Here is a 57,249-nt window from a genome sequence, read left to right on the forward strand (position 1 = left end):
ACCGCCCACCGCTCCGATGGCGGCGGCGATTTTCCTGGCTTGGTGGAAAGAAGCGATTTTGGGTGAGTGACAGCGAGGGCACTGCAATGACATGGGGTGAGGCTCCATGGTGGTGGTGTCAAAGCAGTGATGTAGGACTGAAATTATTTTGAGTTGAATTGACCGTGAGATGTAGTGCTCTAAAGCATCTCAGGTCAGGTTTTGGCTGTTTGGCCGACGAAATCTGCCCAGTCAGACATCAGCGCTCGACGCTTTTCAAGCAAATCACCTCGCCAGTAAGCCGCCTCTGCACCGTTTGCTACAACGTGTGCCAGTGACATCTCGCAAACCTCCCGCGCATAGTTGGTGCACTCAGCCGCCCAATCCCTAAATGTGCTGCGGAAACCATGAGCGGTAATGACTCGACCGTCGCTGCCGCGCCAGCCCTTGCCGCCATCATCCAGTGATTTTTGATCCATGCGACGCAATGCCATCAGCATGGACATATTGCTAATTGGTCGACCTTTACGGGCTCCTGGAAAGAGTAAAGAACTGCCGCCTATTCTTGGGAGAACCTCAAGCAAAGTTATCAACGCTTCTGATAAAGGTACGGTATGTATTTTTTCTGATTTCATTCGCGAGGCGGGTATCGACCATAGTTTGGCTTTCAAATCTATTTCACTCCAATCAGCGTAAAGCACCTCGCTGGTTCGACATGCAGTCAGGATGGTCATCATGAGTGCGCTGGCCGATTGTCCTTCAACCTTATTCAGGGCTTGAATGAATCCAGACAACTCGGAGTAGGCGAGTGCCGGGTGGTTCCGGGTGCGCTTTGCCTTGGAACTGTGTGGCAGGAGTTTGTCCAAATGACCACGCCAGCGTGCGGGGTTTTCACCGTCACGCAGTCCACGTGCTTTAGCAGCATCGAGCACCAGTTCTATTCTGTTGCGTACTCGAGTCGCCGTTTCAGCTTTGCTGGACCATATGGGCCTCAGAATTTCGAGAATATGCTCGGTTGTTATCTGACTGGTGGCTAGGCTGCCGATAATAGGTGCAGCGTAAGTGGCAAGGGTATTTGTCCACTGCTGGGCATGCTTAACGTTTTTCCAGCCGGAACGATGTGCTTCGATGTAGTCAGTTGATACGTCCTGAAATGTGACGGATTTGCTTTTACGTTGGAGCTCAGCCGTTTGTTGTGCCAAGCGCTCATTGTCACGCGCTTGCAAGGGATCAATGCCAGCTTGCAGCAGGCGACGTTTATCGCTGGTATTTTGCCGTGCCGCCTTGAGGCTGATGGCAGGATAGGTGCCTAGACCCATTTCTCTGCGCCTCCCTGAAAGCTGGAAACGCAGTACCCAGTATTTTTTTCCGTTGGGCTTGATGAGTAGGCGTAGGCCTTCCCCATCTTCGTAGGTGCCAGGGGCGGTCAGGTTGTCAATTTGCTTCGCAGTTAGTTTTCCCAAAACGTGCTCCTAAGATTGTATTTGTCCCCCCACCTGTTCCCCCACTGTAGGCCGGAAGTGGGGGGATTCTAGTGGATGACTTGAGATGGTGATAGGGGATAAAGGCTATTAAATTAGGGAGATAATGGGATTTATAGGTTCTTGGTGAATCTTGAGTTGGCGGACTGGTTTCCCGCCAAGATTTACACGAAAGCCTCGCGAAAGCGGGGCTTTTGCGTTTCTGGGGTTTGGTGATGTCGCTATTTTATCGGTTGATAGTTTCCGCATCATTTCACGCAGGTTCCGCAACTCGCGGCGAATGGCGGTCAGCGAGTTGGCTTCACGATCTCTCCAACACGTCGATAAACTGTCTCGGTTATCCGCTTGTCCGTGTGCCCCAAAAGTCGGCTTGCATCCCCCAGGTCAAGGATCTCGCTTGCGGCTTTGGGCCGCGGATGTCGGGGAACTGGAACTGCCGGATGCTAGCAGCAAGCAACCCATCTCCCTGTTCTTTGGCTGTCGCGATAGCCCGATCCCTGGCGTCATCAAAGCGCAGGCGTAGCATCGGCTTAGTCACCTGCCTGCCGCCCTCAGTGATAATCAGGTATGGGGTTCGCACCGCGCGGGAGCGCCTCTGTTCTATCAACCGCCCCACCAGCGCGCCCAAGTCATTCAGCACGCCGGCGGCAGTGAGGCGGATTCTCAGCTTCTTGGATGTCTTGCCCTGGGACACTTGCAGGAACTCGTTAACCGCGTTCGCTTCCCGCATCGACAGTACGTCTGCGGGACGCTGCCCGGTCAGATAAGCCAGGTCCATGGCGTCGCGCAGCTCCGAGGCAGCAACCGCGTATACGGCAGCCCAGATTTCCTCGGTTGCGTAAAAGTCTCGTGGCACTTCCTTGTTCTTCCTGACACCGGCGGCCGGGTTGCTGTCGGTGATGCCCCACTCACGCGCGATGTTGTAGATGTGCGAAAGCAGGGAGATCTCCCGATTGGCCCTCACCTTTGCGGTCCAGCTGTCTCGGTATTGCGCGATGATCTGCGGCGTCACAGCATCGATGGGCGCATCTCTGAAGGCCTTGCGCAACTGCTTTAGGCTGAGCAAGTTATCGCTCTGCGTCTTCGGCGCTTTGCCGGGGATGATCTCTCGCTCGTAGCGGTCGAATACCTGGCCCAGAAGAGCATTCTTCTTCGGCACCGGCTTGCAATCGAGCTTTGCCCATTCAGCCTTGGCGATATCCAAGTCATCCCCGAGCGGGATTTCCACCCGCTTCCCGTCTTCATTCCTTCCGTCGTAGTAGTACCCAACCCACTCTTTACCGCCTTTCAGTGCGCGCACCCGCCGAATCATCCGTGGCGGCAGGTCCCTGTTTGCCGCCTTTTTTGCTCGCATCGTTTTATCTTACTTTTGATAGATCCAGCGACCAGGCTTCGACAGCGACATTCTCTGCTGACGGTTTCACGCCTGCCAGTTTCATGCGGGCGTAGACGCGGCCCACTACCGGTCTGCGCGCGCGGGTCAGCAAATATTTCCAGCCGTTTCGATTGAGCCAGGCGATCTGGCCTGACGGAATCATGTAGCCAGTGATTGCCGCGATCTCACCCTCGGCAAGGGTTTCGCTTTGAATTTCCATAGTGGTGTCCTTGCCGCGCTGGGCGGCAGAAGGTGGGCCTGCCGCTAGGCTGCAGGATGTAGTGGGGGTTGTTACATCAAGGAGGCTAAATAGGCCTCTGCGATTTCCTTACGCAGATCCTGACGCTCGTGAAGGTTGATGAGGCGCCGCATAAGCAGGCGGTTAGTCCATCTGTCGTAGTCGCGGAAGAAGCGATTTCTGGACTTGCGGCTGGCCACAGGGGCAATGGCGATGACTGCTTCTGCAAAGTTTTTCATGAGGTACTCCTAGTGTGATGAGCCCCTATGTTCAACGCGGCGAACTGACGGTTTCCCGACTATTTGCAGTTGGCATTCATGGCCTCGGCCCCTTGTAGATGAAGACGTAGGCGAACCAGAGGGTGGCGATCATGGCGTCACCTTGATATCGACGTCATCGTGAATCCACTCGATATCGAGCAGATCTTCGTCGTCGATCTGGGCTTCCCGCAGATCATTGCTGGCCAGCAGTTGCTCGATCTCGTCGTCATCAATGTCCTTGATTACCTTTCGGAAATTCACGACTGCTTTGCCGATGAGAATCACGGTGCGGCTCATGGCGTCACCTCCCGGCGTGCCCACCAGCAGACAGGGCCATCATCCGTGTCGTGGATGGCCAGGCAGAACCAGCCTTCGCCATCAGGCCGATCCGGCTCCCAGTAGCTGCAGTCTGGGTCGCCAGCTTCGAAATAGCGCTCAGAGACTGCTTCGTCGCTGTGGTATTCGAGTTGCACCATCTTCACCTGCAGGCGCTGTGCAGCGACCCAAGCCTTGCACTTATTACCATCGCCCTCGTCGAAGTCGGGCATATCGGGGTGAGCGAACATGCCGTATTCATCGCGCACGGCCGGGGCTGGCTGGATTAATTTGATTTCTTCAGGCATGACTTCGTCCTTGCCGCTATAGCGGCTACCAAATTCATATAAGGGAGAGGTATGGTTGCCACCTCAGATAGGGAGGTGCGATGTGGTCGTACACGGAGTTGAATACAAGTTTTTTACCGCTTCACACGTTACAAAGGGGCATGACGGCTTGGGGATTGAGTGCTGGCGCGGCAACGATATGGTGTTTGAGATATTCAGGAATGACGAAACTCTGCGTTTTGAGGTGACCCTGTTCGAGCAGGATGTCCCTTTAGAGTTGCTTGAGTACGCCATCCCAACCGCTCGCGAAAGCCTGGGTGAGTTCGCGCCGTAGAACCTCTCCTTGCCGCTATAGCGGCTGACTTTGAAGGGGGAGGGGGTTACAGGTTTTGCGGGTGGAGTACGGGTACAAGAAGCCCGGCGCTGGGCCTGGTTATCTGTTGGCTCGAGCTAGGGCTATTCAGGGGGCATCTTCGTCTCCAACGAGGAAGGCACACCGGGAGCGTACCATCGACATTCGAGTGATTGCTCAGTATCGACCTGCAGTTCGTTGATCGATTCTTAGCTCTATATTGCTTAAAAGCAGGCTCTCAAGAGCCTGAGGAAATCCTAATTTTCGTCTGCTCAGGTGTTTCATGCTCAACCACCTGAACCATGTCAGATAGCTGAATGAGAGGATAATGCTCCCGCATCCCCTTGAGCATCAGCATTGGTGGCCATTCTTCCTCCATACCGCAGAAAGCCGCGGCTTTGTTTAAAGGCATGTACGTGCAACGAGTAACCCACACCACGGTTGCCTTTCCCGGGTAGTGCTCACATTCGTAGCGCAAATAGCCTGGCTCTATGTGCGATTCGCCGAAGCGGATCGTTGACCCCTTGCTTCCTTCGAGCAACGCAGGGAAAAGTCGAGGCACAATCCTCAAAGTTTGCATGCGCGAATCATTAGCAATCAAATAAAAGTGAGCAGAGAGTTTTGAAGGCCATCATCACGCGCCTGCCAACACTGCGGGTGAACGATTTTTGGCGTCTGGTAGCGGTGAAAGGGATGTGAAAGGTCGCGCTCAGTACGAGGCCGCTATCGCCTGCGCCAGTTGCATGTCAGACATATGAGGCGATGTGTAGGCCGAACGATAATACCGGGACGCCTGCTCAAACTCCGCACCGCGAATCTCGCCGTCCGAACCAATGAATGCAAGGGCGTCGGTCTTGGCTGACTTAAAATACTCTGGAATTTCCGAGGTAATAGCCGTGGGCGCTGAGGTGATCACTGCGGGCACGATGGTGGTGATCATGAGCGCGCCTTGGAACGGATTGTTGTTTTCTGCTGCAATGGCCTGAGTGCTGCTCAGCACCATGACGGCGATTGCCAGGGTCTTCCATGAATTCATTCTTCGATGCTTCCATTGCGATCAGAAGGGCCACCATAGCAGAGCAGGGCGCTTGTCAGAAACAAGAAGCCCGGCGCAGAGCCGGGCTTCGATGTGACAGTGTCAGAACCTAACGATGCTTGTTCTTGTGTTTATGCTTGTTGTTTCCTTTGTGCTTCTTACCATCAGATCGATGACTGCTCTCATCGTCCGCCAGGTTGTTTCCTAGGGCACCACCCGCAGCGCCGCCGAGACCTGCACCGATAGTCGAGCCAGTTGTGCCGCCGAGGCGGTTACCAATGAGCGAGCCACCAGCCGAGCCGATACCGCCACCTAATGCGGCTTCAGCTCTGTTGCCTCTCTGAGCGCCGACAGCACTGCCGGCAGCACCACCTACGCCGGCGCCTACCGCCGCGCCCGTTGAGCCGCCGAGCTGTTGACCTACGATATTGCCAAGTGCACCACCAACGCCGCCTCCAAGAGCGGCTGTGCCATCTCCGGCTGCCATCGCTCCTTGCGAAATGAGGACACCCAGAACTAGGGCGGGTAGTGTAATTTTCATTTTTGAACCTCTATGGGTTGTCAGCAGGCGCTCACGGTTTAAAGCACGCCCAGCATTAGGACTAGAGCAAAAGTTTGAAGTTCTTTGCGGACGGAGCCTACAGGCGAATGGTTGTAACAAGATATGCCGTGATGGGGTCGGCTGTGGAGGGCGGGCTAAGCGGGTTTACCAGGAACTGGGATGACCAGATAAGCCCAAGTGTGAAAGGGCAGAAACAAGTTCAACGAGAAAGACCATATCGATATGGATGGCGAGCTGAAGCGGCTTGAGATCGAGAAGCGTAAGGCTGAGCTCAAACTAATAGAGAAGGGCGGCGGCAACTCCAACGCCCAGCTACTGGCTGATCTGATTGCGAGGCTGCCGTCATGATCACCAACACCGGCAACTTGATGTTCGACCGCCAGGTGTCTCGCTGGTACGACATCACCAATTGGGATAACGACGGCAAACCGGAATCCACCCGGGACCGGTGGCGCTCGACGATCCACAAAGCACCGGATGACCAAGTGAATGAAGCGCTGACTGCAGCTCAGGAGCTGCTCGACGCAGAGGGATTAATCGAAGTTGTGTGGCTTAGCAAAGAGCCATTGCAATGAGTGAGAACGTGAAAGGATATTTATCCATCACAGCGATTTTGCGCGTTATGGATTCACGCTAAAAGCCTTGTCACTGTGCGAGGTTTTTTGCTTTGCGCCGTTCGTCCAGTGTTTGGCACTCGCTGTGACCTGCCGACTACCCTGATTAAGCGCGGATATTCCGAGCGCCTGAACGGAGAGTCAGCATGGATATTGATAAGAATGCCCCAGGCAACATTTCGCAACAGGAAGTGACACGCGGCACGGACAACGAAGCGGGTCACGATCCTCGTCGGGATGAGCGCGAGATCCGGCCGCCTCAGAATGACGATCCCTCCCTCGAAGAGGATATGTCGGACGTGGACGCTGCCGATTCAGTGGCGAGTGAGCATCCAGACAACTGATGATTTTTAGATCGACGAACCCGGCCCTGAGTCGGGTTTTTTATTGCCCATGGAAAGGGCGATTCAACAAAAGGAATTTGCACATGTTGAAAGAATTCAGACGCGGTAACCGCAATAGGTGAAAAAATGTCTGTACGCGAGCTTGGCAAGAAATTCAAAAACCAAGCTATCAACGGCAATGCTAACCCCGTTACGGTTCTGATTTCCCCTTCGTAAAACGCAAATGGGGTCATTCTTCGGTCTTTTTATGGTGGCGGTGTCTTGGCCTTTGGACCAAAGGATAGCGCCATCGCCAAGGCGATAGACGCCGCCAAGACTGCCGGTCTCCCTCAGGGGATTATCGTCGCGGTGCTGCACGGGCAAGCCCATTCGCAAACCGCGATCATGGTGACTTGAATGAGCGTCAGGGGGCTGCGACGTCAGAAGCGCTTAAGGTGAATCCGGACCGCCCGTCACGCTGGTCGAAATGCTATCAACGTGACGCGCCTTCCAGGGCATGCGCTGAAACCAGGACTGCGGAACCGGGTGCACGATGGCCCGCAGCGCCCTGGCGTAATCCATCACCAGGCCGGGGGTCCAGGCCATAGTCAGCGCACGTCTGCGTACCTGCGCCGCAATCCAGAGTTCCGGCATGAACAGGGTCCGTAAACAGTCTCGCCAGCGCTCGCTGCGAAACGCAAGCACGCCGTCGAGGGACGCTTCAAGCGCATAAGCGACTGAGCTTGAACAGTTGCGGTAGGTCAGGTTGTAGCGCTTATCGAGCCTGTAGTTCATCCAGAAATGCTCAAGGGCACCGCTGTTGTAGTAATGGAACACTATCTTGCGGTCCGATTCGCACCAATCTGCCGCCTCTTTCTCATAGTCAGGCTGGAAAGTACCCGGCACATCATTGTCCTTGGTCGCTTTGAGTATGCGGAAAAACTCCGAGGGCGAGCGGTCGATATCCGCGGCAGGGTACAGGCTGATATAGATCGAGGGTTGCAACTCCAGGGCTGCGTGCCCGGTGGAAATAACCCCCTGGCTGTCCACTGCGGCGATGTAACGGTTGATGACCGGTCGCGGCACCGGCGTATTTTCCGCCGTGCCTTCCGGCGTCCAGATATGCACCACCAACGGCTCATGAATTGGCGGGCTGATAGAAACCTGAGCAAGTTCCGGTTTGACTGCCGCCTTTTTGGTGATGTTGAGCACTGGCGCAGCGGGCGTCAGCAACTCAAATGACGACGTCCCACGCACCAGTAAGCTGGCGCGCCTGGCCACGCGTAGGGTGCTGATAGCGCTGACGATCATCAATGACCCGATAAAAAACGAGACGGTTGACTGGTAACCGACGGGATAGGGCGTGAACAGCAACAGGGCGAAGATCACTTTGGCAGTGCCGGTGACGACTGACAGGCGCCAATGAGGGTACCGGACGACAAACGCGGACGTGATGACCAGCAAACCGAAGATGAAATAGGAGAAACCGAAAATAATCGCCAGCAACAGGTTGCTGTAGGTCTTGTTGGCCAGAATCAACAGGGACACGAAGAAACACACACCGCCCTTGAAAAACAGCACGGCCTTTTGCGCACCGATTCCGCTCGAGGCGACACTCAGCGTGACCAGGCTTTCCAGCAACAGCAGGATGCCGAACGCCTTCATCGGGAAATACAATACCCCGTCCATGCCGTCGATCAGCACACCCACGCCGATCAAGCCCCATAGCAAACCGATGCAGCCAATCACTTTGGCTTTGGAGCGGACGAACTCTGCGCCGAATAACATCAGTGCGATCTGAATCATGAGATGTTTCCTTGTTGCCAATGTTGCCAATCGAGGTCGCGCATCATTATTTGTAGTGACTGATTTGCCAGTTGCCGACGATCACTTCGCCGGTCGAGTCCGCCATCAGGCCTGGGGTGTTGTCGCAGATAACACGGGTATCCGAACCCTGTGCAGTGATGCGGAACGTCAGCGAGGCGCCGCCCCGCCTGCGCTGTTGAGTCGACCAATGGCGCCGAAGCTTTTCCCGGTCCTTGGGGTGTACGCGTTCAAGCACGTCATTGAAGGTGGACAGTACCGGCGCGTCGATGCCCAGTACCTCACGCAGGTTATCGTCCCAGTAAATCTCGCCTGACTCGGGGTGCAGCCGGTACATCACCCCTTCACCCGCCGCCCGGCCGGTGTCGAGGTCGTAACGGCGCGCTGACTGGGCCAGCACCCGCAGAAAAACGATCAACAAGGCGGTCGCGCACAAATAGCACTGGGCCAACAGCAGCGGTTCTCCCGGGTTAAGCCCCTTGAGGAAAAACGGCCCTTGGCCGTTGTCGGTGTGATGAATCACCAGCGTTGCCAGCGTCAGCAACGCCAGGGTCGCGCCACGCCCGGCCCAGGTGACCGAAACAACCACGCAGAAGATGATCGGGATGCACGCCAGCGCAAAGTTCATCGCGGAGCCGGCCGAGTCGGTAATGTCGGACTTCAACCAGGGAGAATTGACGCCGAAGATAAACCAGGTACTCAGGCACATCAGGACAAACGCGGTCACTCCCGTGAGCCTGGCCAGCCACCCGCTGCGACATACATTCAGATCATCATGGAGCAGGCTCATGATCGCAATCGTGGTGAAGATCACCCCAGTAATGTTGGCGATCCAGGTCACCCACAGCAGACGCTGAAGTGGCGCATCGCTCGTCAATGATAGCCAGGTTGCGGTCAATGCCGCTTCCACCGCGCACACAAACACGGTGGCGATTATCCAAAGCACAATGGCGTGCAAATAGTCGTTGCGCCGGGCGAAACGGCGCACCAGCCAGGCAATGCAAATGGCTGCACTCAATGCCAGGCAGGAATGCACCAGCGTGGCGGCCCAATCGTGTCGCCACTGGAAGTCCAGAAAAATTCGCGTGGTCAGCAGTACCGCAAACAGCAGTGGCCAACGGGAACGTTGCGAGATGAGGAACGCCGAGACGGCCACGCCCGCAGGGAACCACACCACGGCCACCTGAGAGACAGGGTCATCGAACTCGAGTGAAATGATGCCCGTCACGTAATAGGCCAGTGCCCACATTAGTAAGCTGGCGGCCTGTAGTAGAGCCCTCGGTAGTATCACTGGCGTTTTTCCGATTCAAAAAGTGGATGTGGCGTACGTCATGGCTTATTGCCTGACAATGGCGCCATGACGCTGGGGTTCAAGCCTGAGGAGGCGCGGGTGTGTGCTGTGTGTGCATGACGGCAAACAACGTGAACAGAGCACACAAGGCGGCGGTGAGCAGGGGCAAACCGTGCAGACCCAACTGCATGGAAACCCCGGCCAATAACGGGCCCAACAGTGCGCCGATGCCCCATGCAACCGACAGTGCACTGTAAACCCCGACCAGTTCGGTGCCACTGAAACGCTCGCCGACCTGAGTCACCACCACCGTATAAATCCCGACAAATACACCGCCCCACACGAACAACAACCCATACGAAAGCCAGCGTTCAGTGAGTGCCAATGGCCAGATCAGCGCGCCAACCGCTGAAAGCGCCGACAACACAATAATCAGGCGGCGACGGTCCATGCGGTCGGCTAGCCAGCCAATCGGCAACTGTAGAACGATCGCGCCAAACAGCAGCATAGACAGCAACCAGGTGGCCTGCTGCACCGGCCAGCCCACGTTGATTGCGTAAATCACCAGCATGTTCATTCCGGCGCTTTCCAGTGCGCCGTTCAGCGCGGCCGCCACCAGCGCAAGCGTTGCGATGTGCAGGTACAGTGAGAGCGGTCGGCCCTTTTCGTGCGCAATCGGGCGGCCGCAGGTTTTGATCCCGAGCAGCGAGAGGCCGGCGAGCAGTGTAATCAAACTGCCGACAAAGAACGCTGCCGACGACGCATTTCCCAACCAAGACAGAATAAACGGCCCCAGGGCAAATCCCAAAGACAGGCTGGCCACATACATCGCCATCGTTTTTGCACGGGCCTGCTCGACCGTCGTGTGGTTCAGCCAGGTTTCCGACACCACCATAATGATTTCGCTGAACAGCCCAAGGCCCAGGCGCAGTACAAACCAGGTTTCGATGGGGACGAAGGGGAATGCAGCCAACAACACCACCAGCGCGCCCAGCGAAATGGCCAATAACCGCCTGGGACTGAAACGGCGACACAGCATCGGCAGAAATGGCGCGATGGCAAACACACCTACCGCATGCATGGCGGCATTGATGCCAATGTAAACTTCGCTGAAGCCTGCGGTCGTCAACTTGATCGCAATCAAAGGTGCACTCAAACCGTAGCTCAATCCAAAAATCATCACCGTCAAGGTGATGAGCAGCTTATTACGGTTATCAATCACTGCGTTCATCGGTGCCTTCGTTGTATTAACATTTTTTCTGACCTCGGCCCTTGCCGCCGAACGCGTCTGCATCAGCATCGGGTAAGGTTTGGGCCGGCATTTTATGGCGCGAGGCTCAATCCGTCCCGGCCGGTTTCCGACATGTTTCCTGGCGATCAGCTTGAGTAAATTCTGCTCCCTATCGTCGGTGCGGTTCGGCCGCATCGCAAGGAATAATTGAAGGCTGTGTTTTCAGCATGCGGTTGCCAGCGGTAATTCAGGCGAACATCAAAGTACATTCGCCCGAACACCTTGCCAGATTAAACAGGCGCCCACCGATGCGGCCGCCGCCGCCAAGGCGCAGACCGTATTACTAAGAGGCCAGGCATGGGCGACCAACTCAGTCGTGAGATTGGTTTGGCACTTGTTAAAGCGGTCGAAGGGTGAGAGGGAGCATCATTTGCTGAAATCAGGAATAAATGAGTGTTTTCAGGAAAAAGGCCGACGTTGCGGGTGCTTCTTTTAACTGCCAGCACCGTCGGGGCAACTGCACCGACTCTGCCGATAAGCGCAAGCACGGCGCCATTCTGGAGCTGCTCAACTCGGTGCGAACGTCGGTGCCGGTGGCGCTCATCGATCCACACGGCGCTGGATGGTCAGGTGAATGAGGCACTCACGGCCGCTCAAGAACAACGTTGCGCGGCGTAGCAAATAGCCATTGCGATGAGTGAGGAAGTGAGAGAGGATTTATCCATCCTGTCGATCTTGCGCGTCAGGGGTTGGCATTGAAAAGGCCCGGCTAATGTGCCGGGCTTTTTATTGCGCTCAGTGTGTGCAAAGCCGAAAATAGAGCTTCCGACTATAAACTGGGAGAGCGTCATGGTTTTGCGTGGCATGGCACAGATGCATGTCGACGACTTGGCGGAACGGTTCAAGAAGTTGGTTGTAGGGCAGGCTGGCAACGCGGATATTCAGTTTGCGTGGGTTGTTTTTTATCAGGGGCGAATGTTCGGGGCTTATTCAACGGCCGAGCTTGCGCTGCGGAAAATAACGGACATTGAGCACTGCATTAGCATCGACGAGGCCCCAGTCCCTCAAACCTCAAACGATTAAAGTTTTCATTAAACCCCGCCTAGAGCGGGGCTTTTTATTGCCCACGGAAAGGGCGATTCAGCAAAAGGAATTTGCAGGTGTTGGTATGCGTCCGGCCAAGTCATCTACCTGCGCAACCTTGCGCTGAGACAGGCGGCGATGATCCGCATCGATCCCATCTGGCGCGCCACCGAGCTGATGGACATGTGCGCAGGCACCGAGACCGCATTAGCTAGGGTAATCGCGGCGTTCGGTACGGCAAGGCCGCACACGCGTATTCGCCAGCTTAGGCTTTAATAACGGTAGGACTATGCCGATAAAGTTATGGGCAACGCGTGCACGATAGGATTTTCAATCCGACGCTCTGGGTAAAAGGATTACCAGTATGACGATCAAACTACGCTTATTTCTGTTCATTGCGACCGGACTGCTCACCGCATTGGTTATGAGCCTATCCAGTTATCTGGGAAATACCCGGACGGGCAGCGCCATTCAGGAAAATGAAATTAGCATGATGGTGCTGCGCAATCACCTGGAAGCCGACATGATGCACGATGCGCTGCGCGCCGATGTGTTTTCGGCGATGTTGGTGGGGTTGGGTAAAAGCATCAGTACCAAGGCCGAGGTCAGCACTTCGCTGAAGGAGCATGCCGAGCACTTCCGTCAGGTACTAGGGGATAATCTCAAGCTGCCTCTGGACGATACGCTCAGGATGAGCCTAAACAAGATCCGCCCCAGTCTTGACGCCTATATAAGTGCCGGTGAACGCATCGTCGCGTTGGCCCTGGACAATCCCGAAGCCGCTAGCGGAGAGCTGGAGACCTTCAATAAGGCGTTCACCCTTCTTGAAGATCAAATGGGGAGCCTGAGTGAGCTGATCGAAAACAAGAACCAACAAACCAGCATGGAAACTCGGGACACCATCAGCAACGCTAACTTCATCTTGGGCACGGTGCTGATCGTCAGTCTCTTGCTGCTCCTGGCTCAGGGCCGTTGGGTAATGCTGAGCATCATGGGACCGCTACAGGCCGCCAGCCGCATTGCTGCCAGCATTGCGCGTGGCAACTTGAGCGAGCCAATCGTCGAAACCAGTCGCAAAGATGAAGCCAGTTCATTGATTCGCAACCTTGCCATCATGCAGCGGGACTTAGGCAGCATGATCGAAGTGGTGCGCAGCAATGCCAAAGGCGTCAATGTCATGAGCGAGCAACTGAGCAATGGTTGCCATGAAGTGGCCAGCAGCAGCCAGCAACAAAGCGCCGCCGCCAGCACCATGGCAGCAGCGGCGATTGAAATGACCGCCAGTATTGAGGAAATCACCCAGCATGCCCGTCGCGCGCTGGATATGGCCAATCAGGCTGAAGCCTTGGCCAAGGACGGCGGCCGAGTGATTCACCAGGTGGTCAGTGACATGGATGGCATTGCTCGTTCGGCGAAGCAATCTGCCCAGGTCATCCGCACGCTCGACAAGGAGTCCGAGGCGATCTACAGCATAATTCAGGTGATCAAGGGGATCGCCGACCAAACAAACCTGTTGGCTCTGAATGCCGCGATTGAAGCCGCTCGTGCCGGCGAACAGGGCCGTGGTTTTGCGGTGGTAGCGGATGAAGTGCGCAGCCTGGCGGGTCGCACCAGCGCGTCGACCCAAGAGATCGCAAGTATGGTCGGGCGCATCCAGCAAAGCACCCGGGAAGCGGTGACCAGTATGGAGGAGGGTGTTGCTCAAGTGGACAAAGGGATGGTTGTGACCGCCGATGTCGAGCGGGCCATTCGCGATATTCTCCAGGCCACGTTGAATACCACTGAGTTGGTCAACGATATTTCCCGCACCATCAGCGAACAGAGCCTGGCCAGCAACGAAATCGCCCATCAAGTGGAGATGATTGCCGGTACGTCGCAGGCTAATAGCAACGTGATCGGAAAGACGGCGTTGACGACGGACGAGTTGTCCACGTTGGCGCAGAGGCTATCGCAGTCGGTCGATCGCTTCCGACTGTAAGCGGACAGTGAACCATTTTGCGTTTTATCTAGTCGTTTGCAGCTCTAGAGCTAGCCGATAGCCGAACCTTTGGGCACGAGATCATGCATGGGCGATGCAACCGATCTCAGTCACGCCGAGTTCAACGCTAGCCTTGTAGCCGCCAAAATCATCACAGACCAGCTTGCCCTTCCAGTCGTTCAGGAAGTTGCGAGCATGCTGTCCGGCTCTGCTGGGGCTGAAGTCGTAAACCACCGCTGACAAGTCAGAGAACTGGCTGGTGGCGTAGGCCCAAACATAGGAACGGTGGGTTTTCTTCGAGCCCGGCGCGAGCATCTGCACGGGGGGGGCATCGGTGTGGATGATTTGCTGCCCGAGTACCACCTCGCGCAGTGCATCGACCAGAGACTGCAACCGCCCCAGGCGAATCGCAGACAAAGAAAAGCCCGCGATGGGGAGTAGCGGGCTTAAAGGGATGTTCACTAGGAGCTGAAATAACTCTAGACGCTCGACTGTGAAAGGGGTGTGAAAGGGGTGTGAAAAGGCAGTGGTCTTGTCGAACTCGATTTTGGCTACCCTCAACACAGCTGCCCAATCAGCATTGGGTGAGTGTTCGTCCTCTGTCCATGAAGCTAAATCAGACATTGATACGCAGATGTCGAACGTATTGGCGTAGACGATGGAAGGCCGCTACGTGGCCGGGCGATTGTAACCACTCACTGACGGGCGCCATAAAAGTGGTTCAGCAAAATCAGCTCAACCACCGCCACAAAAACGCAGAAGGCGATGAAGCCAGGGCTGAATACCCGCTTGCGGTTTGAGGACCCTCCACCCAGCCAACTGAGATCCGAGCCATCGGAAATCCATACGAACAGTGCCAGCAGAACATAGGTCCACGCCTTGCTCCAAAAGCTCTGGTTTCGCCAGTCAGTCATCTGTGTTCTCTTTCATTACCCCATTTCCTTAAGCATGTTTACTGCCAGCCCTCAAACAAAATCCCGCGCACCAACGGTGCTGCGGGATTTTTTTGCTTGTTGTTTAGGGGCCTATATCGCCCGTTCCCCCCGCTTCCTTCTCAAGGATTTGAGGGCGGAGCACTCAATTATCACTTTATTTTCAACCATAAGGGGGTGAAGTTCCCAAAAGGCAACCACGTAATATCGCCCACAGCGGTGTTGGCAAACTGAACGGATCCAGGTGCAGCGTTGATTACCTCGGTGCCCGACAAGACACCGGCGGTTATAAACGCGACGGTGTTGAAATCACCGACATTGAAGAGGTTTGTTGCTCTCGGCGTTTCCAGCAGCGAATTTCCGTTGAGTATCAGTGGCTCAGCCTTGCGTGGGAGTAGGCGAGGAAAAAGCTTCCTCAATAGCTCGGTCGGTCTGAATAAGGAGGTCGTGGCGGGAGCCGCTTTGCCGAACAGATTTCTGGCAACGGCGACGCCTGAACGCCCCAGGTAGGCGGCAAGCCTGGCTGTTTTTCCGACGATCGAGAGCCCCCCTCCGGCGGCTCCAAATCCCAGCGATATCCAGGCCAGCGTTTCTGACGCCTTTGAATCACTGTCGCCGATAAGCACCGATGCGATGCCTGTAGCTGCTGAGATCATGGCAGCCCCGACTAACGCCGCCGATAGAAAAATTGACGTGCCGCCGGTCATGACGGCTGTCAATATGCCGACACCCGCCCAGAGGAAGGTGTGGATCAATTGCGTGTCTTTACCCAAACTGAGTGGCCCAGGCAAATCATCTCCCCATATTTTCCTCAACCCTGCATCCACTGACGCGTGCCCGCTGGGGTCCTGGTAATTGACGGGATCACCGTTGGCGCAATAGGCATACATGTTCGGGCCCCCCTGCCCAAATGGGCTGAAGCTGTCCAGTGCGTGGAAGCGCATGCAGCGCGCGTCATACCAGCGGTATCCCGTGCCCAAGGGGGACTGGCCTGTGATGGGGTCGCAGTATTCGCCGTTGAAGCCCAGCAGTGAGTCGCTCTCATCCGAAAAGTGCTCGCCGTAGGCCGTATAAGCGTGGTGCTTAAAGGTTTGAGCCAGAAGGTCGTAGCTGACGCACACGGTGCCATTGGCATCACGCAGTTCAAACAGGGTCCTTTTCACCCCAGAGCGTTTGATTTGTTGCACCGTACAGCCCGCACTCCCGGGGTTCAGGTTGCGATAGGTGTCGTTGTTTTCCAGTGAGTACTCGCCAGAGACGTTGAGCCCGTCATAGATGATTTGGGTTTTATCACCGTCCTGCTCGCGGGTCATCAAACGATCAGAGGGGTCGTAGCTGTAGCGGGTGCCGCCGGCCTGGATCAGTCGTCCCAGCCAGTCATAAGTGTATTTTTTACCTGTCTGGTCCTGGGTTACCCGCCCGGCTGCGTCATAACTCAAACTGCCAGCAGCCGGGTAGTCCGCATGAGTGTTTGCAACCTTTGTCAGACGGAAACCGTTCACGCTGTCATAGGTGTGGGTCGCGGTATTCTTCCCACCACCGAAGGTGGTGATGCAGGTGATGACATTCCCCAGTGCGTCGTAAGTGAAGGCTTGCTGGTCGATGTCTTTGTTTTTGGGGGTCTTCGGTCGCCATACACCCGTGGTTGTGCAGGTTTTGAGGCGTCCGCCCGGGGTATAGGCCAAGCTGCGAGAACCCAGAACGGTATTGCCTTGTTTAAGCTGCACCGACTTCAATTTGTCATCGGCGTAATAGGTACGCTCCAACGTGAGGTCGATTTTGCCACTGAGCGTGAATTGGCGGGTGGTTTCGCGTTGTTGTGAGTCGTAGGTGTAGTCCACACCAAAAGAGATGCCCGAATTGGGCGCGCCATAAATACTGTCACGAAGAAGCAAGCCTTGGTCATTGTAAGTATGCGAGCCTGAAAAATAGAGGGTGTTGGATTGAACGCGGCGCCCCTTACCGTCGTAGAGAAACAGCGACTTTTCACCCAGCGCGTCTGTCGTGTCGAACAAGCGCCCACCCAGTGAGTAATTGGACAGCACCTCTTTGGCTTGGCCAGGCTGTGTTTGTACGCTTTGTTGGGTGACGCGCAGGTTGCGGTCATGGGTGTACCGGAGCATATGCTCCCCCTCGCTGGCTGTCGCGAGTCCTTGTGCCCCGTAGGCATAGCTGAAGGTCTTCTGTTCACCGGTGGTGGCGGTTTGGGTCTTGGCCAGGCGGTTACCCAGTTCCTTGATGTAGTCATGCTGCAGCACGCTGCCTTCAGCGGTGACGGTTGATACCGGTACCAAGCTGGCGCCCGCGTAGGTGTAGGTTTCGGTGCAAGTACCGCGAGTGATGGACGTTACTCGGCCCCAGCTGTCGAAAGTGCGTTTACCCAGGGTCTGGCGTTTACCGCCGAATTCGATCGCCACCTGCTCGGCCTCACGCAATAGCCAGTGCTGCGGGTAGGTGTAGTAGTAGGTATAGACAAGGGCAGGGGCGAGTAGGCCATTGTCTTTTTCGCTGTGGCTTTCGCTCAGCAGCCGGCCGCTGCCATCGTAGGTGTAGTCAATGGTCGTGACACCCAACTCACCTTTGGTGTGCAGTTGCTTGACCTGCTTGGCACGGGTGTAGGTGGCTGTCTGGGTTTGATAGACGTTGCCATCCTGGCCTTTCCACTCGATTTTCTTGATCGTCTGGTCGGTGTCATAGGAGGTGACCGTTGCGTGTTTATCAGTTGCTTTTCCGGTCCACTGCGTGCGGGTCAGTGCTATTGGGTCGTAGAAGTCGAAGTCTTCCCGGCTATCGTTGTATTTGCGAGCGCAGACCTGATTCCATTCATCGTATCGCAGCTCCTGCGTTTCGCTGAGTAGGCTGCCATTTTCCTTGTAATCAAAACGGGTGGTCTGTACCTCGCGCCCGATGGCGTCATATTTGACGGCTTTGGTCTGTTTTCGTTGGCCATCCTCAATCAGGTACTCGCTGACCAACTGGTCCTGGCCATCGTACTGGCTTAAACGCGTTTGCCCATTAGGCTCGGTGATTTGCACTTGGCCGGGCGCCGGGTAGGTGTAGGTGGTGATCTGGCGGTAGGCCGGGCTTTGCGCACAGACGGTTAGCGTGGCCAGTTGGCCGTATGGGTTATAGGCATACTCGGTCCGGTTGCCGTCGGCGTCGACTTGGCGAATAAGGCGACCATTAAGAGTGTTCTGGGTTTCTGAGGCCGTGCGCTGATTACCCTTGTCATCGGTTTCGGTGGTCGTGGTGGTCAGTTCAGTGTCACCGACGCCTCCCAAGGTGTAGTCGAAAGAGCGTACCGGGTCGGTCACAATAGGTGCCAAAGAGCGGTTGTCCAGCGTGGACTGGCTTATGCTTTTTTTGCGTCCTTTACGAAAGTCGTTGCTTTCGAAATATTCGAACCGCTGGCCGATCAACGCGGCATCGGCAAACTTATCGGTGGCGAGGCTGCCCTGCAACGTATTGGTGAGCTTGGCTTCACTCAGTTCCGGCAACACTTTATAACCGTGAAGTTTGAACTGGGCAACGTTCAACAGGCCCGGAAGCAAGGAGGGTAATAGCCCAGGTATTAACGATAGCAGCCCGGGTGTGTCGACAAATTCGGTGTCAACATAAGTCGACTCAAACCGCGCGTTCAAGTTGTTGCCGTCAGGGCCCCAGGAAGTGTCAGGTGTACTCTTCGATGGTTGTTTGGACGCCGCCTTAATGGCCCCCAGCAATGTGCGCGCCTTTATTTCTCCGGGGCTCTCGTTGCGGCCGCGGATGTAGTCCATCTCGGTAGTGACGTTGTTTTGGTTGTTCAGTCTTAGCGCGGAGTTGGTGTTAAACAAGTTGCCATTTGTTTTTTTATAGCTTTTGTTTGCTTGGGTGTAAGTCATACTGGTTAAACGACTCACTATAAATGAGCTGTTTTCCATGGCGTAGTCTGTTTGGGTCTTGGCGGTGCCCTGGGTCAGGGTCTGCGAGGTCACCTCGTGCTTTTCATCGTATTGGTAAACCGTGGTGCGAATTGCCGGCGTCCCTTCACTCATAATGGTTCGGTACTTTTTCTCGTCCTGACGCTCATAGACATACGTGGTGGTAACCGGTGTGCCACCCCCGTTGGGCGTTAATGTGTGGGTACTGACACACGGCAGTGCCGACAATTTTGGATTGTCCGGGAATGCCAGCCCGTTGTCTTTGTACACGACCTTTTCTTCGAGACCATCGAAGTTAGTGAGCGTGGTCAGCAACCAGCCGCAAACGGGATGATCCAGGTACTCGAAGGTGCTTTGAATGTTATCCCCAAGGCTCACGGACTGCAGGGCGTAATCCTTGATGGCCAGGGTATAGGTCAGGGTTTGCGCGGTATCATCCGGCCAGAAAATAAACTTGACGGTCTCAAGCGCCGGTGACGCATCCGGGGCGTCGGGTGTGTAGTCGACCTTGAGCAGGTTGCGGGTGGCATCTTTGATTCCGGTTAACTGGATCTGGTAATACGTTTTACCTTCTATGACGTGGGCCGTTGTCATCCACTCGAAAAGCAGTTTGTTAAGGTCATCGGTGGTCAATGACTCAGTGACGTAAGTTCCCGTGCCCTCCAACAGTACCAGTACTTCTTTTCTGCCGCCTTTGTGCTGCACTGTCAGCTTGCCACTGGCCCATTTTGCTATAACAGCCAGCGTCGTCAGGTCTTTGTTTTTCTCTATTTCCAACACCTCACCCGAGTGCAGTGTCAACTTTTTATAGGTTTCGCTGTAGGTGGTGACACCATAAAACCAACCATCCCCCAATGCCGATTCATTGTTGACCACTGGCGTGTAGTAAAGGCTCATATCAAACGTAGGCCCGAGGCCGCAGTTTCCGATGAGTGACTCCGTTTTTACATAGTTCTCGAATAGACCCGTACGTGGGTCGACCACGTTGCGCTTTTGAGTGGTTGCATTAAAAATCGGGTCGTTTTCGTAATCGCTTGGGTCTGTACCCATTGGATTGTGAGCCATGTTCATCTCCCTATGATGTGATAGGCCACCCATTCATTAGGTGGCAGCGGTTGCTCTTTGAAAGTACGCGGCTCTGCAGCGGGAGGTAACTGTCAGTTCTCACAGTTTCTTATATTGATTTGTGCTGTTTTTAGTTTTTTTTATTATAAGTCTGTCGATTTTCCACGGCTGGCGGATTCAACTCAGTAATTAAAAACCGGTGCATAACGCGCTTCACGTTTCTTGAAGTGAATGGGCGCCATGGGCACTTTTTCGCCATTCACGAAAATAGCCGGAAAGGTCAGGGTGAAGTCGTCCAAATCGCCGTTGCCCAAGGGCGTGCCCTGGGTGCCTGAGCTGAATGTGACCCACGCGTTTCAACAAGCAACCCCTCTAGATCAACAGTTCCAACGCAATCCAGGGTTGCCACCTATGACTTTGGCCGCTAACCTGAAAATGATTGAATTGTTACGAATAATTTCGGGTGCGGCCTGTTTTGGGTTGTGCGACTTCAGGACGAGGAACGAAAGATGTTTTCACACGAAGGTCCCGCAATAGAGCTGTTGCTACTCATTTTTGGCTTGGCAGGCCTGCTTTTGGTCGTCTGGTTCATTCACCACCAATACGAGCGAAAGATCGGGAAGGGCGTTAAAAAACAACAAAGTCGTAACAGAGGTCGCTCCGCGTAAGCGCTCATGCACTGACGTCAGCGGTCGGTATTGAGCCCGGCCGCCGGCAAGGTGGATCGCCATGAAGACAAAGAAAAGCCCACGATGGGGGCGCGGGCTTAAAGGTGTTCACTTAGGAGCTGAGTTGAGCCTAGGCGCCTGCCTGTGAAAACCGCGTGAAATACGCACGTCGGGTAGGCTTTTTTGCAACCCGGCAGCCTGCTCACGTACTGTGCGTGTTCCTTATCCAACCTCTGCGGTGGTGTGTTCATGTCAGATGAAGTGCGGCTTGTCGTCATTATCCATACCCAGCCCGGCAAAGGGTCACAGCAGCTGGCCGCGTTTGAAAAGCTGGCGCCCCAGGTCAGGGCCGAGCATGGCTGTTTGCAATACGATTTACACCCGGTTGTCGGCAATAACGACAGCTTCGTGTTGATCGAAAAGTGGGCCTCCAAAGCCGCGTTGGACGCCCACCATCTGGCCGCCCATATGCTGGACGCGGCCAAGCACACTCCATCTTTTCGTGCTGTGCCTGCGACCGTTTTGCTGTTAGAGGCGGCGGTGTAGGTTCACAACTGCACCCGGCGCAACCGGCCAGTCAACGGTGCCAGCGTGTGATCGGGTGCCGGCACCTGCCGGCCCGCCAGCCCCATGCCTTCACTCACCAACACAGCACCCTGCACCACACATAAGTTGGACGGTGTATCCAAGCCGCGCGCGAGCACTTCAACTTGGCCGTTTTGCAGGTTGCACCGCAACAGTCGCCCGGCAAACCGGGTGAAGCCGCCATGCAGCGGCTCGCCGTTCCAGTTTGGCGGCAACGGTTGTTGCAGGTGGCTGCACAACTCCAGCACCAGCAGCTTGCCCTGCGGGCACAGCGCCAGCCCGGTGGGCAGTTGCAGGCCGCGTATCACCACCTCGATCTGCCCGCCTGCCGGGTGGGCTCGAATCACCTGCCCGGCGTAGTCGGCAAAGTCGATGCCTTTGCGGGCCGGGTCGCCGTGCAGTTCACCGGAGAACAGGCTGATCAGCACCGCGTCTGTTTGCGGTTCATACACCAGAGTAACGGGTACCGCTTCCTGGCCTTGGTCCAGCGCGGGCAGTTGCGCCAGCACGTGTTCGTCCTCGCCACTGCAAAACTCCACCAGTTGGTTGGTATCGGGCTTGACGGCCAGCCAGCTGCGCCGTGTTGGGTGGTAGCACAGCGCATTCAGGTTGCCCCGGCTGTGGAACACCGGTTCGGGCGGGCTGTATTGCAAGTCGAGCAGCCTGGAGCCGCCGATGTAATCGGTCTGGCTGGCCAGGCAGCGGCCGTCACCGCAAGCAATGTCCGACACGCCCATGATTTCATCGCGCAGCATGCGCGCCTGCATGTTCATGCTGCGAAAACCCTGGGCGACGACTTCGCCGGGCAGGTAGGCGCCAGGCTGCTGCGGATCGGGTTGCAGCCGGGTGATGCGGCCGCTAAACGGCTGGTCCGCTGAACCTGAGCCGGCTTCGGCCAACAACAGGCTGCCATCGGCTTGCAGGCACACGCCGCGTGGGTTGAGCAAACCTTCAGCGACAAAGGTGCTCGGGCGCAGGGCTTCAATGGGTTGAGCTGGGATATGAAGGGTCATCGGGTTTGCCTCCTATTGCGGCGGCTGCCACGGGCTGCCGGTGAGATACGCACGCAGCAGTGCACGCTGGGCGGGGGACATCGAGCGCACCACCGGCATGAACAGCGTGGTGCCTTTGTAGGCATCCGAGGTGCGCGCGAGGATGGCGTTTTTCGCCGCCATGATCGCGTCGGGCTGGTTCAGCGGCACGTAGCGCGACATGGCGGGGAAGGCCAGGTAGTGAAAACGCAGCACGTTCGGGTACACCTGCTGCCAGGTGATGATGCTGCCCTTGGCGATGCCGAAGTCGGTCTGCGCGTACTTGCGAAAGTTGGTGAAGAACGCACCGTTGTCCACGCCATTGGCCGTGCAGGTCAGCGCCACAAACCCCGCCTGGGCGGCGCTGCCGGGTTTAAGCGTGACGGGAAAACTCACGGCCTGCTGGCCGGCACTCACCGTCAGCGAACTCGGGAAGTTGAGGAAGTCGATGTATTGCTTCTGGTCGTAGACCCCAGGCGCGCTGGCGCCCAGGCTGACCGTGGTGGCTTTCGGCACCGGCCCGCCCAAGTAGCGCACCTGCAAATTGATCGTCAGGCCATTAGGGTAATCCTCCAGGTACAGGTTGCGCTGGTCGGCATACACCCGGTAGATGGATTCGCTCGCGCTAAGGGTCTTACCCGCCACCGGGTTAGGGCCGGTGATCTGTAGCGGCGTGGTCTTGACCGCTTGTTGCTGGCTGGCATTCAGGGGCACGTCGACGATGCCGCCGTACACGTAGTAATTGACCAACGGGCTGGCGGTCGGGTTGAGGGTTATCAGCGCGGTGGCCCCGGCTGAAATCGTCACCGGCCCATAGTTCGCATTTGGCCCGATGGGGCTAGTGATGTCGTCGCGCACGGCACGGAAGGTTTGCTTGGGAATCACGTTGACCATGTCCAGGCTCAGCAAACCGTTAGTGCCCAGCGCCGCGTAGGCCGCGTTGCCCGTGGACGCATTGACCAATTGCCGCCCCGGCTGGCAGCTCAGCGGCTCGCCAGCAAAGGCCGGCGCCAGTGTGCCGATGACCCGGCCGATACTCGGGTTCGGCGTGTATTTACCGGCGGCATAATCCGCATCGAGTTGCGCGGTGGTCATCTGCGGGCACATCTCGAACATCACGAAACGCAGGACAATACCCGTCGCCCCCGGCGCCTGGATGATCGCCTTGAGGCCACTGCTGTTCTTGTTCCAACTGACGATGCTGCTCAGCGGAAACGTCAGCTGGAACGTGCCGCTGGCGTGGAACGAGCCCGGTGCATCCATCTTCGCCGGCTCGAGTACGCGGCCGGTCACGTCGAAACTGCTGCATACCGCATTGCAACGAATCAGCAGCTGGATATTTTCGCCGCTGCCGATTTGCAGGCCGCCGACAAAGATCTGCGTGGTGGTCGAGGCGCTGGGGTCCAGGTCGACCATCATCGGGCCGGACACGGGGCCTTGGCCGGTCGCCGGGTCCACCGAGCCAAGCAGGTACACCGGCTGGCCGACCTGATCGCCCGTGGTGCTGATGTTGCCGGGGCTGCCTTGGGAGCTGATCAAGGCGTTCTGCATGTCCACCACATGCTGGCCGTAGTGGTTCCAGCCGCCGGCGGTGTAGTAGTTGCCGGTGGGGGCGTTGATCATGTTGTTTAACTGGTCGTCGGTGTACGACTGCGCGCCGGGCGCCAGGGTTGATGTGGTCAGGTCGAAGAGCGGCCATTCATCATCGCCATTGAAAGGAATGGTCGGCGAGTTGTTTGGCAAGCTCACGTCCGTGCGGATGCCGCCCCAGAAATTCAGTCGTGGTCCATTGAGGATGCTCATGGTCTATTCCTTGTCCGTGGCGTGAGGGGTGAGAGGCGGGTTGGCGAATTTGAACAGGTAGGAGAAGTCGGACTTGAACGGGCTCTTCACCGGCGTCGCCATCGAGTGGCAGTTCATGCAACTGCTGTTGGGCTGGATATAACTCTCCATGGTCACATTGGCCGACAGTGCCGGGGTCGGCTGCCCCAGCGGGTTGCTCGGGTTGTTCGGCATCAACGGGCGCTGGGTGGTGATTAACTGGTAGTACTTCAACACGCTGCGTTGCAGCCCGGGGTGGGTGCGGTAGTTGTTGTTCACCCAAGCGGTGGCGTCGGCAATCGGCGTCACGCGGTTCAGTGGGTTGGGCGTCTGGAACGAGGTGCCGGGTTTGGGCACGCAGACCAGTTGCGTGCCCTGGGTTTGCCAGTTGCACGGCGACTGGTTGAGTGCGGCGGCGGGGGCGGCGGCGTTGAAGTAGGAATAGGCGGTACCGGCTACCGGTTGGTCGACCCACTGGCCGTTCACCTTGGCTTTGGGCGGCACGTTTTCGACCTGCTCGAAGGTCGACCAGATCCACTGCGGGTAACCATTGACCTTGGTGATGATGTGCAAGCCCACCAACCCCAAATACGCCTCGCCGACACCAATGCGCTGCCCCTGGCTGTTGAACCGCGCCACGCGGGCAAACTGCGTCAGGTAATGGCTGGCATTGTCCCGGGCGGTCAGAATGCGCCAGCTGGATTTGACCTCGATGACCCCATTGGGGAAGTTGATGGTGTTGGCTTTGGACACCACATTCGCGTTGTAGAAGTTATTGCTGACGATGTAGTTGTAGGACGCCTGGTTGGCCGAAATATCGTAATAGGTCGGGTTGCCCGCCTGGTCGATCAGCCAGCCACCCACCGCCTGGTCGATGGAGTTGACCAGCGAGCTGTTCTTCAGCGCCGCGATGTTGATGATGCCCAGGCTTCGGGCGGTCAGCGGGCTGTTCCACGGCCCTGGGTTGGCAGCGCCCGGCAGGAAGGTTTCGCTGACCGTCTTGTAGGTCTGCCACACGGTATAGCCCGAATCGCCGGGCTGTTTGCTGCAGTTAGGCGTGCCACGTTGCCCGTCCTGTGCCGGCCAGTTTAAGGCGATAAACAGCTGCCAGCTGTATTGATCGAACTGATCCTGGCTGGCGGTGGCCGCCGGCGCGCTGCTGGGTGGCTGGCAGTTGAATTGCGTGGCCAGCGTCAACGGCTGAGGCGCTTCCCGCGCCTGGGCCGACAGGCTGACCAGTCCGAGTAGCATCACACTCACAAGTGTTTTCATGGCGATACATCCTTGTGTTCAGGGTTTGCGCTGCATGAGCTGGTTCCACTGGGCCTTATGCCCGTTGCTCTGGGACGCCGGCGGCTCGAACAATTGGCACGGCGGCGGGTTCGACGGGCACATGGCGATCACTTGCGCCCAGGTCTGCGCCGGGTCGGGTTTGGCGATGCGAAAGTTCGTGTAGTTCTGGCTCACGATGGGCGCATTCGCGACGCTCACGTCCCCGGAAAAGAAGAACGACTGGGGCAGGCGGTAGGGCGGTTTGCCCGTCTGCTGCTTGTTAAACGCATACCCGAACAAAATCGGTCCCGCCGGCGAGATCAGGTCCAAGGCATAGGCCTGCACACTGCCACCCAGGTTTTTGCTGCGTTCGGCGCTGTAGGGCAGGTGCTCGATAAAGTCCTGGCGCGGCGGATGGTTCATCGGTGAAAACATGCAGCAGGCCGGCATGTCTTTCGGGCGGTCCTGCGGGTAGGTCAGAAAGTACGCCTTGTTGCCCAGGGACACGAACGAGCAGCTGTAGTTGTTGTTCTTGATCGGGAAGATCGGCAGGCAGTACTTCTCGTAGTGCTCCATCATCGCGCCGAAACCGTCGCCGTCGGCTGGGATGTAGGTGCTGTCGTAGTAGCTGGTCCCGCGCGAGACGGTGTAGTCCGCAGGTTTGAGCGTGGAGGGTGGGCTGCTGTAAGGCGGTGGGTTGTTCTGGTAGTTGTTCATCACCCGGTACATCGTCCAATCGCTGATCCATTGCGCCGGGAAAAACGGATCGGATGGGTCGCTGGGCGCGCGTTTGGCGATGCAGTTGCCGTTCTGTGCATTACAGCCTTCGCTGTTGTGCACCCCATTGGTGAAGTACACGGCGCCGCTGTCGTCCTCGGCAAACGCAACGGGGCTCAGCAACAGTAACAACAGTAACAGTCGGCTCAAGAGGCTGGCGTTCATACAACACTCCTTTGAAAACCGGGCGACAGGCGCGTCACCCGGTGGTCCTGTGTGAGGCTTACGTGTAGTCGCTCATGCTCAGCTGCACGGGCGGGTAGTTACGCTTCACCAGCGCCTGTGCCCACAGTTCCAGCACGGCGCGCCGGCTTTGCGGCATGTCGCGTGTGATGGGCATGGCCAGGGTGCTTTCCTCCTGATATTGCTTGCTGATCAGCACGATCAGTTGGTCGACGGCGCCCTCGATGCGCGTCAGGTTATTGAGCGGCATGTACTTGCTCATGATCGGGTACAGGTAATAGAACGGCTGCAAGATGAACGGGTAGATGAAGGTCTCCCAGATCAGCTGGCCGGCGTCCTCACGCTGATAGATCAGGTTCCAGGCGTTGACGAAGTCCTGCTGCATCTGTGGTTCCAGCGGCAGCACGCGCAGCGGTGCGAGGAAGTCGGTAAAGGCCTGGTTGAGTGGGAAACTGAACGGAATCACCGGCGCCTGCTCACCTTCCTGCACAAAGAAACGCAAGGTCGGAAAGCCCGGCGCCTGGGCCGTGACGGTCAGGTTGGCGATGCCATTGGCATCGGTCTGAATCTTGGTCACGCTGTATTGCACGTTGCTGTTCAGCGGGTCTTGCAGCGTGCCTTGCAGGGCAATCGGGTTGACGAACTTAAGCGTCGGGCTTAAGGCGACTGCGGCCGGTGTTTGCAGGAATTGCTGATAGGTCACCGGCGTCGTCTGATCGGCTGACACCGCGAGCCGGGTTGCCATGAGCTGACGACCGGTGCCTTCGGTGATCTGGCCGAGCAGGGTCTTCGCCCCGCTAAACTGCGGCAGGCAGGGGCTGTTGTTGGCCGGGTTCTGCGGGTCGTTGTTGAACAGCGAAAAGTCCGCCGCGTTGCTGAACGCCAGGTAGTAATCGGTGGTGCACAGCATGTAGGCATTGCCGTATTCCGCCACCCATAACGTGGTGCCGGCCGGTGCGGGCTGGCCGTCGTGTTGCACCATGATTTGCAGTGTCTTGGTGTCGCCCACGTCGATAAAACTGGCGCTCTCTACCACCTCGGCGGTCCACATCTGCTGGGTCGCGGCGATGATTGGCGTGGTACCTGGTTGTTGCAATTCCAGGCTGCCAGTTTGCAACTGCGCCTGAGCTTGGACGGTCAGCGGCAGGTCGAGGATGCCGGCGCGTTTGTCGAACGCCAACTGCTGGTAGTCGTCATAGCCAAAGCTTGCCAACGGGCTGAATTGCGTGCCTTGGCGGATGCCAATCTGGTAGTTGCCGGCCTGGTACTTGGCGGCAACGGGGATCTCGGCCTTGCTGTCGACGGGGTAGAACGGGAACGCGTTGCCCAGGTCCAGCGACAAGGTGGTGCCATGGGCCTGGGCCGAGATCACGCCCAGTTGGACCTGGCTGTTGGTACCCGGTGAGGTTTTGTAGATGGGCACCTTTTGTGCTGGCACCAGGCGCCGGCCCGCTGGCGCGGTGGGGAACTCATCCTCAAACCACAGCCCCAGGCTGCCTACGGTGCGGCTATAGGCCGGGTTGAAAAAAATGTCACCGACGTTATCCAGCGCCTGTTGATACATGGCTTGCACCTTGGCCTGGGCTTCGGGCGTGGAGCTGTGGGTGTCGATGGGCGGGTAGTTGTTGAAGATACCGTTCTTGTCGTAACAGGTCAGGTAGGTGGTAAAGCGAAACATCAGGCCCTTGGCATTCTGTTGCGCCATCTGCGCCTGCAGGTTTTGCAGCAAGGCCGAGTTGCCGATCACCCATGCCAGGTTTTCTTTCGGGAAGCAGGTCTGCCAGGTGGTGGTCACGTACGCCAGGCCGCCGAGGTTGGCCCAGTTGAAGTTGAGGAACCGGTCGAGCATGCGGTGCTCGCGGTTGAGCGTCAGGCCGCACTCGGCATTGCCCAGTACCAACTTGTCGAAGTACAGCGCGGTAAAGGTGTTCTGCCACGGGCTCACGTCGACAAAGCGCGCCGGGGAATTCGGCGCGCCGCCAAACGGGTTGCCGAGCAGCTGATAACTTTGGTTGATCAGCGGGTCCTGGCTCACATAACCGCCGTCGGGCAACTCGCCGCCCGTGATCACCGACTGGGTCTGGTTGTAGCTCACGGTGCCGCAGGCGTTGTCGCCGAACAGGTTCCATTCGCCGGGGATCATGGGGGACGCCAACTGCCCGGCATTGCCTGGCACCTGCATCACGTAGTCGGGTACGGCGGCCGGGGCCAATGGCGCGATGGTCCACGGCAGCAGGTTGCTGGCGGCGTTCAGCGGCGTGATCTTGAAGGCTTCCAGAAACCGCCAGTTCATCTGCATTTTCACCGCATCGTAGAGCGGGTACATGTCGTTATTGTTGGCGGTCGGCGGGTTCCAGAACATATGGCCGCCGAGGTAGATACGCGGGAAATTCAATACGCTCATGTGAGGCTCCTTAGCGTTGCCACTGGGCGCGTTTGAGCGACCAGACAAAGTCCAGTTTGTGATAGCCGACAAAGTCGGAGGCCGGCAGTTCGGCGGTGGGGTAGACGATGCCGCCCTGTTGTTTGAGGGCGAAATTGAAGTAGCCCTTAGTCGACGAGTACGCGGCGGTGCTGTGGCACGCGAAGCACGAAGACATGCTCTGGAACGCCGATTCCAACTGGGAGTTGGCGAGCAAGGTGGGCGTGGTATTGGACTGCACGCCGATCAGCTCGTATTGAGCCAGCGTCGGGTAACTCGCCTGAAAACTGATATTGACCGGTTGCGCCGCCGTGGTCGGCCCGGTGCTGTTGGTCATCGGCGTGGGCGGGATCGCGTTGGTCACGGTGTACTTGCCGTTGTTGCGGTTTTCGAAGGTGGTCCACACCCAGTCGGGGTTCAGTTTGTTGATCACGTGCAAGCCGCTCAACGCGGCATAACCGACCACGTACTCACTGCCTTGCTGGTAGTAGGTCTGGGCGATGTAGTAGCCGTCGTTGGCCAGTTGCTGCTGATAGGTCGGGTTGTTGCCGATCCACAGCCAGGCGGCCTTCAGTTCCCACGCGGTGGAGGGGAAGTTCAGGTCGCTGGTCAACGCGGCCTGGCCATTCACGTTGTAGACCTTCTGCTGCACGATGTAGTTGAAGGTGTCCGGCCCCATCAGCAGCTGGAAGCGCACCGCCTGGCCTTGCTGGGCTTGCGGCACTTGCCCGCCCATTTCCAGGATCAGCCCGTCCACCTGTTGCGTGGCATTGAGGTTGTGGAACATGCGGTTGGCGTTCATGCCCATCGCCTGGGCTTGCGTCAGCACCGCGGGTGGCACGGGCACGCGCTGGGCGTAGGGCAGGGGTTGCGCGCCGTTGGCCAGGTAGACCTGATCCGACGGCTTCATGGTTTCCCAGACCAAGTCAGGGCTTTGTGCCGCAGCGGGTTGGTTGAGGCAGGCAAACCAGTTCCAGGCCAGGGTTTCGGGGCTCTGGGTGAAGGTCGCCCGGGTCTTGTCGATGTCGCCACCAAACTGCAAGAAACCCGTGCAGTCGAAGGGCGTGTTTGCGCCTTGGGCCTGGGCCAGTCCGGCCAGTGCACTCAAGACAGTGATAGATAAGGCTCGCCGCATGGAAGCTCCTTGGCATTGGCCAGTTCCAGGTGTGGGCGCCCCAGGAAATGTTCCAGGAGCAGTTGCTTCACTGCCGTCGCCGCAAGGTGCTGCGGTAACGCCAGATCACAATTGGTGATCAGCAACGGGCCGGTCTGCGCGCTGCTGGGCAGGCGGCCGTGGCTGCCCCGCACGAGGCGGGTGTCCAGCGGGATCAGGTCCATGTAGTAGCGAAAGCCGAGCTTTTTTTGCAGCAGGCGGCGCGCGACTTTCAGTTTAGGGAAGCGAATCGCCGGGTCGATAAACAGCTCGACCGGGTCGTAGCCGGGCTTGCGGTGGATGTCCACGGTGCGTGCAAAATCCGGCGCCTTGCGCGCGTCCAGCCAGTAGTAGTAATCAAACCAGTAACCCGCTGCGGCCACGGCCACCAGCTCGCCGCTGCGTGGGTGGTCCAACTGCCAGGTGCGTTGCTCGGTTTGGTCCAGCACCTGCTCGATACCCGGCTGGCGCTGCAGCAAGGCTTTGACGCGGGGAATGTCCTGCGCCTGCTTCACATACACATGCGCGACCTGATGATCGGCCACCGCAAACGCCGCGCTGGCGCCAGGGTCGAGCAACTCCCAGCTCAAGGATTTGCGCACTTGCAACAGGCCTTCGGCGCGCAGCACGCGGTTGATCGACACCGATTGCTCGACCGCTTCGATGCCGTATTCGGAGAGCAGCATCACCGCCGCGCCCTGCGCCTCGGCAAAGCTCAGCAAGCGGCCCACCTCGGCGTCGATGGCGCGCACTTCATCGGCAATCGACGGATGTTCAGGCCCCACGCGCTGCAAGCTGTAGTCCAGATGGGGCAAGTAAATCAATTGCAGGTGAGGGCGATTGAGCTGGAACTCGGCCATCGCGCAATCGACGATCCAGCGGCTCGAGGCAATGCCCGCCGCCGGGCCCCAGAAGCCATGGAAAGGGAACTCGCCAATCTGCGCCTCGATCTGCTCATGCAGCCCGGGCGGCGACGAATACAAGCCGAACTGCTTGCGCCCATCGGCCGGGTAATGCGGGCGCGGGGTGATCGCGGCGTCCACGTCGGCGTACATGTTGTACCACCAGAACAACTGGCTGCAGCGAAAACCCGGGATCTCACGCTTGAGCGTGTGCCAGACTTTTTCGCCCTGGATCAGCGCGTTGGGTTGCAGCCAGAAACGCACTTCAGCCTGGTCGCGAAAGTACCAGCCATTGCCGACAATCCCATGTTGCGACGGCGGCGCGCCGGTGAGGATCGAGGCCTGCACGGTCGAGGTGACGGCGGGGAACACCGGTTGCAGGGTGGCCATCTGGGCGGTCTTGAGCAGGGCATTGATGTGCGGCGTCGCCTCACCCAACAGCGACGGCGTCAGCCCGACCACATTGATCAGCAACAGCGGTTGTTCAGAGGGCATCGGCGTATACCTTCTGCACGTGCAACAGGTTGCGCTGGCGCAGTTGTTCTTCGACCCAGCGCAGTTCGGCGGCAATGCCTTGCAATTGCGCAGGCTCGGTGGCGGGCCGCAGCTCAAAGGGCAGCACGCCCCAGCTGTAGGTTTCCACCTCCAGCACCGGGCGGAAATCGCCATGGGCCGCCAGGTAGTCGAAGGTCTGCGCCAGCGCCACTTGGCTGCCGCTGAGTTCGGGCAACAACAGGTGTTCGCTGAACAGTGGAATGTGGAAATGGATGCGCAGTTCGTTGAACCCGGCGCAATGCGCCAGGGCGGCGGGCAGGTCCGGCCAAGCCACTCGGCGGCCCTGTGCGTCGAGCGCCTTCACTTGGTGCAAGTAGGTGATTTCGGCAAAGCTGCTCAGGGTCTTGAGCACGTGTTCGCGGCGCTGTTCATCGTCAGACGGCAGGCGGCAAATCAGCGCGTTGGACAGCTGGACCTTGCCCACCGGCACCCCGGCCTCACGCAGCCGGTCCAGCGACTGATAGCAGTCTTCAAACATCACCGCCTGGTGGCACACATCAAAACACAGCGCCAGGTAGGCATGGTTCGGGTCCATGGCTTGCCGGCGCTGGAAGAACGCGATGGCCTGCTCGGTAGTCTCCAGCACGCAGTCCGGTTCCATCTCCAGGCAGAACACGATTTTCTTGCCGGTTTCCCAATGCAGGCGGGCGAGCGCGGCGGTGAGTTGGCTCAGGTGCTCATCGGCGCGTGCCTGCAAGGCCTCGTTCCAGGTGGCGGCATAGCCCAGCGGTACAGTGGAAATCACCCCTTGGCGGCAGTCGGGAGGCAAGGCATGAGCGAGGATGCGCGCCAGGTCCAGGCTGTAGGCTAGCCGTTGCGGGTCGGCCCAGTTGGGCAGGTAGACGTCGGCTTTCACCGCGCCCTGATGGAATTCACCATAGGGGAAACCGTTCAGTGACGTCAGGCGCAGGCCGCTGTGCTGGAGCAATGCCAGGAACTGCACACGCGCCGATTCCTGCTGTAGTTGCGCCGCCGCGTGAGCGCAAATCCACAGGCCGCTGTCCTGTTCCTCTAGCCCGCGCAGGCTGCGCACGCCTTGAAAGTGCTGCTTGATGGAGGCGCGTAACCCGGCCAGGTCACGGGCCGGGTGCACGTTGCTGCAATACCCGACCTGGGCGGCCGTCCAGCTGCTGGCGGCACTCATTTGACCACCGGGTCCTGGCCGCGCAGGGCCGAGTTTTCCTGCCATTGCTTGCGCTGGTCGATGGGCAGTGGCGTGCTGACCAAGGCCTTGTCCAACTGGCCGCTCTGGGCAAAAAAGTCCACCGGGTTGTGGAACAGCACCTGTTCCACCTGGGCTTCAGTAAAGCCCGCTGCCAACATCGCCTGGCCGGTTTTGGGCACTTTCAGTGGGTCGCTGATGCCCCAGTCGGCGGCGCTGTTGACCACCATTTTTTCGGTGCCGTATTCCTTGAGCAAGGCGACCATGCGCTGCTCCGACATCTTGGTGTTGGGGTAGATGGAATGGCCGCGCCAGCACTCGCTGTCGAGCACCAGCGGCAAGGTCAGTTCGTTGAGGTGGTCGATGATCACCAGGTGCTCGGCGATCCCCACGTCGCGGATCACCGCCAGGGTGCGTTTGGTGCCGCCGATCTTGTCGCGGTGTGGCGTGTGCACCAGCACCGGCAGGTTGAATTGCTTCGCAAGCTCAAGCTGCGCGGCAAGAAAGCGATCTTCTTCAGGGGTGATGTCGTCGTAGCCGATTTCGCCAACCGCGACCACGCCTTCTTTCACCAAGTAGCGCGGCAGAATCTCCAGCACTTCATTGGCGATCGACAGGTCATTCGCTTCTTTGGGGTTCAGGCCGATGGTGCAGAAATGATGGATGCCGAACATGCTCGCGCGAAAGCGTTCCCAGCCCAGCAGCGTGTCGAAGTAGTCGACAAAACTGCCGACGCTGGTACGCGCCTGGCCCTGCCAGAACGCCGGTTCGATGACGCCGGTGATGCCAGCGGCCGCCATGTTCTGGTAGTCGTCGGTGGTGCGGCTGACCATGTGAATATGCGGATCAAAGTACTTGAGCATGGTGAATCCTCGTCAAGGGAAGGCGATGTGCGTCAGTTCAGGTAGGCGTGCCATTGCACCGGCAAACGCAAGCCGCGCAGGCGCTGCAGTTGCGCCGGGCTGAGCAGCTCGAAGGCAATCACCCGGGGCAGCCCGGGGGACACGGTTCGTTCGGCGGCGAGTTGTTCGTCGAGCAGGTCGAGGGCCAACTGATTAAGCGTGACGCCGTGGCGTTGCGTGAGGCCGACCAGGCGCCCCACGTCGAGGCCCATGCCGAGTGCCTTGAGCACCAGTTGGTGAAAGGCGCGCTCCGAGTAGTGGCGTGACGGGTAGGCCGTGTCGAGGGCGAGGGCGGCAAACACCTGCGGGTTGCTGGTGCGCCCGGCCTGCAAGGCCAGTTCGAGGCACTCGCCGTCGCTGTCGAGCCAGTCGAGGGCGCTAAGCAGAGCGATTTTTTCCTGATCGTCGCCCCACAGGAACAGCTGGCGCAGCAGCGGCAACTGCTCGGCAGCCTCGGTGTATTCGAGTGCCTGGGCCAGCAGCAACCCGCGCGCTAATTTCACCGCAGGTGCCGGCAGGTAACGCTTGCACTGGCCGCTCAACAGCGCCGCTGTGGTGGCGCTGGGTTGCTGGGCAAGCTGTGCCTGCGCCGCTTGCCACCCTTGCAGTTCGGTGGCTTCCAGTTGCTGGCTCAGGGTTTGTTGGCGTTCGGTGAGGCCATCCTGGCGTATGTTCATGTCGGCTTGATCCAACGCTGAAAGTGGGGGAGCAGAAAAAACACCAACACACACAACAGGCTGCCCAACGGCTGGTTGGCTACCGCCAGCACCAGTGCATCGAACAACGGCAAGGCGGCCAGGCCTGCGCCGATAAACGCGCGGACGTTTCTGTGCTGCGGGTGGGCCAGGTGCTTCCAGTAATGCCAGCCCAGCCAGGCCAACCACAGCAGCAGCACCGGCCAGAACCACAGGTTGTTGGAATAGAACGCCAGGGCCAGCGGGCTGAGCATCAGCAGCAACGGCAGGCGGCTGATCAACTGGTTGCGGTGTTCCTGGCGCGCCAGGTAGGTCAGGCCGCTGATGTACACACCGAGCAGAATCGCGCACAGCCAGATTGGCTCCGGCGGCACCGCCAGGCTGGCCGCCGCCGTGAGGTACAGCGCCGAGCGGCAGGCGCCCATCAGCCACACGCTGTGGGCGTATTTCTTGTGCAGCAGGTTGTAGCCGACGATGCAGCCGACCAGCAGCACCACGCCGCCAAGCAGCCAATGCGGCTGGTCGATCAAGCGGCTCAAGCCCAGCACCGCCGCGGCGGCAAGGATCAGCAACAGTGCGGTGGCCAGGCCGACTTGCTGGCGGCTGGCCAAACCCAGGGTGATCGGGCGCGGGTTGTGATGTTGCTGGTCCCAATCAGCATCGAGCCAGTCGTTCAACAGCATGCCGGCCAGGTACAGCAACGACAGCGTGATCAACAGCAGCACCCACACCTGCGACGACGGCGGCGCCAGCGCGCCGGCACTGCTGGCGAGCAGGGCGGCGGCCAGGGTGTTGGTCCACACCGTGGGCAGGTTGGAAACCCGGCCGAGGGTCATCCAGGTTTTCATCGGGCTCATTGTGCGTAACCCTCACCCAGTGGCAGCGGCGCAACACTGCGCGACGCCAGCCGTTGCAGCGCCGCCTGCATCTTCGCGCTGTCGATTTCATGCAGGTCCACCGACTGGCCGATGCGGTTGAGCATCGGGATCGACAGTTGCCCACCCAAGTGCTGGCGGAACTCCTCCAGGCCTAGCAGCAGCGGCGAGCGGCCCTGTGCATCGATCAAGCTCAGCTCCGGCGGGCACAGGTTGAAGCCCAACGTGCACAACAGGTTCATCACCCGCTCAGTGTCGGTATCGCCGAGCAGCCCCAATGCATTGGCATACAACCCATCCAACGCCATGCCCACCGCGACCGCTTCGCCATGGCGCAGCCGGTGGTGGCTGAGGTTTTCCAGTTTGTGCGCGGCCCAGTGCCCGTAATCCAGCGGCCGACCGTTACCGCGTTCGAACGGGTCGCCGGCACCGGTGATGTGCGCCAGGTGCAGCTCGGCGCAGCGGCGAATCGCGTAGCGGCTGGCGGGGTGATCGAAGCGGGCGAGGGCGTCGGCGTGCTGCTCCATCCACTCGAAAAATGCCTGGTCCTTGATCAGCGCCACCTTGACCGCCTCGGCCAGCCCGGCGATCTGGTCGCGGCGGGTCAGGCTGGTGAGCAACTGGAAGTCATTGATCACCGCCGTGGCGGGGTAGAAGGCGCCCAGCAGGTTTTTCTGGCCGAAGGCATTGATGCCGTTTTTTACGCCAATGCCGGCGTCGTTCTGGGCCAGCACGGTGCTGGGAATTCGGATCAGGCGAATGCCGCGGTGGAAGGTGGCGCAGGCGTAGCCCACCGCATCCAGCACCGCGCCGCCGCCTAGGGCCAGCACGTAGCAGTGCCGGTCCAGGCCGTGTTGCAGCATGTCGGTGTAGAGCTGCTCCAGCACTTGCGCGTTTTTGCTCAGCTCACCGGCCGGCACGGCGATGGGCGCGGCGTGCACGTGCAGGTCGGCATGGGCGGCGAAGTAGGCGTCGATCTGTGCCAACAACTGGGGCGCGCTGTGCAGCAGTTGCTCATCGGCAAACACCATCACCTTCACCGGCCCGTTGTGTGGGTGAGTGAGTTGCTGATGCAGGCACGGGTTGAGCGGGTCGAACAGGTGGTCGGTGAAGATCACCGGGTAGTCGTAACGGACCTCGAACCGCCCGCGCAGGGGCTGATCCACACTGGGCTTGCGCTTGAACAGGCTGTAACCGGCCACAAACGCCAGCGGCAACACCATGCTGGCGAGGAGGGTGACCAGCAGCGCGTGCTGCTCGATCAGCAACGTGCCAATGGCGGTGTAGGCCAGCGCCAGCCCCGCATTCGCCAACGTGGTAATCAGCAAAAACGCGCGCAGTGGATAACGCTGCATCCCGGCGGCCACTACCGAAGTTTCCGCCAACACCGGCACACCGCGCAGGCAGATCAACGACAACGTACCCAGCCGATACGCCAACTGCCCAGGCTGGCGCTGATGCAGCCCAAGGCGGCCGGACAGCAACCGAAAATAACCGGCCCCCAGCGCATAACCCAACCCGGCGCCCAGGCACAGCCCGATGAAAATCACCAGGTAACCCCCGAGGCTGCCGAGTACGGCCACCGCCAGCAGCGCGACCATGCTCGACGGCACCGGCAGCACCACGTCGAGGGCGAGCAGGGCGATCAGCAGCAGTGCCAGGTTGAATGCTTGGGCAGGTGTCGAGGGTTGGTACAGGTTGAGGTGAGTCAGGAACGCTTGGATCTGTTGTTCAAACAACAGGAAGCTGGCAATCACCAGCACAGAAAAGCCCATCAACGACAGCCAAAAATGCGCGGCTGGCCCCTTTTTCGAAAACGCACGATACCACCGGCTGCGCTTCATCAAAGCATCCCTTTTGAGAGTTAAGACTTAAGTTCCGTGTCACTGTTAAGCGCTGTTTTTAGAGCAATAGAACCCCTGGCCTGAAGGGCGGGTTGTATACGTAATGGCTGATGGCTTTCACGGTATTCATGAACTTAGCCGGTTGTGGTTGTTTTGCAAGTTTGCGAACGGATGTGTTTGAAACTGGCGTTTCAGGAGGCGCAGCCAGGCGGTGTTTATTCAGTGTTTACAATTAGTTGTATGGACTTTTTCCGCGCGTCAATAAGCCGTTGTTCATGGCCCTTGCCAGTAAAAACTTAATCAATAAGTCGCTAGGTTCGTTATGTAGATTATTGCCGCTGGCTATATGTAACTCTAACAGCGGCGGGTGGTTGGGAACGGTTCCGCTTAACTCGGTGAGGGGTTAAGGCGCCGTGTCTGGTACCGCCCGATACACCGCGACCTGGTCCGAACGAATGGTCTCTTTCAACGTATACGTCGAGCCCGTCTTGATCTTGACCTTCCACTGTTGCGCCGCCTGGGAAGCGTTGGCGTTAAAGGCGGCGTCCGGGACGGCGGCGAAGGTGTCGTAGCGATACAGGGTGTAGGGCACGCTCGGCTTCAACCCGGAGACCGTCACGGTCAATGCCAACGCGGCAGACGGGGGCCGGGTATTGGCGTGTTGCGCCATCGGCGGTTGCTCGTCGATCACCTCGGTCCACAGCCGCACCGGCAGCGTCTGGCCGTCGTGATCGATGATGCCGGTCACTGCCACGCCGAACTGCCTGTTGCGCGGCAGGGAATACAGCGCCTGTGACGGCGCGTTGGCCTCCTGGCGGTTAGCCTGGAAGCGGTCGAACGAGAAGTGATACCGATACGCCGGGGCGCCGTCGGGTGACCAGAGGCCGTTGTCGCTCAGGGCCAGCACATCGTCGGGGTAAGCGTGCGGCGGTAACGTCAGCGGGTATTTCGACGAGATACCGTTCACCGGCACGATATGGTCGTACTGCGCGTCGCCGGCCTCGGCCTCAGTGGAGCCTTGGAACGCGTGCATGTTTTCATACACACCGATGATCACCGGGTAACCGGCCAGCACATTGCCCTTTAACCACGTCAGGAAGGCGTTGGCGTCCGGCGTGTTGACACTGTTCCACTGCACCGCCTGCAAATGCATCCGAGCGGCGGCGGCGCCATCGTTCACACCCACCAGCAACTGGCTCCCCGCTTTGGACTGGTCAATACCCGGGCTGGCAATGGCCCGGGCGTCGTATTGGGAAACGTACTGGCCGTAGTAGAGCCCGGCGCTGACGAAGGCCGCTTCACCGCAGTAACCGAAGTTCGCCGTCCATTGCAGACGCGGCGGGATATCGTTCTTCAGGCGTGCGGCGCCAACGTCTTGAGCCCAGAGCCCTGCGGGCAACAACAGGACCATGAGCAGTACGCGTGGGTTGAGGGCCAACATGTCGATCGCCTTTGAACGTAGGGCTGATCAGGTTATCGACTCTCGATGGAGTTTCCCGTGAGGTTGTGTGGAGAAACGATGACCATGCTGAGTGCAGACTTCAATTGCCCACGAAGCGAAAACCACCGGATAGCTTGTCCTTGAGAAACCCCACCAACGCAGTCACTGACTTCGGCACATGCGGGGAGTACGGCCGAATCAAGTAAATCTCATCGGCAAACGCGCCTTTGAGCGTCCAGCCCTTGAGCACCTGCACCAACGTGCCACTGGCCAGCGCGGCATGCGCGCTGAAATCCGGGAGCAGGGCGATGCCCAGGTGGTTGAGCGCCGAGTCACGCAGGGCTTCGCTGTTGTTGGTGGAAAAGCTGCCGGCGATGGGCACGGTGATGCGCTCGACTTTTTTGCCGCCGCGTTCGAACGTCCACGCTGGCTGGTCGGTACCCCGTGGGTAGTACAGGCAGTTATGTGTGCTGAGATCGCTGGGTTCACGCGGCTCGCCGTGCTGTTGCAGGTAGGCCCGCGTGGCGACCAGCACCGAGCCGGTGTCGCACAGTTTCCACGCCACATGGGTTTCCGGCACCTGGAAGCCGTGTCGCACCGCCAGGTCGTAGCCTTCGGCGGCCAGCGAACTCAGGGCGTCCGACACGTCCAGCTGGATGCGCACCTGGGGGTAGCGCTGCAAGAATTCGGAGAGGTGCGGCACCAATTGTTGTCGGGCAAACGCTACCGGTGCGGTGAGGCGGACCAGGCCGCGAATCTCCCCGGCAGAGTCGCGCACCGAGGAGAAGCTGCGGGCGATGTGTTCATAGGCGCTACGCACTTCGCGGGTCAATGACTGCCCCGCATCGGTCAGCCGCACGCTACGTGTGGTACGGGTGACCAGCCGTGTACCCGTGGCCTTTTCCAGGTCCGAGATACGCTGGCTGACCGCGGATTTGCTCACGCCCAGGCGCGCGGCGGCGGCGGTGTAGGTGCCTTGCTCCTCCAGCACTGACAGCCAGTGAATATGCGTCCAGAGCCCCTCGATCTCAGCCTTTTCCATGATTCTATTGTTCGCCTATAAGGACAATCAGTTCTGGATTCTGCTCTGGTTTGGAACAAACCGAAAGCCTATCGTGGGCTCCAACGTTACCGACCTGGGATCAACTGCCATGAGCATCACCCTCGAGCACTACATCAACGACCAGCGCGTTTCCCGCGATGATCGCTATCAGGACGTCTACAACCCGGCCACTGGCGAGGTGACCGGCCGTGTCGCGTTGGCCAGCCGCCAGACCGTGGGCGAAGCCGTCGCCGCCGCCCAAGCCGCGTTCGCCGGCTGGGCCGACACGCCGCCGATCCGCCGTGCCCGTGTGCTGTTCGAGTACCTGCACCTGTTGCGCGAACGCAAGGACGACCTGGCGCGCATCATCGTCGCCGAACACGGCAAGGTGTTCACCGACGCCCAGGGCGAAGTCGACCGGGGCATCGACATTCTCGAATTCGCGTGCGGCATTCCGAACCTGCTCAAGGGCGAACATTCCGACCAGGTTTCGCGGGGCATGGACAACTGGACGATGCGCCAGCCACTGGGTGTGGTTGCCGGCGTGACGCCGTTCAACTTCCCGGTGATGGTACCGATGTGGATGTACCCGATCGCCATCGCCGCGGGCAACACCTTCATCCTCAAGCCAAGCCCGACGGACCCGAGCGCCTCGCTGTTCATGGCCGAGCTGCTGCGCGAAGCCGGCTTGCCCAAAGGCGTGTTCAACGTGGTGCAGGGCGACAAGGAAGCGGTGGATGCACTGATCGAACACCCGGACGTCAAGGCCGTGAGCTTTGTCGGCTCTACGCCGATTGCGCAATACATCTATGAAACCGGCGCCCGCAACGGCAAGCGTGTGCAAGGCCTGGGCGGCGCGAAAAACCACATGGTGGTGATGCCCGATGCGGACATCGAAAAAACCGTCGATGCGCTGATGGGCGCGGCTTACGGCAGTGCCGGCGAGCGCTGCATGGCGATCTCGGTGGCGGTGCTGGTGGGCGATGTGGGCGACAAAGTCATCGCTGCCCTGACCGAGCGCGCCAAGCTACTGCGCATCACCGACGGCCGCGATTTAAAGGCCGAGATGGGCCCGATCGTTTCGCGCGCGGCACTCGAGCGCATCAGCGGCTACATCGAGCAAGGCGTGCAAGCCGGCGCGCAATTGCTGCTCGATGGGCGTGACTACGTGCCCACCGAACCGGGCCTGGAAAATGGCTTCTGGCTCGGCGCTACCTTGTTCGATCACGTGACGAAAGACATGAGCATCTACCGCGAAGAAATCTTCGGCCCGGTGTTGGCCTGCGTGCGCGTGGATGACTTTGCCGAGGCGATCAAGCTGGTCAACGACCACGAATTCGGCAACGGTGTCAGCTGTTTTACCCGCGACGGTAATATTGCCCGCGAGTTTGCACGGCGTATCGAAGTGGGCATGGTCGGCATCAACGTGCCGATCCCGGTACCGATGGCCTGGCACGGTTTTGGTGGCTGGAAGAAGAGCTTGTTTGGTGACATGCATGCCTACGGCACTGAAGGCGTGCGCTTCTACACCAAGCAGAAGTCGATCATGCAGCGTTGGTCGGAGAGTATTGAGCAGGGCGCGGAGTTTGCGATGCCCGTGTCTAAGTAACATCGGAACACTGTAGGTCAACGGTGGGAGCGGGCTTGCCTGCGATGGGCATAGGTATCTACGCAACTTCTTGTGTCGTGCTAGGCCGATGACGGGTTTTTAGGTAGATATGAGTACATATCCGTTGCTGCGGTAACGGCGGCTATTGGTTCCGCCCTTACGGCGGGTCACTTTTGGAAAAGAGCCCCAAAAGTAACCAAAAGGGCTCTTGCCCCACCACTCGGTGCCTCGCCTAGGCTCGGCATGCCCTCACTCCGGCTTGAATCCGTGGGCCGCCGCCATGGGCCATCCTTGGCCCATCGCGGCTAACCCGGCGTCCTGCCGGGTTACCCACGGATTCAAGCCTGCGTTCGGCCATCGTGGTTTAACGGGGCGCCTCAGATCAAGATCAAAAGCAGATCAAAAGCAAGAGCACGGCGGCCTAGTAGCCGACCTGAGTGGTAGAAGCAAAAGCAGGGCAAAAGCACAGCAAAAGCACGGCAGTACACTCTCTGTCTGATGTACTGAGATCCCAATGTGGGAGCGAGCAAGCCCGCTCCCACAATTTTGACCGAGTTTAGCTGCCAGCACTGCAATGCTCTGCTTTTCTGTGGGAGCTGGCTTGCCTGCGATGCAGACACCTCGGTGTATCAGGCATAGCCAGTTGATGCCATCGCAGGCAAGCCAGCTCCCACATTAGATTGAGTTCAGCCATCAGGATCAGGTCGGCTGTCAGGCCGCCTCGGTTTTGCTTTTGATTTAACCACTCAGGTCGGCTACTAGGCCGCCGTGCTTTTGATCTTGATCTTGATCTTAGGCGCCCCGTTAAACCACGCTGGCCGAACGCAGGCTTTGGAGCGTGGGTAAACCGGCAGGACGCCGGTTTAGCCGCGATGGGCCAAGGATGGCCCATGGCGGCGGCCCACGGTCCAAAGCCGGAGTGAGGGCACACCGAGCCTAGGCGAGGTGCCGAGTGGTGGGGCAAGAGCCCTTTTGGTTACTTTTGGGGCTCTTTTCCAAAAGTGACCCGCCGTAAGGGCGGAACCAATAGAGGCCATGACCCAAATAACGGATATGTACCCAGCGCCCCCCGCGACAACCAAAGAACTCAACCCATAAAAAGATGTGTAGATACCTATGCTGCGATGGCGGTGTATCAGTCGTGCATTCGCTGGCAGACCCACCGCCATCGCGAGCAAACGCGGCTCCCACATGACTCAGGTGCTTCATACTGTCGGCTGGCGCGGGAGAAAGGATGAATGACATGCGGTATTACTTACTCAGACCGGATCACGCAGTACCGGAAAAATGGGTACTTGGGGACATACGGCACGTTAATAACTGGCACTTCAGAGATCCGCCGGTTAATTACATGGAGCCAGGCAGTTACACCCTCGACGTCAGGTTTGAAGGCGCTGAGGTTGATTACGCTTTGGCGGGTTATGGCAGTGTCCCGGTATTGAGCAGAAGAGCGCGTGATGCATTAGTGGGCTTGCCGGAGGTGGATGAGCCTTATCACCACCTCGTACTTGAGCCGGTGCAAATCGCGAACACGCGCGTTGAACAGGACTATTTCGTGATGATCATCGAGACGCAGGTTGAATGCGTCGATGAACAGCGCTCGGAATATCAGCGGTATACCGTAGATGATCCGGTGAGGCCGGACTTGGCGGGGGATTATCGCGGCTTTACCAGGCTCGTTATTGACCCGGTAAAAGTAGCTCGCCGAGATATTTTCAGGCTTAAGCACTATCTAGGCGCAATCATCGTCAGTGAAGAAGTAAAACGTCGCTTCGAAAGAGCAGGGGTAGTCGGCATAGCATTTGATTCGGTGAATGGTGACAAAACCACGGTGACCTAGGCGCGAGAAGCTGCTGTCGCTCGCACCTAGGCCGTCATCCCGTCAGAAAACGGCTTTCACTTGTAAGCCCAATACCCATGCATTATCGATATCCACCCCGGAAAACGCCCCCGGCTCAATGATGTATTGCACATCCGGGCGCAGGGTCAGCCATGGCGTGGCCTGGTAGCCGTAGCTGAGCTCGATCAACTGCTCGGCATTGTTCAGGTTGGGGTAGTCCGCCCCCGCGTTGAACGCTGCCAGTTCCTGCACGTCGCGACTGCGCGGGTTCGGCACCGCGCGGCCATAACCCAAGGCGACGGTATCGCGTGGGCGACCTTCAAACGGCTTGTACAGCACCACGCCCGCGCCATACCACTTGCTGAACGGCGAGGCGGCCTCACTGGCGGCCGAGTATTGGCCGAAAGCATGCAGCACGCGCCCGGCAGACGAACTGGACGCCCACACCGCCTGATCAATCAGCAGGTAGTGACCGCCCCGGCCGCTGACCTCCTTGTTGCTGCCGATGCGTTTCACGTTGGAGCTGTCGTAGTAATACCCCAGCTTGTATTCACCCGGCAGAGTGCCCGCGTGCTTGTACACCAGCTCGATGGGCACCACGGTACCGGTGGTGTGTTTGGGCTCCAGGTGCCAGGCGCGGCTGGCGTTGCCGTTGCTCGACGGGTCGACATTGAACGCCGCCACGCGCAGTTGCCAGGACGGTGAGAAGTCGTATTTCACTCGCGCGCCGAGGTGCGCGTTCGGGTAGTTGGCCCAGCCGCTGCCGCCGGACATGTTCAGCGGGTGGCCGCAGAAACCGGCGTTCATGAAGTTGCACAGGATGCCGCTGTCGAGGCCACCGAGGTCATTGCCCATTGCCATGTAGCCGAGCTTGACGTTCAGCGCGGGGGTAAACAGCGTGCGCTCGTAGCTCAGCTCGGTGAGCCGTGTGTAGAGGCCGCCGTAGTTTTCCTGGATCGGCAGGCGGTTGCCCACCAAGTCTTCGGAGGCACTGCTGCCACGCCGGTCGTTGATGGTCAGCTGGATGCGGTCGCCATTGTTCAGGCCGTAGAGCTTGCCCAAGTCGAACTGCACGCCAAGCTTGATGTTTTGCGAGTAGCGCGCCGAGCGGTGCTGGCCGCCGTCGGCGTTGTAGGCGGTCTCGCCGCTGTAGTCGCCGGTGAAGCGGATGCCTTGCTCGTCGAGTTCACGGCGCAGGCCGCCCCAGTCGCCGGTCAGGGTGGTGTCGTCGGCTTGAACGGGCAGGGCGGCCGCAAAGGCCAGGCCCAGCACCAGGCCGCCAAAGGGCAGATGAGAAGTGGGGTTCATGCGTGGTTTCCAAACAGAAGCGCGGTGCGGGGGCACCGCGCGAACACAGGGTTATTCCGGCAGTGCGTAGGCGATCACGTAGTCGCCACGGTCGGTGGACTGGCGCGCGCCGCCGGCGGTGATGACGATTTATTGCTTGCCGGTTTTCGGCGACACGTAGGTGATCGGGCCACCTTGGCTGCCCACTGGCAGGCGGGCCTTCCAGACTTCATCACCGTTGCCGCTGTTGAAGGCGCGCAGGTAGAAGTCCTGGGTGCCGGCGATAAAGATCAGGCCGCCCTGTGTCGACAGCGTGCCGCCCAGGGTTGGCAGGCCAACCTTGATTGGCAGGTGCATGCGGATGCCCAAGGGGCCGGTGTCTTCAACGGTGCCGACCGGCACTTGCCAGGCGATCTGCTGGGTCTTCATGTCAATGGCCGTCAGGGTGCCGAACGGTGGCGCCTGGCACGGAATGCCGGCGACCGACAGGAAGCGGTTTTTGTTCACCGCATACGGTGTGCCTTTGAGCGGCACGGCGCCCATGCCAGTGTTCAGCGCTTCGCCACCGGTCGAGGTCTGGGCCTTGTTCTGGGACGGCACCATCTGGATCCACAGGCCCAGGCGCATGTCGTTGACGAAGATAAAACCGTGCACCGGGTCAGTGGAAATACTGCCCCAGTTCATGCCGCCCAGGGAGCCCGGGAAGCTCAGCGATTTATCGGTGCCGGGCGCGGTGTACAGACCTTCGTAGCGCATGCCTTTGAAATCAATGCGGCACAGCAGTTGGTCGTACGGCGTGGCGCCCCACATGTCCGATTCGCTCAGGGTTTGCGCGCCGATTTGCGGCATGCCCACCGATTTAGGCTGGGTCAGCGAGTAGGGCTCGTTAGGGATGTTGGCGGCCTTGACCGGCACTTCCTTGACGTCGGTCAGCGGCTTGCCGGTGGCGCGGTCGAGCACATAGATCTGCCCAACCTTGGTGCCGATCACCACCGCCGGTACAGGTTTGTCGCTGCCCGGTGGAGTGAAGTCGATCAGGCTCGGCTGCATCGGCAGGTCGAAGTCCCAGAGGTCATTGTGGACGGTCTGGTACACCCACTTTTCTGCACCGGTGGAGGCGTCCAGCGCCAGCACCGAGGCGCCGTATTTGTGGTTGAGTTGGGTACGTTCCACGCCATAGATGTCAGTGGACGAGCTGCCCATCGGCAGGAAAACCGTGTTCATCAACGGGTCATACGACATCGGCGCCCAGCTGTTCGGGGTGCTGCGCACGTAGGTGCTGCCGGCGGCCGGGGCTCTCTTGTCCTCGGGGTTGCCCGGGTCGAAGGCCCAGCGCATTTGCCCACTGATCACGTCGAAACCACGGATCACGCCGCCGGGCATGTCGGTCTGCACGTTATCCGCCACGCGCCCGCCCACCACCACGGTGGTGCCGGCGATCAGCGGTGCCGAAGACAGTTGGTAGTAGCTGTCCGGCACATTGCCCAGGCCGGCTTTCAAATCCACTTGGCCGTGGGTGCCGAAGTCTTCACAGAACTTGCCGGTGTCGGCGTCCACTGCGATCAGGCGCGCATCAATGGTGTTGGTCAGCAAGCGACGCTGGCACTGCGCACCGGCGGCTACGCTGGCCGCGATAATTGGCGAGCTGTTCGGCTGGGTCGGTTGAGCAATCGGCGCGGTGGCGTCGAAATACGCCATGCCCCTGCAACGCTGCCACACCGCCGACGTGGCGTTAACTTCGTTCTTCCACAGCTCTTTGCCGGTGTCGGCATCCAGTGCGATCAGGTTGTTATGCGGCGTGCAAATGAACACCTTGTTGCCGATTTGCAGGGGTGTCAGTTGGTCTTCGGCACCGTTGCCGTCGCTGATGGCCACGTCGCCGGTGTGGTAGGTCCACGCCACTTTGAGCTTGTTGACGGTGTCGCGGTTGATCTGGTCCAGCGCCGCAAAACGGCTGCCGCCTTCGGTATTGCCGTAGTGCGCCCAGTCTTTCTGCGCATCGGCCGCCGCCACCGGCGTGATGCCGGGGCCTTTGCCGGTTGGCGCTACGCTTGGGTGCGCGACGAACATATTGCCCGCCGCTACCGCCACGCCAACGGCCATCACGGCCGCGATGCCGTAAGCACCACGTGCAGGCCTGCCGGCCAGCAGCGGGTACACCAGCGCCACCACCACACCGATCACCGCAAACATGAACAGCCGCGAGAACAGCGGCCAGAACACCAGGCCGACATCCGCCACCGCCCACACGGCCGTGCCCACCAGGAAGGCCGCGAACAACCACGCGCCAGCCGGTTTACCCCGCGCGATCAACAGACCAGAAACCGCCATGGCCACGCCGCCGATCAAGAAGTACCAGGAACCGCCCAGGCTGACCAGTTTGGCGCCGCCAACGGCCATGGCCACGCCGAGCAGGGCAATGACAATGCCCAGGCCCAGCAGGAGAAATCTAGAGGCGCCAGCGGCGCGCGATGCTCGTTTCATATCGACAGAACTCGAAGGTGAGTGGGCAAAGACGCGATTTTAGCAAGATAAGTAACTAGTTAGTACATTACGCCTGGTAATAGTCTTTTACAGGCTTGGGGATGATGGGGTGAGGTTTAGCGCCATTGTGGTGAACGGGCTAACTGTGGCGATTAGGCTCGGTGTGCCTGCGTTCGGCCAGCGTGGTTTTACGTGGCGCCTAAGATCAAGATCAAGATCAAAAGCAAGAGCAAGAGCAAGAGCAAGAGTACTGCGGTGCTGGCAGCCGAACTCGGTCAAATTGTGGGAGCGGCGGTGCGACGATTCGACTTGCTCGCGAATGCGGTGGTTCAGTTACAAATAAGCTGACTGACCCACCGCCTTCGCGAGCAAGCCCGCTCCCACATTTAGATCTCGGTACATCAGACAGAGAGTGTTCTGCTGTGCTGTTGCCCTGCTTTTGCTTCAACCACTCAGGTCGGCTACTAGGCCGCCGTGCTCTTGCTTTTGATCTTGATCTTAGGCGCCCCGTTAAACCACGCTGGCCGAACGCAGGCTTTGGAGCGTGGGTAAACCGGCAGGACGCCGGTTTAGCCGCGATGGGCCAAGGATGGCCCATGGCGGCGGCCCACGGTCCAAAGCCTGCGTGAGGGCACACCGAGCCTAGGCGAGGTGCCGAGTGGTGGGGCAAGAGCCTTTTGGTTACTTTTGGGCTCTTTCAAAAGTGACCCGCCGTAAGGGCGGAACCCCTATCAGCCGTTACCGCAGCAACGGATATGTACTCAATCTACCCAAAGATACGCCAGCCCTAAAACCAAACACCGCGCTCTGGCTGGCAGACCGCGGTGTTTTTATTGGGGCCGCTTCCCAGCCCAACGCAGGGCAAGCCTGCTTGTCACACAGGGCTTGGTCTTCACCCGAAGGGCGCGAGAAACCCATCCACACACGCCATACACGCCTCACGCTCTTCAACATGCGGCATATGGCTCGATTGCTCGAAAATCTGCCAGCGCACGTCGCTGATGCCATCGGCAAACGGCTGCACGGTCGCAGGTGTGGCCTCATCAAACCGCCCGGAAATCAACAGCGTCGGCACCAGGATACGCGGCAGCCGATCAATGATGCTCCAGTGGCGCATGCTGCCGATCACATGGAACTCAGTCGGCCCATTCATCGCGTGGTAGACGGTAGGGTCTTCCTCAATGGCGACATTGGTGCGCTCAACTTCGGCGGGCACCGGCTGGACACGGCACACATGGCGCGCGTAAAACACCTCCGCCGCGGCGTGGTACTCGGCGCTGTCAGTGGTGCCTGCGGTTTCATGGCGTAGCAACGTCGCCTGCACCTCGCGTGGCAGCGCCTGGCGCAGCTCATCCGCCGCTTCGCTCCACAACGCCATGGAGGCTGGCGAGTTGGCAATGATCAATGCTTTCAAACCGGCGGGTTGGCGCACCGCGTGCTCGGCGCCGAGCATGCCGCCCCAAGACTGGCCCAGCAGCGCGTAGTCGCTGATCTCAAGGTGTTCGATCAGGTTGTCCAGCTCCGCCAGGAACAGCGCCACGGTCCAGAAGTCGGGGGAAACGCCGGGCAAATGCGTTGAGCGGCCATTGCCGACTTGGTCGTAGTGCACCACCGCGCGGCCAGTGGCGGCCAGGTCTTTGAAACTGTCGACGTAATCATGGGTGCAGCCCGGGCCGCCGTGAGCGACGATCAAGGGCAGGCGCCCTGAATTCAAGTCGCCGGTGACCCGGAACCACGTCCGATAGCCACGGAATTCGGCATAGCCTTCGCGTACCTGCATGTTCTGTACCTCCTTGGGATCTGATGGGGTACAGGCTAGCGAAAACGGTGCGTCAGGTGTACTGGTAAAAATGATAGGTTATCAACCGATACGCTCGCCACCCAGCGCATCACGCTGCATCGACTGCAGGTTTTTCTCGATGGTTTCGCAGATGCTTTCCATCTGGATCTGGTGCTCGCTGGAGTGAAACGGGCTTTGCAGGTCGGTGCCGATACGTTCGATGGCCAGCAGCATAAAGCCGACCACCGTCGACGCCAGCGGGGTGAACCAGCCCAAAGATTCCACCAGGCCCACCGGCACGATCAGGCAGAACAGCGAAATGAACAGCCGTGGGAAATACACGTAAGGGTAGGGCAGCGGCGTGTTGGCGATGCGTTCCATGCCGCCCTGGGCGTTGGACAGGTCCACCAGCGTCGACTCCAGCCGCGCCAGGCGAATGCTGTCCAGGTGCCCGGCCTTGTATTCGCGGGCCAACAAAGCCGCCGAGCCGGTGAGGATGTCATTGGCAAAGTTGTTGGTCGCGCCGTTGCGCGCGAACTCCTCTGCGGGGATAAACGCGCGCACTTCCTCCGGGCAAGCATTACCCCTGAGGTGCGCCGCCAGGCAATTCACATAGGCCACATGGCGGCGCAGCAGCGTAGCTTTGACCGGGTTGACCTCGCCGTCCGGGTCATCCAGCAAGGTCAGCACCTGGCGGGCAAAGCTGCGCGAGTTGTTCACCATCGCGCCCCACAGCGTGCGGGCTTCCCACCAGCGGTTATAGGCGCTGCTGTTGCGAAAACTGATCAGCACCACCAGCGCCGAGCCCAGCAGCGTCAGCGGCATCAGCGGCAAATTGATCTTGGTGGTCAGAAACAGCATGAAGTCCACCGTGACGGCCACATCCCACAACAGCAGCCAGAACAAAGCCCAGCCCACATAGCCCATGGTCTTGATGATCAGTCGGTATTTTTTGATGATGGCGGCTTTCAAACGAGGACCTCGCGGCGGGCGATAAGCAACAGTGCTTAAGCTCGGACGCCCGTTTGCGGAGAAAGGTTCGCGTTTCGCCTGAATCGTTTCAGTTACGTATGGCTATGTTTCAAACGCTCACGTCTAGGCGTGGCGGCTAGCCTGGAAATTCCGAAACGAAGACTTCGTTGATTTTGACACTGCAAAAAATCCGGCAAATGGGATAGATCGAGCCTTCAGGCAATGCGTCGCCTTTTAGAAACTGTCACTTTTGAGGAAGATTAAATATGCGCATATGCATTTAAATGTTTGCGTTAATGCATATTCGCGCCTAGGGTTACCTCGAGCCAGATCGGAACGCGCCCTCGAATAGGCGCACCCCGGAACGTCGATCGCTCAGTAACACCGCTGCACCCATACACGCTGGACGCGTGTTTTCATTCATGGAGGATTGAAAAATGTTAACCCCTGAAACAACCCGGTTCACCGGCGACCCACAGCCCAACTGCCTGATCGGCCATTTGCTCGACCCGCAACTGGTCGAAGTCGAAGCGGCTCATCAGCCTAAAGTAATGGCGGCCGCCAGCCTGAATTTCAGCATGCAGAAACAAACCCAGACCAACTGGTGCTGGGCGGCTGTTTCCGCTTCGGTCGGCAACTACTACGGCACCGGGTCCTGGACCCAGTGCGGTGTCGCCAGCAACGCGCTGGACCGCAACTGCTGCAATCAGCCGGGACCGTGCAACATCTACGGCTATCTGGATTCCGCCTTGCGAATCACGCGCAGCTACAACGGCATGACTCAAGGCTCGCTGCAGATGCCCGCCATCCAAAACCAGCTCAACAGGGGCCGACCCATCGGTTTGCGTTGCGCCTGGTACGGTGGCGGTGCGCACTTTCTGGTGATCTATGGCACCAACGGCAACTACCTGTTGATCGCAGATTCGATCTACGGCTATTCGACTCGCGCATTGAACTCGTTCCCCGGTTCGTACAACGGCGGCGGCAATTGGACCAACACTTACTTCACCGTAAAAAACTAAGGAGGGCTACATCATGCAACTGACTTATCCAAAGGCGCCCTCCAACGGCGTACAGGTACTGCGTCCAGCGCTGCAAGCTGCGCTGCACACCCAGGGCTTCGGCATCAATCGCCAATTCGCGGCCGCCGTGCCGGGCCAAATCAGGCTGAGCGAAGGCTATCGTGGCTACTCGCTCAGCCTGGAGGACCTGAGTCTGGGTAAAGGCCTGAAAGACGCCGAGATCGGCGATTGGCATTACTTGGTATTTGCCGATGGAGCGACGATTGCCGACGCGCAATTGGCCGACGTACGCGGGCATGTCGAGTTCGCTTCGCTCAACCACGGAACGTTGGCAGCGGCGACGGTGGATGCGCTGAAACTGGCGGAACAGTCGCCGCAATTGCAGGGTAAAACCGTGGAGCTGCGTGTGTTATTCATCTCGGCACTGCACGTTGTGGCCATCTGGCTGCACGCCGACGGCGAAGAGGTGCTGATCCCGATTGAGCCGACCCCCAAGGAACTGGCGGTCACTCAGTTGTACGGTGAGGCGGCGCTGCTCGCGTTGCTCAAACCGGCGGCTGATCAGGCCCGTCAGCGTTTCGACGCGGACACCCGTGGGCAGTTGGGCAGTTGATAAAACCCTAGGGTAAAAAAACCCGGACATGGTCCGGGTTTTTTATCGACATGATTCAGCAAGACAGAGGCACGGTCGGCGTGCATCAGGTCATTTTCAAGCGGCAGCAGGGCGACAGGCGTGGAGGGCACCACGAAGTCATGAGCACCGCAGTACTGCGAGCGTCGTGCGCACATGGCCGGTTCCTCGAACTGCCCCCTGAGCGTAGACGCTGGATTTACAGCGGCGTCAGCACATTCATCACTGTGTCGAGCGCCACGCGCGTGTCATCCAGCTGCACCAGCGAGGCGTGCCGGGCGCCGAGGGCGTCGCGGTTCTGGATCGCGGTGAGGATCGCCTTGTGGCGCGGCAGGCTCAGGCCCTGGATGTCGGGGCGGCGGTTGGTGATGTTGATCGACTCGCGCAACGGCAGTGAGAGCATGTTGCACATGTAGGCGAGCAAGTCGTTGCGGGTGGCATCGGCGATGGCGCGGTGAAAGTCCAGGTCGGCCTGCAGCAGGGCGTCGTGGGTCTTGGCGGTTTCCATGCCCAGGTAGGCTTTTTCGATGGTGGCGATGTCTTCGTCGGTGGCGGTGGTCGCGGCCATGGCGGCGATTTCCGGTTCGAGAATGCGCCGCACGCCGGCCAGTGTGTTGAAGAACTCACTGTGGGGCGTGGTCTGCATCAGCCAGGACAGCACGTCCGGGTCGAGCAAATGCCATTTCAAGCGCGGCCGCACCACGGCGCCTACCCGTGGTTTGGAATACACCAGGCCCTTGGCGCTGAGCACCCGCGTCGCCTCACGCAACACCGAGCGGCTGACCTTGTACTCCTCGCACAGCGTGGCTTCCATGGGCAGGCGTTCTTCGGGCTTGAAGCGACCGGAAACGATGTGCATGCCCAAGTCCTGAACGATCTGGGCATGCATGCTCTTGCGTGGCTTGGGCGGCTGGTGATCCATAAAGAACGGGAGGCTCTGGCTAAATAGGCGGCATCATAGCATCCCAATTAGTGGGAATGACGGGGGACTTCAGCCCCCCGGCAACCCACCAGAAAGTCAAAGTCGCAGCCTTGGTCGGCCTGCAGCACATGGTCGATGTACAGCTGGCGGTAGCCGCCGACGATCAGCTTCTGCGGTGGCGCCAAGTCCGCCATGCGCGCCGCCAGCTCTGCGTCGGGGATGTCCAGGTGCAGGCGGCCGTTGGCGCAGTCGAGTTCGATCCAGTCGCCTTCTTGCACCGTGGCCAACGGCCCACCGGCGGCGGCTTCCGGCGCCACATGCAGCACTACCGTGCCGTAGGCCGTGCCGCTCATGCGCGCATCGGAAATACGCACCATGTCAGTCACGCCCTGGGCCAGCAGCTTGGCGGGCAAGCCCATGTTGCCGACTTCGGCCATGCCCGGGTAACCCTTGGGCCCGCAGTTTTTCATGACCAGGATCGAGTTGGCATCCACGTCCAATTCCGGGTCATTGATGCGCGCCTTGTACATGTCGAAATTCTCGAACACCACCGCACGGCCACGGTGCTGCATCAGTTGCGCGCTGGCGGCCGATGGCTTGAGCACGGCGCCCAGCGGTGCGAGGTTGCCGCGCAGCACGCAGATGCCGCCGTCGGCGCGGATCGGGTTGTCGAGGGTGCGGATCACTTCGTCCTGGCCGTAGATCGGCGAGTCCTTGGTGTTCTCGCCCAGGGACTTGCCGTTGACGGTCAGGGCATTCGGGTGCGGGATCAGGTTGGCCTCGCCCAAGCGGCGCAGCACGGCAGGCAAGCCCCCGGCATAGTAGAACTCCTCCATCAGGAAGCGCCCTGAGGGCTGCAGGTCGACAATGGTCGGCACGCCGCGTCCCATGCGCGTCCAGTCATCCAGGTCGAGTTCGACGCCGATACGCCCGGCGATGGCTTTCAAGTGGATCACCGCGTTGGTCGAGCCGCCGATGGCCGCGTTCACCCGTATCGCGTTTTCAAACGCCTCTTTGGTCAGGATCTTCGACAGCTTCAAGTCTTCGCGCACCATCTCCACCGCGCGCATGCCGGACATATGCGCCAGCACATACCGGCGCGCATCCACCGCCGGAATCGCCGCGTTGTGGGGCAGGGAAGTGCCGAGCGCCTCGGCCATGCAGGCCATGGTCGAGGCGGTGCCCATGGTGTTGCAGGTGCCCGCCGAGCGCGACATGCCGCCTTCGGCCGCGAGGAAATCGTCCAGGGTAATGGTGCCGGCCTTGACCTGTTCGCTGAGCTGCCACACCACCGTGCCCGAGCCGATGTCCTGGCCTTTGTGCTTGCCATTGAGCATCGGCCCGCCGGTGACGACGATGGCCGGCACGTCGCAACTGGCGGCGCCCATCAGCAGCGCCGGGGTGGTTTTGTCGCAGCCGGTGAGCAGCACCACACCGTCGATGGGGTTGCCGCGAATCGCTTCCTCAACGTCCATGCTCGCCAGGTTGCGGGTGAGCATGGCGGTGGGGCGCAGGTTGGACTCGCCGTTGGAGAACACCGGGAATTCCACCGGGAAGCCACCGGCCTCGATCACCCCACGTTTGACGTGCTCGGCGATCTGACGGAAATGCGCGTTGCACGGCGTCAGCTCCGACCAGGTGTTGCAAATGCCGATGATCGGTTTGCCATGGAACTGATGGTCGGCGATGCCTTGGTTCTTCATCCAGCTGCGGTACATGAAGCCGTTCTTGTCGGCGGTGCCAAACCACTGGGCGGAGCGGAGGGCGGGCTTTTTATCAGGCATGATCGACTCTCTTATTGTATGACTATATGTTCTATATGCGCCTAAACATAAGCGTAAAACCAAGGGTTTGGAAGTGTTGTTTTGTAAATAGTCATACTATATAGTCAGCTTCAACTGAGGCATGACCCTGGCTGAATTTGGCCGGAGCCAGCCGCCGAGCTTCTATAAAAACAACAATCGGAGATCGACCCATGAGCCAGGAACTGCGGCTTATTCGGCGCATCACGCTGAAACTGATTCCCTTCCTGATCCTGCTGTACCTGATCGCCTACGTGGACCGCTCAGCGGTAGGTTTCGCCAAGCTGCATATGGGCGCCGATGTCGGCATCGGCGACGCGGCGTACGGCTTGGGCGCAGGGCTGTTCTTTATTGGCTACTTCCTGTTCGAGATCCCCAGCAACCTGATGCTCGATCGCTTCGGCGCGCGGCGCTGGTTTGCACGCATCATGCTGACCTGGGGCGCCATCACCATTGGCATGGCCTTCGTGCAGGGGCCGCACAGCTTCTATGTGATGCGTTTTCTGCTCGGCGCGGCGGAGGCGGGGTTTTTCCCTGGCGTGCTGTACTACATCACCCAGTGGTTCCCAGTGCGCCATCGCGGCAAGATCCTCGGGCTGTTCATCCTCTCCCAACCCATTGCGATGATGATCACAGGCCCCGTGTCCGGCGGTTTATTGGGCATGGACGGCATCCTCGGCCTGCACGGCTGGCAGTGGCTGTTCATCGTCATCGGTACCCCGGCGCTGCTGCTGACCTGGCCCGTGCTGCGCTTCCTGCCGGACGGCCCCCAACAGGTCAAGTGGATGAGCGAGGACGAGAAAACCTGGCTCACCGGCGAGCTGAATAAAGACTTGCAAGCCTACGGCCAGACTCGCCACGGCAACCCGCTGCATGCCCTCAAGGACAAGCGCGTGTTGCTGCTGGCGCTGTTCTACCTGCCGGTGACCTTGAGCATTTATGGGCTCGGCCTATGGCTGCCGACGCTGATCAAACAGTTCGGCGGCAGTGACCTGGTCACCGGTTTCGTCTCAGCAGTGCCGTACATTTTCGGCATCATCGGGCTGCTGATCATCCCGCGCAGTTCCGACCGGTTGAATGATCGTTATGGCCATCTCGCCGTGCTCTATGTGCTCGGTGCCATCGGCCTGTTCTGCAGTGCCTGGTTGAGTGTGCCGGTGCTGCAAATGGCCGCGCTGTGCTTGGCGGCGTTCGCGCTGTTTTCCTGCACGGCAGTGTTCTGGACCTTGCCCGGGCGCTTCTTTGCCGGCGCCAGTGCGGCGGCGGGGATTGCACTGATCAACTCGGTGGGCAACCTCGGCGGCTACATCGGCCCATTTGTGATTGGCGCGCTCAAGGAATCCACTGGCAACCTGGCTTCGGGCTTGTACTTCTTGTCCGGGGTGATGGTGTTCGGGCTGGTCTTGACCGGCGTGGTCTACCGCGTGCTGGAGCGCAATCACGTGCTGCCCGCCGACCAATTCGCCGCCAGCGCGCGTGGTGCTACACGTACTTAATCGAGGAGAAGCTGCATGCGTTTAGTTCAGTTCGAGTTACGCAACGGCGAACGCCGTGTCGGCGTGGTGCAAGGCAGCACGCTAAGAGAAGTGCGCACGGCGCGCAGCGTGCGCGAGTTGGCGCTGGCGGCCATCGAGGCGGGCGTCAAGTTGCAGCAACAGGTCGACAGCCTGGGCCTGGGCGACAGCTACGACTATGCCGAATTGCTGGCCGACCTGAAAATCCTGCCGCCACTCGATCACCCGGACCCGGCTCATATGCTGATCAGCGGCACCGGCCTGACTCACCTGGGCAGTGCCTCGGCGCGCGACAAGATGCACCAGCACGGCGCGCACGACAGCGCGATGACCGACACCCTGCGCATCTTCAAATGGGGCGTGGAGGGCGGCAAACCACCGGCCGGCCAAGCGGGCGTACAACCCGAGTGGTTCTACAAGGGCGACGGCAGCATCGTGGTACGCCCGGGCCAGGCCTTCCCGGTGCCGGCGTTCGCCGAAGACGCCGGTGAAGAGCCGGAAATCGGCGGCCTCTACGTGATCGGCCACGACGGCAAACCCTATCGCCTGGGCTTCGCCGTGGGCAACGAATTCTCCGACCACGTGATGGAGCGCAAGAATTACCTATACCTGGCTCACTCCAAACTGCGCAGTTGCAGCTATGGCCCTGAGTTGCGCGTGGGCGAGTTGCCCCAGCACCTGGCGGGCACCAGCCGCATCCTGCGCGACGGCCAGGTGATCTGGCAGAACGAATTCCTCAGTGGCGAGGCGAATATGTGCCACAGCCTGGAAAACCTTGAGTATCACCACTTCAAATACAGTCAATTCCTGACACCGGGCGACGTGCACATTCATTTCTTCGGCACCGCCACGCTGTCATTCGCCGACGGTATACGTACCCAACCGGGCGATGTGTTCGAGATCAGCCAGGCCGAGTTTGGCGCGCCGCTGGTCAACGCTGTCGGCAAGGCCGGCGCTGCGTTCGAGCCCGGCAATGTCATCACCCTTTAAGGAGAGCACCATGCCCCAGTTCCTCGGCCATAACTACATCGGCGGCCAGCGCAGTGCCAAAGGCCGCGTGACCCTGCAAAGCATTGATGCCAGCAGCGGCGAAGCCTTGGCCCAGACGTTCTACCAGGCCACACCGGAGGAGGTCGACGCCGCCGCCAAGGCCGCCGCAGCGGCTTACCCCGCCTACCGTGCGCTGAGTGCTTCGCGCCGCGCGCAGTTCCTGGATGCCGTCGCCGATGAGCTGGACGCGCTGGGGGATGACTTCGTCGCGCTGGTTTGCCGCGAAACCGCGCTGCCTGCCGCGCGTATCAAAGGCGAACGCGGTCGCACCAGCGGCCAGATGCGCCTGTTCGCAACGGTGCTGCGTCGCGGTGACTTCTACGGCGCGCGCATCGACCAGGCCTTGCCCGACCGCCAGCCACTGCCACGCCCGGACCTGCGCCAATACCGCATTGGCCTGGGCCCGGTGGCGGTGTTTGGTGCGAGCAACTTTCCCCTGGCGTTTTCCACCGCCGGTGGCGACACCGCTGCGGCGCTCGCGGCAGGTTGCCCGGTGGTGTTCAAGGCCCACAGCGGGCATATGGCCACGGCTGAGCAGGTCGCCGATGCGATCATTCGCGCGGCCGAGGCCACCGAGATGCCGGCGGGCGTGTTCAATATGATCTTCGGCGCTGGCGTCGGTGAGGCGCTGGTCAAGCACCCGGCGATCCAGGCTGTCGGTTTTACCGGCTCGCTCAAGGGCGGCCGCGCCTTGTGCGACATGGCGGCGGCACGCCCGCAGCCGATCCCGGTGTTTGCCGAGATGTCGAGCATCAACCCGGTCATCGTGTTGCCACAGGCCTTGCAGGCGCGGGCGGACACGGTGGCTCGCGACCTGACCGCCTCGGTGGTGCAAGGCTGTGGCCAGTTTTGCACCAACC

Annotated in this window: 49 protein-coding genes and 4 pseudogenes (1 of these 53 only partly in view); 17 read left to right on the forward strand and 36 right to left on the reverse strand. The window is 59.4% G+C overall.

What is annotated here, in order from left to right; translation table 11 throughout:
* Positions 1–194 precede the first annotated feature (194 nt).
* The 6 genes and pseudogenes from ACI77I_RS18605 to ACI77I_RS18630 form a co-directional block, all read right to left on the reverse strand.
* Complete coding sequence (locus tag ACI77I_RS18605; protein ID WP_406998137.1) at positions 195–1,442, reverse strand: tyrosine-type recombinase/integrase; 1,248 nt, start codon at positions 1,440–1,442, stop codon at positions 195–197.
* A gap of 305 nt (positions 1,443–1,747) precedes the next feature.
* Positions 1,748–2,814, reverse strand: a pseudogene (locus ACI77I_RS18610) (tyrosine-type recombinase/integrase).
* Between the two features lie 4 nt (positions 2,815–2,818).
* Entirely contained in the window at positions 2,819–3,055 is a 237-nt protein-coding gene (locus ACI77I_RS18615; RefSeq protein WP_406998138.1) for a DUF4224 domain-containing protein, read from the reverse strand.
* A gap of 71 nt (positions 3,056–3,126) precedes the next feature.
* Positions 3,127–3,312 carry a hypothetical protein gene (locus ACI77I_RS18620; protein ID WP_263273413.1) on the reverse strand — a complete coding sequence of 62 codons (186 nt, stop codon included), beginning with the start codon at positions 3,310–3,312 and terminating at the stop codon, positions 3,127–3,129.
* A gap of 129 nt (positions 3,313–3,441) precedes the next feature.
* The gene (locus tag ACI77I_RS18625) at positions 3,442–3,630 is read right to left on the reverse strand and encodes a hypothetical protein (protein WP_263273411.1); all 189 of its coding nucleotides are present in this window, start codon (positions 3,628–3,630) and stop codon (positions 3,442–3,444) included.
* Complete coding sequence (locus ACI77I_RS18630) at positions 3,627–3,956, reverse strand: hypothetical protein (RefSeq protein ID WP_406998139.1); 330 nt, start codon at positions 3,954–3,956, stop codon at positions 3,627–3,629. Before ACI77I_RS18630 ends, ACI77I_RS18625 begins: the two co-directional genes overlap by 4 nt.
* Positions 3,957–4,038: 82 nt before the next feature.
* Between ACI77I_RS18630 and ACI77I_RS18635 the strand changes: the two genes are divergently transcribed.
* Positions 4,039–4,269, forward strand: a complete 231-nt coding sequence (locus ACI77I_RS18635; protein ID WP_094953486.1) for a hypothetical protein — start codon at positions 4,039–4,041, stop codon at positions 4,267–4,269.
* Between the two features lie 256 nt (positions 4,270–4,525).
* Here ACI77I_RS18635 and ACI77I_RS18640 read toward each other — a convergent pair whose 3' ends face one another.
* The 3 genes from ACI77I_RS18640 to ACI77I_RS18650 all read right to left on the reverse strand — a co-directional run bounded on the left by ACI77I_RS18640 (position 4,526) and on the right by ACI77I_RS18650 (position 5,864).
* The gene (locus tag ACI77I_RS18640; RefSeq protein WP_242150545.1) at positions 4,526–4,867 is read right to left on the reverse strand and encodes a hypothetical protein; all 342 of its coding nucleotides are present in this window, start codon (positions 4,865–4,867) and stop codon (positions 4,526–4,528) included.
* 129 nt (positions 4,868–4,996) lie between these two features.
* Positions 4,997–5,323: a DUF2388 domain-containing protein gene (locus tag ACI77I_RS18645; protein ID WP_094951836.1), complete on the reverse strand. Its 327-nt coding sequence runs from the start codon at positions 5,321–5,323 to the stop codon at positions 4,997–4,999.
* 109 nt (positions 5,324–5,432) lie between these two features.
* Positions 5,433–5,864, reverse strand: a complete 432-nt coding sequence (locus ACI77I_RS18650; protein ID WP_094951837.1) for a hypothetical protein — start codon at positions 5,862–5,864, stop codon at positions 5,433–5,435.
* A gap of 243 nt (positions 5,865–6,107) precedes the next feature.
* On the opposite strand from ACI77I_RS18650, the gene ACI77I_RS18655 reads away from it, so the two are divergent.
* The 4 genes from ACI77I_RS18655 to ACI77I_RS18670 all read left to right on the forward strand — a co-directional run bounded on the left by ACI77I_RS18655 (position 6,108) and on the right by ACI77I_RS18670 (position 7,239).
* Positions 6,108–6,233, forward strand: a complete 126-nt coding sequence (locus ACI77I_RS18655; protein ID WP_406998140.1) for a hypothetical protein — start codon at positions 6,108–6,110, stop codon at positions 6,231–6,233.
* Positions 6,230–6,460, forward strand: coding sequence for a hypothetical protein (locus tag ACI77I_RS18660; protein ID WP_406998141.1), 231 nt, complete (start codon positions 6,230–6,232; stop codon positions 6,458–6,460). The genes ACI77I_RS18655 and ACI77I_RS18660 overlap by 4 nt, the downstream gene beginning before the upstream one ends.
* Positions 6,461–6,645: 185 nt before the next feature.
* Positions 6,646–6,843, forward strand: coding sequence for a hypothetical protein (locus ACI77I_RS18665; protein WP_094951838.1), 198 nt, complete (start codon positions 6,646–6,648; stop codon positions 6,841–6,843).
* Positions 6,844–7,104: 261 nt separating this feature from the next.
* The gene (locus ACI77I_RS18670) at positions 7,105–7,239 is read left to right on the forward strand and encodes a hypothetical protein (protein WP_256589273.1); all 135 of its coding nucleotides are present in this window, start codon (positions 7,105–7,107) and stop codon (positions 7,237–7,239) included.
* 33 nt (positions 7,240–7,272) lie between these two features.
* Here the strand turns inward: ACI77I_RS18670 and ACI77I_RS18675 are convergent, their stop codons facing one another.
* The 3 genes from ACI77I_RS18675 to ACI77I_RS18685 form a co-directional block, all read right to left on the reverse strand.
* The gene (locus ACI77I_RS18675) at positions 7,273–8,628 is read right to left on the reverse strand and encodes a hypothetical protein (protein WP_406998142.1); all 1,356 of its coding nucleotides are present in this window, start codon (positions 8,626–8,628) and stop codon (positions 7,273–7,275) included.
* Between the two features lie 46 nt (positions 8,629–8,674).
* Positions 8,675–9,895: an MASE1 domain-containing protein gene (locus ACI77I_RS18680; RefSeq protein ID WP_263273403.1), complete on the reverse strand. Its 1,221-nt coding sequence runs from the start codon at positions 9,893–9,895 to the stop codon at positions 8,675–8,677.
* 121 nt (positions 9,896–10,016) lie between these two features.
* Positions 10,017–11,363 (reverse strand): MFS transporter, encoded by a 1,347-nt coding sequence (locus ACI77I_RS18685; protein ID WP_406998143.1) that lies wholly within the window; start codon positions 11,361–11,363, stop codon positions 10,017–10,019.
* A 254-nt stretch (positions 11,364–11,617) separates the two neighbouring features.
* Between ACI77I_RS18685 and ACI77I_RS18690 the strand changes: the two genes are divergently transcribed.
* The 4 genes and pseudogenes from ACI77I_RS18690 (at position 11,618) to ACI77I_RS18705 (ending at position 14,229) form a co-directional block, all read left to right on the forward strand.
* A complete protein-coding gene (locus ACI77I_RS18690) occupies positions 11,618–11,806 on the forward strand; it encodes a hypothetical protein (RefSeq protein WP_242150536.1) in 189 nt (62 codons plus the stop codon).
* A 211-nt stretch (positions 11,807–12,017) separates the two neighbouring features.
* The gene (locus ACI77I_RS18695) at positions 12,018–12,251 is read left to right on the forward strand and encodes a hypothetical protein (RefSeq protein WP_094951842.1); all 234 of its coding nucleotides are present in this window, start codon (positions 12,018–12,020) and stop codon (positions 12,249–12,251) included.
* A gap of 979 nt (positions 12,252–13,230) precedes the next feature.
* Positions 13,231–13,368, forward strand: a pseudogene (locus ACI77I_RS18700) (HAMP domain-containing protein); the annotation flags it as partial.
* 135 nt (positions 13,369–13,503) lie between these two features.
* Positions 13,504–14,229 carry a methyl-accepting chemotaxis protein gene (locus ACI77I_RS18705; RefSeq protein WP_371917695.1) on the forward strand — a complete coding sequence of 242 codons (726 nt, stop codon included), beginning with the start codon at positions 13,504–13,506 and terminating at the stop codon, positions 14,227–14,229.
* Positions 14,230–14,313: 84 nt separating this feature from the next.
* Here ACI77I_RS18705 and ACI77I_RS18710 read toward each other — a convergent pair.
* The 4 genes and pseudogenes from ACI77I_RS18710 to ACI77I_RS18725 form a co-directional block, all read right to left on the reverse strand.
* A pseudogene (locus ACI77I_RS18710) lies at positions 14,314–14,625 on the reverse strand (transposase); the annotation flags it as partial.
* 299 nt (positions 14,626–14,924) lie between these two features.
* On the reverse strand, positions 14,925–15,143 hold the full coding sequence (locus tag ACI77I_RS18715) for a hypothetical protein (protein WP_094951844.1): 219 nt from the start codon (positions 15,141–15,143) through the stop codon (positions 14,925–14,927).
* 170 nt (positions 15,144–15,313) lie between these two features.
* Positions 15,314–20,146, reverse strand: a complete 4,833-nt coding sequence (locus tag ACI77I_RS18720) for an RHS repeat-associated core domain-containing protein (RefSeq protein ID WP_406998144.1) — start codon at positions 20,144–20,146, stop codon at positions 15,314–15,316.
* A gap of 182 nt (positions 20,147–20,328) precedes the next feature.
* Positions 20,329–20,460: a hypothetical protein gene (locus tag ACI77I_RS18725; RefSeq protein ID WP_256589274.1), complete on the reverse strand. Its 132-nt coding sequence runs from the start codon at positions 20,458–20,460 to the stop codon at positions 20,329–20,331.
* Positions 20,461–21,063: 603 nt separating this feature from the next.
* Here ACI77I_RS18725 and ACI77I_RS18730 point away from each other — a divergent pair.
* Complete coding sequence (locus ACI77I_RS18730; protein WP_406998145.1) at positions 21,064–21,360, forward strand: putative quinol monooxygenase; 297 nt, start codon at positions 21,064–21,066, stop codon at positions 21,358–21,360.
* 2 nt (positions 21,361–21,362) lie between these two features.
* Here the strand turns inward: ACI77I_RS18730 and ACI77I_RS18735 are convergent, their stop codons facing one another.
* The 14 genes from ACI77I_RS18735 to ACI77I_RS18800 form a co-directional block, all read right to left on the reverse strand.
* Entirely contained in the window at positions 21,363–22,412 is a 1,050-nt protein-coding gene (locus tag ACI77I_RS18735; RefSeq protein ID WP_242150530.1) for a hypothetical protein, read from the reverse strand.
* A gap of 12 nt (positions 22,413–22,424) precedes the next feature.
* A complete protein-coding gene (locus tag ACI77I_RS18740; RefSeq protein WP_406979727.1) occupies positions 22,425–24,233 on the reverse strand; it encodes a hypothetical protein in 1,809 nt (602 codons plus the stop codon).
* 3 nt (positions 24,234–24,236) lie between these two features.
* On the reverse strand, positions 24,237–25,523 hold the full coding sequence (locus tag ACI77I_RS18745) for a hypothetical protein (protein WP_406998146.1): 1,287 nt from the start codon (positions 25,521–25,523) through the stop codon (positions 24,237–24,239).
* 18 nt (positions 25,524–25,541) lie between these two features.
* Positions 25,542–26,465, reverse strand: a complete 924-nt coding sequence (locus ACI77I_RS18750) for a hypothetical protein (RefSeq protein WP_094951850.1) — start codon at positions 26,463–26,465, stop codon at positions 25,542–25,544.
* A 58-nt stretch (positions 26,466–26,523) separates the two neighbouring features.
* Positions 26,524–28,887: a hypothetical protein gene (locus tag ACI77I_RS18755; RefSeq protein WP_406998147.1), complete on the reverse strand. Its 2,364-nt coding sequence runs from the start codon at positions 28,885–28,887 to the stop codon at positions 26,524–26,526.
* Between the two features lie 10 nt (positions 28,888–28,897).
* A complete protein-coding gene (locus ACI77I_RS18760) occupies positions 28,898–30,040 on the reverse strand; it encodes a hypothetical protein (protein ID WP_406998148.1) in 1,143 nt (380 codons plus the stop codon).
* A complete protein-coding gene (locus ACI77I_RS18765) occupies positions 30,010–31,455 on the reverse strand; it encodes an alkaline phosphatase family protein (protein WP_406998149.1) in 1,446 nt (481 codons plus the stop codon). Before ACI77I_RS18765 ends, ACI77I_RS18760 begins: the two co-directional genes overlap by 31 nt.
* Complete coding sequence (gene eboE, locus ACI77I_RS18770; protein ID WP_406998150.1) at positions 31,445–32,659, reverse strand: metabolite traffic protein EboE; 1,215 nt, start codon at positions 32,657–32,659, stop codon at positions 31,445–31,447. Before eboE ends, ACI77I_RS18765 begins: the two co-directional genes overlap by 11 nt.
* On the reverse strand, positions 32,656–33,540 hold the full coding sequence (locus ACI77I_RS18775; protein ID WP_242150512.1) for a TatD family hydrolase: 885 nt from the start codon (positions 33,538–33,540) through the stop codon (positions 32,656–32,658). Before ACI77I_RS18775 ends, eboE begins: the two co-directional genes overlap by 4 nt.
* 32 nt (positions 33,541–33,572) lie before the next feature.
* The gene (locus tag ACI77I_RS18780; protein ID WP_406998151.1) at positions 33,573–34,256 is read right to left on the reverse strand and encodes an EboA domain-containing protein; all 684 of its coding nucleotides are present in this window, start codon (positions 34,254–34,256) and stop codon (positions 33,573–33,575) included.
* On the reverse strand, positions 34,253–35,122 hold the full coding sequence (locus ACI77I_RS18785; protein WP_242156080.1) for a UbiA family prenyltransferase: 870 nt from the start codon (positions 35,120–35,122) through the stop codon (positions 34,253–34,255). Before ACI77I_RS18785 ends, ACI77I_RS18780 begins: the two co-directional genes overlap by 4 nt.
* Positions 35,123–35,127: 5 nt before the next feature.
* Complete coding sequence (locus ACI77I_RS18790) at positions 35,128–36,993, reverse strand: 3-dehydroquinate synthase (RefSeq protein WP_094951858.1); 1,866 nt, start codon at positions 36,991–36,993, stop codon at positions 35,128–35,130.
* A gap of 403 nt (positions 36,994–37,396) precedes the next feature.
* Positions 37,397–38,434, reverse strand: coding sequence for a hypothetical protein (locus ACI77I_RS18795; RefSeq protein ID WP_242150506.1), 1,038 nt, complete (start codon positions 38,432–38,434; stop codon positions 37,397–37,399).
* A gap of 100 nt (positions 38,435–38,534) precedes the next feature.
* Positions 38,535–39,476, reverse strand: a complete 942-nt coding sequence (locus ACI77I_RS18800) for a LysR family transcriptional regulator (RefSeq protein ID WP_094951860.1) — start codon at positions 39,474–39,476, stop codon at positions 38,535–38,537.
* Between the two features lie 109 nt (positions 39,477–39,585).
* Between ACI77I_RS18800 and ACI77I_RS18805 the strand changes: the two genes are divergently transcribed.
* Both ACI77I_RS18805 and ACI77I_RS18810 read left to right on the forward strand, forming a co-directional pair.
* Positions 39,586–41,085: a CoA-acylating methylmalonate-semialdehyde dehydrogenase gene (locus ACI77I_RS18805; RefSeq protein ID WP_242150502.1), complete on the forward strand. Its 1,500-nt coding sequence runs from the start codon at positions 39,586–39,588 to the stop codon at positions 41,083–41,085.
* Positions 41,086–42,328: 1,243 nt separating this feature from the next.
* Positions 42,329–42,925 carry an imm11 family protein gene (locus ACI77I_RS18810; RefSeq protein ID WP_242150500.1) on the forward strand — a complete coding sequence of 199 codons (597 nt, stop codon included), beginning with the start codon at positions 42,329–42,331 and terminating at the stop codon, positions 42,923–42,925.
* A 42-nt stretch (positions 42,926–42,967) separates the two neighbouring features.
* On the opposite strand, the gene ACI77I_RS18815 is transcribed toward ACI77I_RS18810, so the two are convergent.
* The 4 genes and pseudogenes from ACI77I_RS18815 to ACI77I_RS18830 form a co-directional block, all read right to left on the reverse strand.
* Positions 42,968–44,233, reverse strand: coding sequence for a carbohydrate porin (locus ACI77I_RS18815; protein ID WP_406998152.1), 1,266 nt, complete (start codon positions 44,231–44,233; stop codon positions 42,968–42,970).
* Between the two features lie 51 nt (positions 44,234–44,284).
* A pseudogene (locus ACI77I_RS18820) lies at positions 44,285–46,696 on the reverse strand (glucose/quinate/shikimate family membrane-bound PQQ-dependent dehydrogenase).
* An 892-nt stretch (positions 46,697–47,588) separates the two neighbouring features.
* The gene (locus ACI77I_RS18825) at positions 47,589–48,476 is read right to left on the reverse strand and encodes a proline iminopeptidase-family hydrolase (RefSeq protein WP_406998153.1); all 888 of its coding nucleotides are present in this window, start codon (positions 48,474–48,476) and stop codon (positions 47,589–47,591) included.
* Between the two features lie 81 nt (positions 48,477–48,557).
* Complete coding sequence (locus tag ACI77I_RS18830; protein WP_242150491.1) at positions 48,558–49,448, reverse strand: bestrophin family protein; 891 nt, start codon at positions 49,446–49,448, stop codon at positions 48,558–48,560.
* 437 nt (positions 49,449–49,885) lie between these two features.
* Here ACI77I_RS18830 and ACI77I_RS18835 point away from each other — a divergent pair, with 437 nt between their 5' ends.
* Both ACI77I_RS18835 and ACI77I_RS18840 read left to right on the forward strand, forming a co-directional pair.
* Positions 49,886–50,470 carry a papain-like cysteine protease family protein gene (locus ACI77I_RS18835; protein ID WP_263273380.1) on the forward strand — a complete coding sequence of 195 codons (585 nt, stop codon included), beginning with the start codon at positions 49,886–49,888 and terminating at the stop codon, positions 50,468–50,470.
* Between the two features lie 13 nt (positions 50,471–50,483).
* Entirely contained in the window at positions 50,484–51,083 is a 600-nt protein-coding gene (locus ACI77I_RS18840) for a hypothetical protein (protein WP_406998154.1), read from the forward strand.
* A 217-nt stretch (positions 51,084–51,300) separates the two neighbouring features.
* On the opposite strand, the gene ACI77I_RS18845 is transcribed toward ACI77I_RS18840, so the two are convergent.
* Both ACI77I_RS18845 and ACI77I_RS18850 read right to left on the reverse strand, forming a co-directional pair.
* Positions 51,301–52,023 (reverse strand): FadR/GntR family transcriptional regulator, encoded by a 723-nt coding sequence (locus tag ACI77I_RS18845; protein WP_094952623.1) that lies wholly within the window; start codon positions 52,021–52,023, stop codon positions 51,301–51,303.
* 47 nt (positions 52,024–52,070) lie between these two features.
* Positions 52,071–53,807 carry an IlvD/Edd family dehydratase gene (locus ACI77I_RS18850; RefSeq protein WP_242150485.1) on the reverse strand — a complete coding sequence of 579 codons (1,737 nt, stop codon included), beginning with the start codon at positions 53,805–53,807 and terminating at the stop codon, positions 52,071–52,073.
* A 191-nt stretch (positions 53,808–53,998) separates the two neighbouring features.
* Between ACI77I_RS18850 and ACI77I_RS18855 the strand changes: the two genes are divergently transcribed.
* The 3 genes in view from ACI77I_RS18855 to ACI77I_RS18865 are tightly spaced (at most 15 nt apart) and all read left to right on the forward strand, a layout consistent with a single transcriptional unit that may run on beyond the window.
* Positions 53,999–55,321: an MFS transporter gene (locus tag ACI77I_RS18855; protein WP_406998155.1), complete on the forward strand. Its 1,323-nt coding sequence runs from the start codon at positions 53,999–54,001 to the stop codon at positions 55,319–55,321.
* A gap of 15 nt (positions 55,322–55,336) precedes the next feature.
* The gene (gene araD1 / locus ACI77I_RS18860; RefSeq protein ID WP_406998156.1) at positions 55,337–56,329 is read left to right on the forward strand and encodes an AraD1 family protein; all 993 of its coding nucleotides are present in this window, start codon (positions 55,337–55,339) and stop codon (positions 56,327–56,329) included.
* Between the two features lie 10 nt (positions 56,330–56,339).
* A protein-coding gene (locus ACI77I_RS18865; RefSeq protein WP_242150480.1) for an aldehyde dehydrogenase (NADP(+)) crosses the window boundary here: on the forward strand, positions 56,340–57,249 show its 5' portion. 671 nt of this gene lie beyond the right edge of the window; 910 of the gene's 1,581 nt are visible here — the first part of the coding sequence; it begins with the start codon at positions 56,340–56,342; the stop codon falls past the right edge of the window.

This window comes from Pseudomonas sp. D47, assembly GCF_045447305.1.
GTDB lineage: Bacteria > Pseudomonadota > Gammaproteobacteria > Pseudomonadales > Pseudomonadaceae > Aquipseudomonas.

Coding starts and splice junctions, on each gene's coding strand:
- ACI77I_RS18620 (WP_263273413.1), bottom strand. CDS start 3,312: ATGAAAAACTTTGCAGAAGCAGTCATCGCCATTGCCCCTGTGGCCAGC.
- ACI77I_RS18665 (WP_094951838.1), top strand. CDS start 6,646: ATGGATATTGATAAGAATGCCCCAGGCAACATTTCGCAACAGGAAGTG.
- ACI77I_RS18650 (WP_094951837.1), bottom strand. CDS start 5,864: ATGAAAATTACACTACCCGCCCTAGTTCTGGGTGTCCTCATTTCGCAA.
- ACI77I_RS18845 (WP_094952623.1), bottom strand. CDS start 52,023: ATGGATCACCAGCCGCCCAAGCCACGCAAGAGCATGCATGCCCAGATC.
- ACI77I_RS18840 (WP_406998154.1), top strand. CDS start 50,484: ATGCAACTGACTTATCCAAAGGCGCCCTCCAACGGCGTACAGGTACTG.
- ACI77I_RS18775 (WP_242150512.1), bottom strand. CDS start 33,540: ATGCTCAAGTACTTTGATCCGCATATTCACATGGTCAGCCGCACCACC.
- ACI77I_RS18655 (WP_406998140.1), top strand. CDS start 6,108: ATGGATGGCGAGCTGAAGCGGCTTGAGATCGAGAAGCGTAAGGCTGAG.
- ACI77I_RS18720 (WP_406998144.1), bottom strand. CDS start 20,146: ATGGCTCACAATCCAATGGGTACAGACCCAAGCGATTACGAAAACGAC.
- ACI77I_RS18780 (WP_406998151.1), bottom strand. CDS start 34,256: ATGAACATACGCCAGGATGGCCTCACCGAACGCCAACAAACCCTGAGC.
- ACI77I_RS18690 (WP_242150536.1), top strand. CDS start 11,618: ATGAGTGTTTTCAGGAAAAAGGCCGACGTTGCGGGTGCTTCTTTTAAC.
- ACI77I_RS18645 (WP_094951836.1), bottom strand. CDS start 5,323: ATGAATTCATGGAAGACCCTGGCAATCGCCGTCATGGTGCTGAGCAGC.
- ACI77I_RS18810 (WP_242150500.1), top strand. CDS start 42,329: ATGCGGTATTACTTACTCAGACCGGATCACGCAGTACCGGAAAAATGG.
- ACI77I_RS18795 (WP_242150506.1), bottom strand. CDS start 38,434: ATGTTGGCCCTCAACCCACGCGTACTGCTCATGGTCCTGTTGTTGCCC.
- ACI77I_RS18825 (WP_406998153.1), bottom strand. CDS start 48,476: ATGCAGGTACGCGAAGGCTATGCCGAATTCCGTGGCTATCGGACGTGG.
- ACI77I_RS18685 (WP_406998143.1), bottom strand. CDS start 11,363: ATGCGGCCGAACCGCACCGACGATAGGGAGCAGAATTTACTCAAGCTG.
- ACI77I_RS18630 (WP_406998139.1), bottom strand. CDS start 3,956: ATGCCTGAAGAAATCAAATTAATCCAGCCAGCCCCGGCCGTGCGCGAT.
- ACI77I_RS18805 (WP_242150502.1), top strand. CDS start 39,586: ATGAGCATCACCCTCGAGCACTACATCAACGACCAGCGCGTTTCCCGC.
- ACI77I_RS18740 (WP_406979727.1), bottom strand. CDS start 24,233: ATGAGCATCCTCAATGGACCACGACTGAATTTCTGGGGCGGCATCCGC.
- ACI77I_RS18765 (WP_406998149.1), bottom strand. CDS start 31,455: ATGCCCTCTGAACAACCGCTGTTGCTGATCAATGTGGTCGGGCTGACG.
- ACI77I_RS18640 (WP_242150545.1), bottom strand. CDS start 4,867: ATGCAAACTTTGAGGATTGTGCCTCGACTTTTCCCTGCGTTGCTCGAA.
- eboE (WP_406998150.1), bottom strand. CDS start 32,659: ATGAGTGCCGCCAGCAGCTGGACGGCCGCCCAGGTCGGGTATTGCAGC.
- ACI77I_RS18750 (WP_094951850.1), bottom strand. CDS start 26,465: ATGAACGCCAGCCTCTTGAGCCGACTGTTACTGTTGTTACTGTTGCTG.
- ACI77I_RS18715 (WP_094951844.1), bottom strand. CDS start 15,143: ATGACTGACTGGCGAAACCAGAGCTTTTGGAGCAAGGCGTGGACCTAT.
- ACI77I_RS18790 (WP_094951858.1), bottom strand. CDS start 36,993: ATGAAGCGCAGCCGGTGGTATCGTGCGTTTTCGAAAAAGGGGCCAGCC.
- ACI77I_RS18705 (WP_371917695.1), top strand. CDS start 13,504: ATGGCAGCAGCGGCGATTGAAATGACCGCCAGTATTGAGGAAATCACC.
- ACI77I_RS18680 (WP_263273403.1), bottom strand. CDS start 9,895: ATGTGGGCACTGGCCTATTACGTGACGGGCATCATTTCACTCGAGTTC.
- ACI77I_RS18735 (WP_242150530.1), bottom strand. CDS start 22,412: ATGACCCTTCATATCCCAGCTCAACCCATTGAAGCCCTGCGCCCGAGC.
- ACI77I_RS18745 (WP_406998146.1), bottom strand. CDS start 25,523: ATGAAAACACTTGTGAGTGTGATGCTACTCGGACTGGTCAGCCTGTCG.
- ACI77I_RS18815 (WP_406998152.1), bottom strand. CDS start 44,233: ATGAACCCCACTTCTCATCTGCCCTTTGGCGGCCTGGTGCTGGGCCTG.
- ACI77I_RS18800 (WP_094951860.1), bottom strand. CDS start 39,476: ATGGAAAAGGCTGAGATCGAGGGGCTCTGGACGCATATTCACTGGCTG.
- ACI77I_RS18675 (WP_406998142.1), bottom strand. CDS start 8,628: ATGATTCAGATCGCACTGATGTTATTCGGCGCAGAGTTCGTCCGCTCC.
- ACI77I_RS18850 (WP_242150485.1), bottom strand. CDS start 53,807: ATGCCTGATAAAAAGCCCGCCCTCCGCTCCGCCCAGTGGTTTGGCACC.
- ACI77I_RS18615 (WP_406998138.1), bottom strand. CDS start 3,055: ATGGAAATTCAAAGCGAAACCCTTGCCGAGGGTGAGATCGCGGCAATC.
- ACI77I_RS18695 (WP_094951842.1), top strand. CDS start 12,018: ATGGTTTTGCGTGGCATGGCACAGATGCATGTCGACGACTTGGCGGAA.
- ACI77I_RS18730 (WP_406998145.1), top strand. CDS start 21,064: ATGTCAGATGAAGTGCGGCTTGTCGTCATTATCCATACCCAGCCCGGC.
- ACI77I_RS18660 (WP_406998141.1), top strand. CDS start 6,230: ATGATCACCAACACCGGCAACTTGATGTTCGACCGCCAGGTGTCTCGC.
- ACI77I_RS18625 (WP_263273411.1), bottom strand. CDS start 3,630: ATGAGCCGCACCGTGATTCTCATCGGCAAAGCAGTCGTGAATTTCCGA.
- ACI77I_RS18760 (WP_406998148.1), bottom strand. CDS start 30,040: ATGCGGCGAGCCTTATCTATCACTGTCTTGAGTGCACTGGCCGGACTG.
- ACI77I_RS18855 (WP_406998155.1), top strand. CDS start 53,999: ATGAGCCAGGAACTGCGGCTTATTCGGCGCATCACGCTGAAACTGATT.
- ACI77I_RS18835 (WP_263273380.1), top strand. CDS start 49,886: ATGTTAACCCCTGAAACAACCCGGTTCACCGGCGACCCACAGCCCAAC.
- araD1 (WP_406998156.1), top strand. CDS start 55,337: ATGCGTTTAGTTCAGTTCGAGTTACGCAACGGCGAACGCCGTGTCGGC.
- ACI77I_RS18755 (WP_406998147.1), bottom strand. CDS start 28,887: ATGAGCGTATTGAATTTCCCGCGTATCTACCTCGGCGGCCATATGTTC.
- ACI77I_RS18785 (WP_242156080.1), bottom strand. CDS start 35,122: ATGAAAACCTGGATGACCCTCGGCCGGGTTTCCAACCTGCCCACGGTG.